Genomic DNA, 57,671 nt, shown 5'->3' on the forward strand with positions numbered 1-57,671 from the left:
GTTTATGATACCGTACGAGTTATGAACAAAGCAGTGGGAGGAGGATCTACTCTACAAATCATGCTCTCTGGCATCAGGTGAAACACAGATTCTCTCCTCCCATTTTACCCCGGCGTCCCAGGGTAGTATACAACATTCTTGGCCCCATGAGAACACAAGGTAATACAGAATTCGGCAAGACATATTGGATGGGATTTAAAGACCGAAAAACAGCACTTGATGACTTGCTTTTGAACAACTTAGAATTCACACATACGGCAACAAACATTTCCGAGAGAAATATTTATGCGAATTATAAAATAATCTTTCAGACACTTGAAGAGAAATTCCCGACACCGCATAAACTACAAAGATTTATTTCTTATTTAAGGCACAGGATATTTTTGATAGAAATAGAAATTGACAAAGACAAAGATGTTGCTATGGTTTTTGAAGTAATAAATGACCGTGGTGTTCCACTAAAACCTTATGAAATATTAAAAGGCAAAATTTTAAGTCAGATTGATATTAACGACCGAGAGAAATACATTGATATTTGGGAAAAACAAATTCGGAAAATTGAAGAATACGGAGAGCATGAGATAGACAATTTTTTCGGTTTCTATTTTAGAAGTAAATATGCTGAAAATGCTGAACAGTATAATACGCTTGACAAAACACGCTATCATAAATCAGTTTTTACTGACGAGTATGAGGCAAAGATTGGTTTGAAAAATAATGAAGGCAATGCGAGATTATTTGTAGAAAAAACACTCCCATATTTCGCAGACCTGTATATTACTCTACTTAAATATTACCATGATTACGACAAGGAATATGAATTCATTTATTTCAATGGCTTGAATGATATGGACGGACAATTTGTTTTGACATTGTCCTCAGTTGGCATTGACGATCCCGAAAGAGATGGGAAAACAAAACTCATACCTAAATATTTTGACAAACTGTTTGTTCTTTCTAATTTGACTGATAATCACAAGCCAAATGAATTTTATCCAAATATTATTGCACTCAACTCATCCATAAGAAACCAAAATATTGAAATTGCAAAAAATAATTTTGACGAGCAATTATTATCATTGGTGAAGAAAAAACACGAGAGAGAAAATTTAGATGAAGCATTCAAATACGAATTTTTCAAAAATGTTGGTTACAATAATTTAGGCAGAAACTTTTTGAGATATTTCTTTGCCCGAATAGACCATTACATAAGTGATTTTTCAGGCATCCCACAATACGGAACATATAAACAGTTGGTTGTTCAGACGAAAGGTGGCGATGTTTATCATATTGAACATATTTTGACAAATAGAGAAGAAAATGAAAAACTTTTTGGAGATGAAGAAGAATTTAATCTGCAAAGAAATAGGTTGGGTGACTTATTACTACTCAAAGGCAAGGACAATCAATCGTCTAATGATGAACTTTATTATGACCCCAAAGCGGAAAGCGACAAACTTAGAACATATAATGTGATTGGGACTTATTTCGCAAGGACGCTTTTACCTGACATGTATAACAAAAAAGTGGGGTTCAAAAAGTTTATTGAAGAAAATAATTTAAAATTTAAGCCGTATCCAGACAATTATACAAAAACCGAAATTGAAGAAAGACATCAATTACTATACGACCTTTCAAAAAGAATATGGGTGATAGGGACGGCATCAACTTGACAAGGTTAGGGAAAAAATCTAATCAATCCAGCCGACCGCAAAAAGCGCGGCGGCTGATTTTTGGCGTTGGGGGAGAAAGATAAATGGTCACGGCGGCCCTCGACCGAGCCGCTCAATGGGGTGAAATTCTGATGTGAAAATGAATGATGGTGTCGCTATATCGTTAATCATATAATTGTGATAAGTCACTTCACTGCACTAAAGTGGTTTGCAGATAGGAGCTGATCTAAGGGGTGGCACGGCCGAACAGCCGGAAATCGTGGAGCTGAAGATAGTGGACGCTATGTAAAAAATCGTCCCTTTTTCTGCTGTGTCCTTCGGTAAAATCTATGAATAGACAAATAATACTATCAAACGCAACTGTTCTTATTCATTCGACAATGCAGATTTCTTGGCATCTACTCTATTCCGGGATCAGGCGGGCGACTGAAGCTTCAAGCAAGAGCAAATCTGTATATAGCTGGTGATTCCGGTGAAATCGGCCAGTAGTTCCGGTTCAAATCCTATGATGGAAAATTGATAGAAAAATAGCCTTTAGTGGTTCTAAAAAATAGTGTATACTGCTAACATATAATGTGTCTGGTGAGATGATCATTGCAAAGTCATGGAGGGTAATATGAAAAAATTTCTGTTATGCATTATGATGTTATTTGTAACTGTATCCTCATGGGCTCAAGACCCCATTGATATCAAGGGGTGGAATAATACGTCTTGGGGAATGACTGAGGAGAACATAATACAATTATTTGGAGGGAAAATAACCAAATTTGCAAAACAAGAGGTTGATGATGGGAAATTCTATCGTAAAATTAGTCTTGATAACTTTAATATAGATGGTGTTAATTTTAATGCGGTTTTTGAAATGGGATCAGTGGATAATAGACTAAGACGCGTTCGTCTTATATGTGATCCTGCCATATCTCTACATTTTAGTAAATTTGAACAGTTATTAACTAGTAAGTATGGTCAACCTAAGAGTAAAGATGAGACTCGCACCGATAAATCCGCTTCATGGATGCTTCCCTCTACAAAGATAGATCTGGATTATAGTCACCTGAGTATTGGGGGTTACATAATGAATATTATTTACACCGATCAAAGTACCGTGAAAGAAAGTTCAGATAAATTATAGTGTTGATTACATAAAATGCGATCCCCGTCACCGCGTGATCCTATTATCTGATCCGGTAACGGTTGTTAAGTGGAGATTCCGGACCAAACCGGCCACCTGTTCCGCTCCAAATCGGCCACTGATTCCGCGATATTCAGGGGACATAATACCCATTAAAGTCATTGACCTGCTGATTAATCTGTATTGTCCCCCGGTGGTATAACAATCGAGGCTGGTTCATAATTTATCAAGTTTATTCCGCTGAAATCTGCCGGTCGTTCCCTATTGAAAAGGCAAGCAACAATACAGAAAAGGAGCATGTCACATGACAAAATCCGATTTAATCCGTGTGGCGGTTTTTGAAGGGAAACATATTCGTAAAATCATGCATTTGGACGAATGGTGGTTTTCTATAATTGATATTATTGAGGTGTTGACGGGGAATGACAGGCCTCGTAAGTATTGGAATGATCTTAAAAAAAAGTTGACTTCAGAAGGTTATGTTGAAGTGTCCGAAAAAATCGGACAGTTGAAAATGATAGCCCCCGACGGCAAGCTGCGCCTCACCGATTGCGCCAACATTGAGACCATGTTTCGTATAATCCAGTCAATTCCCTCGCCAAAGGTTGAACCGTTCAAGCAATGGCTGGCAAAAGTCGGCAGGGAACGGCTTGAGGAGATCGAAAATCCTGAGCTTTCCATGGAGCGGATGCAGGCGCTGTATGAGAAAAAAGGGTATCCGAAAGAGTGGATTGACAAACGGATGCGAGGGATTGCCGTTCGCCAGGATCTGACCGACGAGTGGAAAAATCGTGGAGCCAAGACCAGTCTGGAATATGCGATACTGACTAACGAGATCATGCAGGGGGCTTTTGATCTGAAGGTGGATGAATACAAACAGGTGAAAGGATTGGCGCGGGAGAACCTGCGCGACCATATGACCGATATTGAGCTGATTCTGACCATGCTTGGCGAGGCAACCACCACCAAACTGCATCGTGATCGGGATTCCCGGGGAATCGACCCGCTGCAGCAGGATGCCCAGGAAGGCGGCGCGGTTGCGGGCAGCACCCGCCGGGACATTGAAAAACGATCCGGCAAACCAGTGGTGACGGGTGATAATTTCAAGGGGCTGACCGGTAAAGGGAGAAAGAGAATAACGTAGGGATGTCGGGTAGGGGCACATTGCCAAGGTAAGGAGCTCACCGCCAAACGTCAGGAGCTCGATCCCAAACGTCAGGAGTCCGGCTTGCCAATAAGGACAGGCAGCAGCAGAATGTCTCAAGGAACTGGAGAGAATCGGGATTCTGAAACCTCAAAAAATAGGCAAGGAAACGCTTTTTCTGAACGTGAATCTATATGGACTACTGTCAAAATAACATGTCGATGACATCGACATGAAACAATAGCGTGTCGATTTTTGTTTATTTTGTGGACACGTTTTCCGGGCTTGGCCCCCGGGAGTATGATTAAAGTTTCGGCAATTTTATCAGACGTATTCATCTCGTGAGCCAACAATTCTATCCCCGATGGGGAGAGAATTGACAACCACCGGAAAAAGCTACCCGACGGGTAGCGAATTGGAATGGGCGCAATTAAACAACCCGAATTTTAATTCCATCGAATTCGATGGAATTAAAGCCAGGCAGAAGGTCGAAAGGAGTTTCTCAACCATGAGCAAGGAAATAGGGAAAACCGCCGGAGGTCATATTTCGCCTTTCGAGCGGATCAAGCGTACGAACGATGCAGGTATGGAATTTTGGTCAAGCCGCGACTTTGCCGGAATATTGGATTACGGCGATTATCGCAATTTTGAGGGGGTAATTGAGAAGGCCAAGTTGTCTTGTTTCAATAGTGGTTACCGTATCGAAGACCATTTCGTTGACGTCACCGAAATGGTCGCCATCGGTAGCGGTGCGGAACGACCTGTTAAAACCATCCTCCTGTCCCGCTATGCCTGCTACCTGGCTATTCAAAACGCCGATCCTAAGAAAGAGATTGTGGCGCATGGTCAAACCTATTTCGCGATCCAGACACGTCGGCAGGAATTAGCGGACGGGCGCGTCGAGGATGAGCGACGGGTTCTGTTGCGTGAAGAGATTCGGCGTCATAACGTTCAGTTGGCCGACGCGGCCAAGGGCGCGGGCGTCATCGAACCCATTGACTACGCCATTTTTCAAAATCACGGATACATGGGGCTTTATGGCGGACTGAAACAGGAGGACATTCACCGTCGGAAAGGTTTGAAAAAGAGCCAGAAGATTCTGGATCACATGGGCAGCACGGAACTGGCGGCGAACCTGTTTCGCGCGACCCAGGCGGAGGAAAAACTGCGCAGGGACGAGGTGAAGGGGAGAGACGCCGCGAACCGGACGCATCGCGAAGTCGGCGCAAAGGTGCGGCAAACCATCCGGGAATTGGGCGGCACGATGCCCGAAGAATTGCCGGTGGTTGAAAGCATCAAGAAGATCGAGACCAAACAGCGCAAGCAACTCGGCACGACTGAGACGCCCGCAAAGAAGAAAAGCTAGGACAAATAAAGGGAACGGTTGTATAAAAAACGTTAATTGCTGCCTGTTTCGTGTTAAATTAACGATGTTTTGACAAATATCAGTTAACCATGTATGGTTTTTTTATGGCAACAACGAATCCCGTAAAAAACATTCTCAAAGACCTTAAGGCCGAATACGACCGGCTTGCCCAGGGCAAAGAATCTTTACTGGCAATTATTGATGAAGCCGAGCTTTCGGAAAGCGTTTTCAATTCCAACGCAATCGAGAATTCGACACTGACGCTTAAGGAGACGGAGCGCATTCTGCTGGAGATGGAAGTTTCCCGTCATGTCTCAGTGCGGGAAGTTTTTGAAGCAAAAAATCTCGCCCGGGTGATGGAATATACCAAAAGCAAAGCGCAGGCAGCGGAACTTTCTCTGGAGATGATTCTGCTTCTGCACAAAATGCTGATCGGCAATATCAACGATGAGATTGCGGGGCGTTTCCGCACCACGGGCGAATACGTCCGTGTGGGAACCCATATCGCGCCGGCGCCTGAACAGGTTGTACAAATGATGGAGACAATTCTGCGGGAATTTGCCGCCGACCACATTAATTACTTTACCGACAAGATCGCAAAATTCCATCTTGATTTTGAAACAATCCATCCTTTTTGCGATGGCAATGGCAGAATGGGTCGCGTAATCATCAATTTCCAGCTCAGGCGCCTGGGTTTCCCCGGCATCATCATTCGGGATAAAGAGAAGCGGGTTTATTACGCCTCGTTTAATGAATACAGCAAAGCAAAAAATGCCAAAACAATGGAGAAGATTGTCACCCTCGCTCTGACGGAGTCGCTGCACAAAAGAATTACCTATCTGCGCAGCGAGAAGATAACCACGCTTGCCGATTGCGCGAAAACGGGCCGGAAATCGATCAACACCCTGCTTAACGCCGCCCGACGACAGACGATTCCGGCTTTCCGTGAAAAAGGTGTTTGGAAAATTGGCGTTTAGGGTGAATTGGGGACAGCCATTTATTTACGGTGAAGTAATCAGTGGCTGTCCCTCGTATCATAAAGGGGACCGGTATGAACCAGGTCGATTTAACCACGAAACACACAAAACAGGCGGATGAACGTTCTCTGCTTGATCGTGTCGTCCTGATTTTAGAGCAGGCTTGCGCCAATGTGGTCAGGGCGGTCAACAGCAGTATGGTGAAGGCCTATTGGCTGATTGGACGAGAAATAGTACTTGAGTTGCAAGCGGGCGATGAACGGGCGGAGTATGGCAAGCAGGTGATTGAAAATTTGTCGGAGCGCCTTACGAAAAGATATGGGAAGTGGTCCCTATATTACCGGATACTGCGGCTGCCGGCCCTCCAGCACATCTATGACCCCTTGGGCCACCATCGTCGCCATATTGTACAGGCTCTCTTCGGTCATCGCACAGAAATGCGGCGTAACGATTACGTTTTCCATGTGCAGCAGAGGATTTCCTGGCCGCGGCGGCTCCGGGTCATAGACATCGAGGGCCGCGCCAGCGATCTGCTTTCTTTGGAGCGCGTCAATCAGCGCAGCCTCATCTACTACGGTGCCGCGCGCCGTGTTGATCAGGTAGGCCTCCGGCTTCATCAGGGCCAGCATGCCCGCATCGAGCAGATGGCGCGTTTCCGCGCCTCCGGAACAATGAATGTTGATAAAATCGCATTGGGGAAGCATCTCCTTTAGACAAGACATTTTCTGCACTCCGTAACCGGAGAGCGTATCCTCATCCACGTAGGGATCATAGCCCAAAACGCGCATGTTGAAGGCCGCTTTCATTCTCTTCGCTACGGAGGAACCGATTCGGCCGACCCCGACCACGCCCAGCGTTTTTCCCCATAGATCGGCATTGATCAGCCCTTTTTGACGAGTCAGGATCGACATGGTCACTGTGTCGCTGAGCAGTTGTTCGGATTGCATCGCGGCATGTGCTTCAACGATTTTTCGCCCGAGACAGATGATAAAGCCGATGGCAATCTCCACCACGCTTTCCGTATTGGCAGCCGGGGTGTAAACGACCGCTATCCCCAAAGCGGCAGCCGCGGCGATATCGACGGTGTCATAGCCCACGCCATGCCGCCCGATCACAGCAAGCTGCGGCGCTGCTTCCATGATCTGCCGGGTAATCTTCGTATTCCTAACCACGAGGGCGTTGCAATCGCCGATTGCGCTCAGGATGCCTTCAAGATTTTGCGGCTGCGGATAGACCAGCTCCGCCTTTTTTGCCAGCATCGCCTCCCCTGCCGGGTGAATCCTCTCTACCAATATAATTTTGTTCATAAAAATTCCTCTGTTTGCATTTTTGAATCCCATCAATCATGGTTTGGCTTCCCGCATTTCGAATTCACGGTCCAAAAGCAGGACGGCCACCTCATCCCCCACGGAAACGAAGCTTCAGGCGCCATGAATATCAGCCCGTTTCCCTGAATCAGCGAGGAAAGTCGGCCGGAACTCTGATTGCCGGTGGTGGATATTTCACAGTAAAAACAGGGTTTCGCCCTTGAAAAAAATCGAAATGCCGTCCCCGACGTTCAACTGCAATTTTTTCAATACATAATCGGGGACTTCAATCTCCACAACGGTTACGCTTCCCGCAGGCATGAACAGCAGGGTATGGGAGGCGCCCTTGAGCAGGATGCCGGTCAGGATTCCGGCAAGCAGGTTCTCCTGAGAATGACTCGGGCGATCGGCTCTCAGCACCATGACATTTTCCGGTCTGATCCCCAATGTGCAAGGGGCGCCTATTGCGGGAGGTCGTAAGCGAGCGGCGCTCATTGGGATGGTCAGTTCCACTCCCAGCGAATCACAGGCGACATGCAGCGCCGATGCGGTCAGCGCTTTCACCCGACAGACAAAGATGTTGCCAATGCCGAAGAACCGGGCCACCTCTATATCCGCCGGTTTCTCGTAAACATCCCTCGCCGTCCCGGTCTGGCGGATGGCGCCGTCGATCATGACCGTGACCCGCTCGCCGAGGAAAAAAGCCTCCTCCATATCGTGGGTCACCATCAGTACGGTAAGCGAAAAGCGTTTCTGCAGCTCCTTGAGCAGATACCAGAGCTCCCGCCGCAGCCCCTGGTGCAACGCCGAGAACGGTTCGTCCAAGAGCAGATGATTGTTGCCGGCGGCGATCGCCCTGACTAAGGCAACCCGCTGCCGCTCGCCTCCGCTCAGATTCTTGATCGACCGCTGCATCAGCTCCTTGATGCCGACGGTCTCGATCAGCATCTCCACCATCCGGCCATGTTCCGGGTCTTTGACGCCCTTCATCCGCAGGCCGTAGAGGATGTTGTCCTCCACCGTTAGATGGGGGAAAAGCGCCAGATCCTGGGGGACATAGGAGATCCCTCGCTTTTCCAAAGGCTGGTATGTGATCTCTCTGCCGGAAAGCAGGATGCTTCCCCGCGAGGGTCTTCTCAAGCCGAGGATTGACTCCAGCAGCAGCGTTTTGCCGCTGCCGGTGGCGCCGACAATGACATGACAGCTCCCCTGATCTACCTTAAGTGAGATGCCGCTGAGGGAGAAATTCCCCGCTTGCACCGCAACGTCCCTTAACTCAAGCATGCATCCCCTTTTGGCCGATCAGCCTGACCGCATACAGGGTGCCGACGCCGATTGCCGTCATGATGAGGATCAGCACGACGGTTCCGTCGATATCGGCGGTGGAAAGCTTCATGAAGATCGCCACAGGCAGAGTTTCGGTTTTCATCGCCATCGTCCCGGCCAGCGTAATGGTGGCGCCGAATTCCCCCATGGCCTTCGCCCAGGAGAGGATAAACGCCGCAATCAGCCCCCGTCTGCACAAGGGCAGGGTAATATTGAAAAAGGCGGCGGCGGGAGAAGCGCCAAGGGTGCGCGCCACATCTTCGTAGCGCCTGGGGATCTCGTCCATCGCCGCCTTGGTCAGGCGGGTAGCGACGCCGAGCGTTGTTACGAACTGGGCAAGGATAATCCCGTTGCTATCGAAAACGAACTGCATCCCGCGGGTCTGTATCCAGTTTCCGAGCGGGTTGCTGAAGAAAATCAGGAGCATCGCGCCGAGGGCGGCGGGAGAGACGATCAGCGGCAGTTCCAGGATGGTGTCGATGGCATCCTTTCCCGGGAAGTCGCAGCGCGACAGTGCATAGGCTGACGGGACGGCAAGGGCGGTGGCAAGAAGCGCCGCCACGGTCGCCGAAAAGACGCTGAGGCGGATGGAAAAGAGCGTTCTTTCCGCAAGCAGGGTCTCCATAAACAGCCCGCCCCGGTAAAAATAAAACAGCGACAGCACCAGCACGGCAAAGAGCGCGAACGTGCTGAACGCGAAAAGAATCGAAACCCGGCGCAGGCTCATTTGGGTCGCCATTCCGCCGGCAGCGCATATTCGCCGCCGACCGGCTTTTTGGCGCCGATCCAGGCGCTCGCCTCTTCGGGAGACATGAAGTAATGGTACTTGCGATAGATCGCCTTTCCTTCTTCGGAAAGGAGAAAAGCGATAAACTGTCGGGCGCGCGCCTGGTTTTTGCTGTAGGATGCCAAGGCAACCGGGATATAGCCGATGCGTAATATTTCGCTTTTCTTCAGCGGGATGGTTTCAATCCGCGCCGGATCCCAGTGTTGAAAGACGCTCCAGCCGAGGACCGCATCCACCGCTTTCAGCGAGATGGCCGTGGCGGTTTTCTCGCAGCTTTCCGTGTAGTTTACCAGATTCTTTTTGAAGGCGGCCTTCTCGGCCGGGGAAAACTCCTTCTCAATGGTTTCCACCGCGTAGAGTCCGACGCAAACCCCTTCGGGATTGGCGATGGCCACCCTGATCCCCGGTTTGGTCAGGTCGCGGAGGTTATGAATTCCCTTGGGATTTCCCTTCTGCACGTTGATAGCCTGGACAAGGTAAGCCACCTTTTGCTCGGTTTCGGCAACAATCGCCCCTTTTTTCCTGGCAATCTCCATGAAATCCGATGAACCGGGAAAGTAGATGTCCCCCCTTTGGGCGAGCATCATCTGGGAAAGAACGAACCCCGAGCCGCCGAAAATAAGATCAACCCCGAGCCCGGTCTTTTTTTCAAAGGCAGCGGCCGCCTCCTCGGTCGGGGGCTGACTGGCGGCGCCGGCAAAAACCAGCAGGTCTTCTCCGGCATGGGCATTTGCACAAAAACCGGGCAGAGCCGATAAAAACAAAGCCGTCAACAAAACCAATCCATAACGCATGGATCATTTCTCCTTTCGCTGGTCATTCCCTGGATTAGGGAAGCTCCCTCCGCGAACCCGCGGGCAGGGTACGACCTGCAAGTCACCTCTTTACCCGTTATAACAAAACCGCATAACGGCGGTCATAAAAAAAGCTCCCGGAACTTGTCGTCGATCAGCTCCTTCATTCCCCGTTGCAGCGCGGTGAATTTATCCAGCATCAGCACCGCCTCGGGGGTTAGGGAAGAGGCCCCTCCGCCAACCCCCCCTTTTTGCCGGATTACCAGGGGTAAACCGAGTCGCTTTTCCATGGCATCAATGTACGTCCATACCTTGCGGTAGGGAATCCCCATCTCCTTCGCCGCAGCATTGATCGAACTTCCTTTCTGAATCAGGCGCAGCAACTCTTCTCGCCCCCGGCCGAAAACCGGCTCGCCGTCGATCTCCAGCCAGATTTTGGAGCGCACCTGTAGTGGGGACGCGGGGTCTCTCATTTCAGAAATTTCTCCTCGATAAAGTCAACGACCGCTGCCGCATCGTTAAGATCGAGCACCGGTACGTCGAGGGCGAGCGGCTCATCGCTTGCCACCGCCAAAAGCGTCGGATCGTTCTCCTCCCCCCGGCAGATCAGCGTGGCGCTCCGCTCTTGACGGTGCAGCTCGATTTTCGGCAGCGAACCATGTTTGAATCCCTCGGTCAAAACGATATCCACGTCGGTGCAGTAGGACTCGAGAAGTTCCGCAAGCGGCGGGGATGAGGAGTGTTTTTTCACGAGCGCCAGTTTTTCGGGAGAAGAGATCAGCATGATGTCGGCGCCGGCAGCGGCCAGGCGATAGCTGTCCTTCCCCGGGTGATCAATGTCGAAACGGTGGGCGTCATGCTTGATAACGCCCACCCGGTAGCCTCTCTGCTTCAACTGGGCGATGACCTTTTCCATCAGGGTCGTCTTGCCGGTGCCGGACTTTGCTACAAACGAAAGCGCCTTTACGGTCATGTGCAATCTTCCTTTCTGATTTTTTCGAACTCTTCGGGTGTATTTACGTTCGCAAAAGATTTTCCATTGCTGTTGAAATCAGCTATTTCTTCATCTGTTACATATCTCACCCTAATCCGGGGATAATAAGCGTACGCGCAGAAGTTGCCGCTTTCCAGAAGCGCCCGGATCGGCTCAAGGCAGCTTTTGGCGTAAACGGCGAAGAGCGGTTCCAATCCGCGCGCGGTACTTGGAACGACTGCGTCGAATCCCTCCCGGAGCGAACAGAGGATGAGGAGTATTTCCCGGTTGGGAAAGGGGAGATCGCAGGCGGAGACAAAGATATGCTCCGTTTCCGCGTAATAGAGCGCCGTATAGAGCCCTCCCAGAGCGCTGCCGGGATAGATGTCCGGCAAGACCGGAAGCTTGTACCCGGTGAAGCGCTCCGCTCTGTCGCCTGCCAGCACAACCCTTGCGAAACTTTCTCTGAATAAATCCAGCGCTTGCTCGAACAGGGGTTTGCCGGCAATGGGCAGGAAGGCCTTATCGCATCCCATGCGGCGGCTCTTTCCTCCGACCAGGATGACGCCGGTTATGTCACGGCGGAGGCCCTGATCCGTGAACGCCTCTTTATAATAGTTTTGCCTGCCAGCACCCTTATCGGAAAGGGCCGTCCGAACAGCACACATAATCCGCACCTTGGATGTTTTCTTCTTAGTGGATTTACAAAAGCCGAAGCCTTATAACAAAAACGCACAACGGACGGCAACAAAAAAATTACTTGATAGATTCGTAAATACTCAGGTTGTTTAGACTGTCTTATGTTAGGACTGCGCAAAGAACGAATCAATGACCCCAACCCACCTAAACACAGAGCGCTGAACGGTTAATTTTTTCTTGACTTTTGCGTTTTCAAATAGGATAGACTCCGCCTCTCAAACCGATTGCACCCCAAGGGGTCGTTTTAGCAACCAATTTGCGAATATGAAGGAGGATTAATGAGTAATTACGATAATATGTCAACGGGGCAGATTCTTGAAGCTGGCGCCCGGCAGGTACCTTCGAAGGTAGCGGTAATAGATGGGAAACGTCGCGTTACCTATCAAGAGCTGAACAACCTTGCGGACGCATTTGCCGCGAGCCTGGCTGACCAGGGATTCAAAAAGGGCGACCGGGTTGTCATGTATATGAAGAATTCCCTGGAATTCATCGTCATTTTTTACGCCCTCCAGAAGCTTGGGGTAATTGTGGCCTGGGCTAATCCCAGTTACCGAAAAACCGAGGCTCATTTTATCCTCTCCAACTCGGAGGCGAAGGCGGTTTTTGTTTTCAAGGAATGGGAAGGCTATAACTATCTCGAAGCTTTACTGGAACTAAAAAACGAATTGCCACTGCTCCAATCCATTTTTGTGGTGGGAGAAGCAGAGGTTGCAGGGGTATATACTTTCGACGCCATGATCAAAAATGGTCAGGGAAGGACATATTCAAAACCTGAGATCAACCCTCAAGCAGATCTCTCCATGTTTATTTACACCTCCGGAACAACCGGAATGCCCAAAGGGACCATGATTACCCAGGCCCAGGCGGCGAAAGCAGGGATACAGTATGCCCTCGGCGTCGACGCTTCTTCGGAGGATGTCTTTATCGGCTTTCTGCCCATGTGTCACTCCTACGGTTGCGGCTCCATCCTCATTCAGCCCTTCCTGCTTATGGCCAGCGTTGTTTTGCTGGAAAAGTTCAGTTGCAAGGATGCCTTTGAAATCATTCAAAGGGAGCGCGTCACTCTACAGCTTGGCTCGCCGGCCCACTACCTGATGGAGCTGAATAATCCGGATCTGCACAACTATGACCTTTCCTCCCTCAGGGCCGGCTTGATTGCCGGACAGATTGCGCCGGAGGGACTGATCACCAAAGTGCACAACGATATGGGCGTTTATCTGACCACTTTTTGGGGCGCTTCCGAAGTGGGCCCGGGTTTGGGCATCATCTGTCCTTATCCTTCTCCTCTGGAGACAAGAGAAAAATATATTGGCCTGCCCGTCGCCGGTACAGCCGTGCACGTGGTAGATCCACTGACCAAAAAGGAAATGCCGGATGGGGAAATCGGAGAGCTTGCCTTGTCCGGCTGGCACGTAATGAAGGGGTACTGGAAAAACCCGGAGGAAACGAGGAAGCAGATCGTGGACGGCTGGCTTTTCATGGGCGATCTTGTTTCCAAGGCGGCGGATGGCTACCTCAAAATCCATGGACGCATCAAGGATTTGATCAACCGCGGCGGTTTCAAAATTTCCCCCTATGAACTGGAATCCATTATGATGGAGCATCCCGCTGTGGAGCAGGCGTGCGTTGTCGCCACCCCGAATCCTGTTCTCGGTGAAAACATTTGCGCGTGCGTCATTATCAAGCCGGGGGCAACGTTGAGCCTGAAGGAGCTGCGAGAATTTCTCAAAGGCAAGGTCGCCCCCTTCAAGCTTCCTGACGAACTTTGCCTGTTGAATGACTTTCCCCGTCTCTCCGGGGGCGTCAAGATCAACAAGTTTGGCAAGGGCGGTCTCGTAGAACTGGCTCAGCAGAATGAGAACCGCGAAAAAGCCAGGGCTTAGGGTCTGGATTGCGAGGCCGAACACCCCCTTGACAACAAATAACAGCACTTGTATAGTACGGCGCAAAAAAGGAGTCTCTTACCAATCAATTTTTAATCGCACCATTAGCTAAGAAAGGAGTATGCAAAATGAAAAAAGTAACCATTTTTATGATCCTGGCGCTTTTCTCTGTAGTTCTTTTCTCTGCGCACGAAGCAGTTTCGGCGCCGGTAATCGAATTGAAATGGAGCAATTACTTTCCTGTCCCCGCAATGCAATCAAAGATCTGCGAGGAATTTATAAAGGAGATTGAGGCGAAAACTCAAGGCAAGGTGAAATTCTCCTATTTCCCGGCCGGAACGCTGCTGACCGCGCCCAAGATTTACGATGGCGTTGTCCAGGGAATCTCCGATATCGGCTTGTCCAATCTTTCCTATACCTATGGGCGCTTCAATGTGACAGAGCTGCTGGACCTGCCGCTCGGGTTCCCCAATGCGTGGATTGCCAACCATGTGGCGAACGATTTTATCGGAAAATTCAGGCCCAAGGAATGGGACAAGGTTCATGTCCTGGCGCTGCATTCATCCCCGGTCAATGTTATGATGACGGTGTCAAAGCCTGTAAACAAGATGGAAGATCTGAAAGGCATGACAATAAGGGGGCAGGGCTACATTGGCGAGGTGGCAGCAGCCTTGGGTGCTACGCCCAGGGCAATCGCCACGCCTGAGACCTATGATGCGCTGCTCAAAAACGTTATCGGCGGCGTTTATCTGCCCATGGAGACAATGAGGGCCTTCCGGCTGGCAGAGGTGACAAAACATGTAACGGAGTGCTGGCCCGTTGGTCAGGTCTATACATTTTATCTTATTATGAACAAGGATACCTGGAATGGACTGCCGGAAGATGTGAAAAAGGTCTTCAATGAATATCCTTTTGAGGAAAAATTTGCGAACACTTGGAATGCAATTGACATAGACGGAAAAAGCCTGGGGATGGGGAAAAAGCTCAATTTTATCCAGCTTTCGCCGGATGAGGCCAACAGATGGATAAAAGCCTCGGAAACAGTTGTAGAGAAATATGTAAAATCTTTGGTATCCAGGGGTTTTAAGGAAACGGAAGTGCGGGGATGGATAAAGTTTACAAAGGAGCGGATAACTTACTGGACAGCAAAACAGCGGGAGCTCAAGATCAAATCCTCGACAGGACCTGATGATATAAGGATCAAATAGTGAACAGATTTGAAGAATTCGTAAGGGATGTGAGCAGGTACTTTGAATTGGCAGGGGTTGTAGGTTTGCTTGCTATGTTCTTGGTGAATCTGATTGATGTTGTCGGGGCAAAGCTGTTCAAATGGCCCCTCCCCGGGGCCCTTGAGGTAATAAGTTTTTCACTGCTTGTTGCCATAGCCCCTGCCATTGCTCATGGTCTTTTTTTGGGAGTGCATTTGAGGATAGATTTTATTATTCAAAAGTTTCCGAAAACCCTGAGGGGCGTATTGGATACTTTGGTGTCCATCTTTTGCATGATTCTGTTCATTTTAATCTTCTGGAAGGCGTTGGAGTATGGATATTCCCTGCAAAAAGCAGGCGAGATTGGATCTTCATCAAAAATTCCCTTCTTTCCTTTTGCCTATATCCTGGCCATAAGCTGCGTCCCCGCTGTTCTCTACTTTGTTCTTGAAACAATAAAATCTGTAAAGGGGAGACCATGAGCGCAACTTCAATAGGAATAATCGGCATAGTTTTGATCCTTGCCCTTTTTGTTATCAGGATGCCCATTGCTTTTTCGCTGGCTTTTGTGGGCTTTTGGGGAATTTCCTATATTACATCCCTCAAAACAGGGCTGGCCATTCTCCCCCGCGATATTTTCGAGCAGTTAACGTCTTATTCAATAAGCGCTATTCCCATGTTTATTCTTATGGGATATTACGCCTTTTCTGCAGGGCTGGGCGCAAGGTTGTATGAGGCCGCTTATAAGGTTATGGGACACATCAGAGGCGGACTTGCCATAGCGACAATCTTCGCCTGCGCCGCCTTCGGCGCCATCTGCGGCTCCTCAACGGCGACCGCGGCCACAATGGGTAAACTTGCCATCCCCACCATGAAAAAATATGGCTATAACGATGCCTTGTCCACCGGCTGCGTCGCCTGTGGAGGGACGCTGGGGGTGCTTATCCCTCCCAGCGTCATCTTTCTTATCTATGGCTTTATGACAGAGCAGTCAATCGGGAAACTCTTTATCGCCGGAATTCTTCCTGGAATTATCCTGGCCATTTTTATGAGCGTTGCCGCGTATCTCGTGTGTCTTAAAAATCCAGCCTATGGGCCAAGGGGGCCGAAGGCTGATTTTAAAGACAAGGTAACGTCCATTATTAAGGTATTTGATGTCCTGGTGCTCTTTTTTGTAGTTATAGGCGGCCTGCTTTATGGTTTTTTCACGCCAACTCAGGCAGGGGGAGTAGGGGCTGCAGGCGCCCTCATTATCGGTCTTTTACGAAGAGAGCTGACATGGAAAAGCTTCATTGACAACACGTTGGAGTCGTTAAGGACATCCTGCATGATCATTACCATCATCGCCTGCGCGACAGTCTTTGGTAAATTCATGACCGTGGCACGGATTCCCTTTGCCCTTGCCAGTTGGGTTTCTTCCCTGGCTATCCCGCCCATTTTTACCATCTTCGTTATCCTGTTTATTTACATTGTCGGCGGCTGTTTTATCGATGCCATCCCGCTAATTATCCTTACCATTCCGATTCTTTATCCGATTGTCATCGCTCTCGGCTATGATCCCATCTGGTTTGGCGTCATTATTGTCCTGGTGACCTGCATAGGCGTCGTAACGCCGCCGGTGGGGGTAAACGTCTATGTGGTTAAGGGCATAGCCAAGGATGTGCCTTTAGAAACAATATTCCAAGGCATATGGCCTTTCCTCCTGGCCATGATTCTTACCGCCGTTGTCCTGATCGCGTTCCCATCATTAGCCCTTATCTTGCCTAATCTGGTACAGTAGCAGCGGACAGCATCTCCAATCTTGCGATGAAAGGGAAGGTTAATGAAAACCGCCGGACCGGAGTCGAGTCGGGGATGTTCCTGGACGCGCTGGTGATTTTAATGGAAAAAACCTGCAATCATACAAGCATGATGATATCTGTTTCAAGAAGGGGATGAAGATATGGAGCGGTTCATTTCATCTGACAGAGGTTCCGCTGATTTTGTCAAGAGGAAACTGCATGAATTAATCGTCTTGACGGAGATGAACAAAGAGATTCACTCCACCATGAACATTAACCAACTCTTCCAAATCCTTATCCAAAAAGTTGGCGTGGGCGTAAACTTCGAGCGGTGCCTGCTTTACCTGCTTCAGGAAGATTATTTGCGTTGCGTCGTCTGGATTGATCTGGTCAAACGGGAGAAGGCCTCGATCATAGAGAAACGGGTCGGATTCCGAATGGATGAAAACGCCGTCGAGGTGCAGGTCTTTAAAACGGGAAAACCAATCTATGTGGAAAATGCCTTCCTCGACAAACGGGTAAGCCAAAAAATCTTAAATGTTTCAGGCACAAAGGAGTATGGAGCTTTACCGCTCATTGGTCGCAAAAGCGTTCTGGGAGTCTTGACCGGAGACAAGTTCTACAGCAAAAGTCCCATTCTGCCCGAGGATATGGAGAGCCTGCAATTATTCGCGGGGCATATCAGCCTGGCGATCGAAAACGCGATGCTTTATGAGGAAAAGGAACGATTTAGCATGGTACTGGAAAAGACTGTCCAGGAGCGAACCGCTGAGCTTGTTCGTGCCAATCAGGACATTTCCATGAAAATGACTAAACTATCAAGCCTTTATCAGATGGCGAAACTCCTTGATGACGGCCTTGAGCAAAAGGCTGTTTTATATCAGATTTCGGCGCTGCTGGGGAGTTTGGGATTCGACACTTTTTCTGTAGGTTTATTGCAGGGGAATAACCCGAGAACCGTCTTTGTCAAAAACATAGAAGATAATGATCCCGAATGTTTGGATCTCCCCTTACCGGAAGAAGTTAATGAAGAATTCTGGAAATCCCCGCATGTTTTTCTTATCCATAATAAGCCCCCGGCCACATTGCCTTCAGCCTTTCTTAATTACTGCCGGACACGACAAATCCGCTCTTTCCTTGTGACTCCAATCATTTCTAAAGGAAAAAGAATCGGGGTATTGAAAATTTTTTCTCAAACCCGGGATGCGTTTCCTGATGAACAAAAGGATTTTTTCTACACCTTTGGTCAGCAGGCGGGCGTTGCGCTGGAAAATGCCATTATGTACCAGAAGGTTGTGGATGAAAAAAACCAAATAAAAACCATTTCCGAAAGGATTGAACAGGAAAATCTATATTTGAAAAAAAGGATCAAATCGGAGTTCGTGATCGGTAAAAGTCCGAAGATGATCGAAGTAATGGAGCTGGTGAGAAAAGTAGCGCCAAACCAGACCACTGTAATCATCTATGGCGAAACGGGGACGGGAAAAGAGCATATCGCCAATGCCGTCCATGAAATGAGCCCCCGCAGCGGCCGCTCTTTGGTTAAGGTAAATTGCGCGGCTATTCCCGAAGACTTAATTGAGAGCGAACTTTTCGGGCATGAGAGGGGAGCCTTTACCGGCGCCTATGAAAAGCGGATCGGGATGTTCGAGTTGGCCAATGGGGGCACTATATTCCTGGATGAGATCGGCGATCTTTCCATGAAAACGCAGACGAAACTCCTCAGGGTGCTCCAGGAGCAGGAAGTCCAGCGGATAGGTTCAAAAGTCCCCATCCATGTTGATGTGAGGGTTATTGCAGCGACGAATAAGGATCTGCAAAAAGCGATTGAAGAGCTGAACTTTCGTTCGGATCTTTATTATCGCCTGGCGGTTTTTCCCATTACCCTGGCGCCCTTGCGGGAAAGAAAGGAAGATATCGGAACCCTCCTGGATTTTTTCCTCAATAAATATGCCTATATTAGAAAACGAAAAATGAAGCTTTCTCCCCAAGTGATAGAAGTCCTGTTGGGGTATTCCTGGCCCGGCAATGTTCGCGAACTGGAAAATGTAGTAGAAAGGTTGGTCGTCGTTTCCAGGAATGATACAATAACAGTGGATGACCTGCCCAGGGAACTATGGGCCACCTCAAACATTGCCCATACACAGGCGAAACACTTAAACGAGGCAATCCAGGCGTTCAAAAAAAATATTGTTATTCAGACCCTGACTGCGGCGGGCGGGAAAAAATCGAGAGCGGCAGATATTTTAGGCTTGCCGAGATCTAATTTTTCCAGGCTGCTTAAGTCTTTGAATCTTTAATCAAAAGTGAATTGTCTGGCGCCTATCAGGGGCTGCCTGCACAGGCAATAAGAGCGGTTAAGGAAGGAGAATATGAATACTTTAGAATTGTTCAGACTTGACGGTCGAGTGGCTCTGGTTACAGGCGGCGCCCAAGGGCTCGGGAAGGACATAGCGCTGACTCTCGCGCAGAGCGGCGCATCCTTGATTGTTGCTGACCTGACAATGGCGGAGGAAACGGTAAAACAGGCCGAGGCGATCGGGGCTCGCTGTATTGCGATAAAAGCGGATATTTCCAAGGAGAGCGATGTTGAGAAGATGACGCGGCAGGCAATAGGCGAATACGGAAAGGTCGATGTGCTTGTAAACAATGCGGGGATTTCCCAGCTTAACTACGTACCGACAGAGAATGCCGCACTTGATGAATGGGATAAAGTCATTGCCGTCAATCTGCGCGGGACGTATTTGTGCTGCAAGCACATCGGGAAAGAAATGATCAAGAGCGGCGGCGGCAACATAGTGAACATATCAACCACCGCCGGCATAACGGGCGTAGCGCGGGCGCCTGCCTATTGCGCCTCCAAAGCAGGGGTGCTTCTCCTGACGAAGAGTCTCGCGCTTGAGTGGGCTCGCTACAATATCCGTGTCAACGCTATTGCCCTGCACTATATAGAAACCGCATTATCCGAGGGGTTGAGAGCGTCAGAAAAGGTTTATAAAGGCCTGATAAAACAGATCCCTCTCAGACGTTTTGGCAAGACTTCCGAGATCGTGGGAGTAGCTCTGTTACTGGCTTCGGAGGCCTCGAGTTATATGACGGGCAGCGTTGTCGCTGTCGATGGCGGATATCTGGCTCAATAGTTATTTACTTTATTTTCCATGGTAAGGGCGACAAGAACATAAGGGAAGCAGAAAATGGAGGAAAAAAAGCATGATGCCGCCAATCGCGGCAGCTACCCGGAGGTAACGGGGATTAACCGGGACGAGCATATCGGCATGGTCAGGGAAATCTTTGCGACCATCCCCGGAAGATACGATTTTTTAAACCACCTGCTGAGCCTCCGCCGGGATGTTGCCTGGCGCCGTTTCACAATCAAAAAGATGCGTTTTTTCCATACATATAAGCTACTTGACGTGGCTACCGGAACAGCCGATATGGCAATTGAGGCCGCCCGGATTCATCCGGAAATAACGGTGAAGGGGATAGATTTTGTAGCCGAAATGCTGTTTCCCGGTAAAAGGAAAATAGCCGCGCGGGGGCTTGCGGAGCGGGTTGAGCTGCTTCAGGCAGACGCGACGGTCTTGCCGTTTGACGATGAAAATTTTGACGCGACATCTGTCGCCTTCGGCATCCGCAACATCCCGGAAAGGATAGTCGCTCTGAGGGAGATGCGGCGCGTTCTTGTCCCCGGCGGCAGGGCCTACATCCTGGAATTGAACGCCCCCCAGAACCGGCTCTGGCGAAAAGCATTCGCCCCGTACCTGCTGCGCGTGCTGCCGCGCGTCGCCCGCCTCTTCACGCGCAATCCGGCTGCATATCTCTACCTCGCTGATTCGATAATCCATTTTCCACCGCCGGGGGAGTTTCTTGCGATGATGAAAGAGGCCGGCTTTGTCGAGCTGGAGCACTTTCCGCTGACGCTGGGCATCACTTCCCTTTATGTCGGCAGAAAGCTGTAAAATCCGGTTGCCAGTTGTCGGTTGCCGGTTGCCAGTTACCGGTTGCCGGTTGTCGGTTGTCGGTTGCCGGTTGTCGGTTGCCAGTTACCGGTTGCCAGTTGCCGGTTGCCAGTTGCCAATTGCCAGTTGCCGGTTGCCGGTAACCGTAAACCGTGAACCGTGAACCGGTAACCGTGAACCGTGAACCGGTAACCGTGAACCGTGAACCGGTAACCGTGAACCGTAAACCGGTAACCGGCACCAAAAAGATGCAGGAGGCGATATGACGCGAGATGAAGCGGAAGAACTGTTGAAGACCCATGTGAAAAGCGAACGGATGCTGGCCCACAGCCTCGCCTCGGAGGCGGTTTTACGGGCCCTGGCAAGGCGTCTGGGGAGGGACGAAGAGGCGTGGGGACGGGCGGGCCTCCTCCATGATATCGATATCGAAGATGTCGGGGGGGATCTCAACCGTCATGGTCTCGAGGCTGCGCCAATCCTGAGCAAAGCCGGCGTGGCGGACGAGATTGTCGAGGCGATAAAGATGCACAACGAAACCGCCGCCGGGGAGTTGCGGCATACGGAGCTGCAGCATGCCCTTGCCGCCGGAGAGACGATTACCGGGCTCATCACGGCAGTTACCCTGGTCTATCCGGACAAAAAGATCGCCGGGGTCAAGGTGAAATCGGTGACGAAGCGGATGAAGGAGAAGGCCTTTGCCGCCTCGGTAAACCGGGAGATAATCAGGGAATGCGAAAAAATTGGTCTGAGCCTTGACGAATTCGCCGGCCTGGCCGTTGCCGCGATGCAGGAAATCGCCGACCGCATCGGCCTCTGAATGCCTCAGCCCCGCCGGCTAACCGGATCTCCCCGGCGCTTGGGAAATTCCTCAGCCCCTGATCCGGCGTTTAAGCTCCGCAATGAGTGAGTTGCATATCTGACTGGCATCGGCGACGATCGCCACATCGGCCATTCTCATAATCGGCGCGTTGGGATTTTTATTTACCGCGATGATAAATTTGGCGTTGTTTATGGAAGCTGTATGCTGCATAGCCCCACTAATGCCAAACGAAAACAGTATGTTAGGACGAATCTGCTTGCCCGCCTGCCCGACCATGGCCTCCCGCCCGACCCAGTTTAAATATACCACAGGACGCGTCGCGCCTACTTCGCCGCCCAGCAGTTCGGCGAGCTCGTAGAGCCTGGCAAACTTCTTCTTATTGCCCATGCCGCGTCCCCCGCAAACAACAATCTTCGCGTGCTCTAAATTATCCTCCTTTACCGGACGCCGTTCCACGCTGATAATGCGGATGCGGTCGGATGGCATATTTTCCGGCATCGGCACATTGACAATCTCGGCAGCGCGGGCGGCATCATGGGGAAGTTCCTGGAAGATTCCCGGATGGACGGTTGCCATTTGTGGCCGCCGCTCCGGAATAATGATCTCCGCGATCAGCTTGCCGCCAAAGGAAGGGGCGCGCTGAACCAGCAGACCCGCCTCATCGATGTCGAGGCCGATACAGTCTGCCGTCAGCCCTGTTCCGAGTCGCTTTGCCACATGCGGCGCAAATTCCCGGCCGAAAGCGGTGGCACCGATCAGTATTATCTCCGGCTTTTCCCGTCTGGCCAGTCTCTCCATCAAAAAGGAATAGGTTTCCATGCTGTATTCGGCAAGCCGGGGATTGTCGGTCAGGTATATTCTGTCGGCACCGTGGGAGATATATTCGTTGACGTATTCATCAATCCCGCTGCCGAAGACAATAACACTCACCTCGGCATCGATCTGTACCGCCAGTTCCCGCGCCCGGGAGATTAACTGGATAGTTACGCGATTTTGAAAGTAGTTCCGGTAGTCTCCAAAAATCCAGATGCCTCGTTTTTTTTCGGTCATTTTCAACTCTTATCCGTTTTCAAGTCCTTGCCGATCACGCCGCCGATGCGGTCGTCGAACAGCATGAAAAGCTGATCCAGAATCTTTTTAGTCGTTCCGGTAAGGACAACATTTTCCTTGCCTGCCATCGGCGAATAGACGTTGCGCATTTTGGTGGCAGAACCCTTCGCGCCGATCCAATCCTGATTCAGCCCCAGGGAAGCCGCATCCAGCATGACTATGTCGGATTCAGCAAAGGCCGCCTGAAATCCTCGCATCGATACATAGCGGGGAACGGTTCCACCTGTGTTGATCGTAGCAAGTCCGGGAAGTTCCATCTCCATTGTCTCAATAAAATCGTCCTCGGTGCGGCGCACCCGCGCCTTGTTGCCGGTAATTTCCAGATCATTCACATAGGCAACGCCGGGAATATCGAGCTCCTCGGCAAGCTGAGGGCCAACCTGGGCCGTTGCGCTGTCATTGGTCGAAGCGCCGCACAAAATCAGATCAAATTCGGGGATGTTTTTTTGGATTGCCTTTGCAAGGGTCAATGAGGTCGTATAGGTATCAGAACCTGCCATTTTTCGGTCGGAAATCAGGAACCCCTTGTCCGCGCCCAAGGCGATTGCCTCGCGGAGAACCTCCTCGGCAGAAGGCGGCCCCATAGTAACAGCGGTGATTCTGGCGCCGATTTTATCCCTGATTTTGAGCGCCGCCTCCAGCGCAAACCGGCAGGCCGGGTTCATCATCCCTTCCGCCAATTCGCGCTTAAGACGCCCGGTATCGGGATCCCAAGGAAGTTCCGATACTTGCGGAACCTGTTTGATGCAAACTACCAGCTTCAGCATATCCTAAACCCTTTTGGCAAGCACCTCGCGGGAGATAACAATCCGCTGCACCTCGCTTGTCCCCTCGTAAAGTTCCGTAACCTTCGCGTCGCGGAAGTAGCGTTCCACGGCATATTCCTTGCTGTATCCGTACCCGCCATGAATTTGCACGGCTTTGTTCGCGACGCGCATGGCCATTTCACTGCAGAAAAGTTTTGCCATCGCCGCCGCCTCCCGTAAGGGGCTGCCGGAATCCTGCGCCGCGCAGGCACGGTAAAGGAGAAGTCGCCCCGCATCGATATCCGTTGCCATATCGGCGAGATAATTCTGGATTGTCTGAAAAGAGGAGATAGGTTTCTTAAACTGCTGTCGCTCCTTGGAGTAGAGAACCGAATCATCAAACGCAGCCTGCGCAATTCCCATCGCCTGAGCGGCAATGCCGATGCGGCCGACATTGAGAGATTCCATGCCGATCCGGACCCCTTCGCCTGGCTGGCCGAGCACATTTTTCGCCGGGACACGACAATTTTCCAGATAGATAGAGGAAACCGGGTTTGCCCTCATCCCGCAGAGGTCCTCTATCTCGCCGACGATGAAACCGGGGGTTTCCCTGTCAACTATGAACATCGTGGCACCCCGCCGGGGGTTCTGATAATCGGTGGTGGCAAAGACAAGAGTGGTGCCGCAGATGCCCCCATTGGTCACGAAAATCTTTGTGCCGTTCAGTACATAATCATTGCCCTCGGGTGTTGCACTTGTCTCCACGCCGCCCACGTCGGAACCGATACCGGCTTCCGTCATGCAGTATGCGCCTATCTTCTCACCGCGCACCATTTCCGGCAGGAACCGCTTTTTCTGTTCATCTGTTCCCCAGCGGTTTATCGGATGCAGGCAGATACTGTTGTGAATTGCCAGACAAAGACCAACCGCCGCGCTTACACGAGAAATTTCTTCAATGACGATCGCATAGCTGATCGAGTCCATATCAGCGCCGCCGAAAGTCTTGGGCGCCTGCATGCCGAAGAGGTCAAGGGGCCGCATCTTCTCAATGACTTCCCAGGGAAATCTTGCATCGCGATCGATATCGCGGGCGATAGGGCCGATCTCCGCCTCGGCAAACATACGCAACGCCTTACGGAGCGCCTTGTGTTTCATGGAAGGGTTAAAAAACAACGATCAATACTCCAATCATTTTTTTCTTGGGGCTATGCCGGATGGGGGAACTGTATCGGAAAGTTATATAAATAGCAAGTATCTTATTAAAAAATGTCTTATTAAAAAACAAAAACCTTTCAAAATTTCTTTCCTGCGGCGCTCACGACTGTAAATCTTTTTCGCCGGGCGCCGCCTCGCCGGAAATACCCGATGCCTGCCCCTCGCGCAGGTAATATTTGCCGCCCTCGATCATGCGCACAACATCCTGCCGGACCAGTGCCGACAATGCTTTGGGACGGTAATCACGGAGGCCGACGTGAAAAAGCTCCACCTTGCTGTAGGGAAGCTCCCGCGCCGAAGCCGGATCGAAGGCCTGTTTCTTTCTCAAATCAGCGACGATGGCGTCAGCCGCCCTTTTCATCTTCCAGCCGGTAACTCTTAAGATAAGAATCAGCGCGGCGATCAATAAGAGGAACATGAAGATTGTTTTGACTGTCTCCGCCATATCGGTGCCCCGTCGCAAAAACCAATTTTAATGACTCTCGCATATCTACAACCCCTGACATAAATCACCCGGGTCTTGCTCGCCGCCCCTGCTCGCTTACTTCCGCAGCTACTCGGCCTTCTTTTTCTTTTTTGATTTCGCCTCGGTCGGGGTTTCCGGGGCTTCCTTCTTTGCCCGAGGCATGTTCTTCTTCGGGTTTGCCAAGCGTTCGACCTTGATAGCGTCAAGCTCCCCCGTCCGCTTGGCGACCTTTTCAATCGCCCGCAAACGCGCCGCCGTTTCCTTAAGCTTGGACTTCAGTTCCTTGACAATCACATCTCTGGCGATCGCTTTTTCGTCCATGCCCTTTTCGGCAAGCATTGCCAGGCGCTTCTGCAGCTTTGAATTAAATAACGCCTGCTGTTGCAGTCTTGTTTCCTTGCTTTGGGAATTCATCGTTATCTCCTTTAAAATATTGTATATTTATGCTGACATTTTTTATTGCTTCTGCAATGTAGAGAAACTGTTTGACCCCTTATCAGAATTTTAAACAAAAAGCCAGATTGTTCGCATTGCTGTTTATCAAAAAGTCTTCCCTGCAAGCGCATAATGCCAGCGCCTTCTTTAACGTCCCGGTTTTATGTTTGACAAGGTCATTGACCTTCCGAGGTTTTATGGCTATATTGCAAAAGGTGGAAGAACGCCTTAAGGATTGAGAAAAAATGGCCAAGGAACGGATACCGGCAACCCCCGCCCTTCTCTTTATGAAAAAAAACGGGCTCAGTTTCACATTGCGGTCCTATCGCTATGAAGAGCATGGGGGAACAACTGTTGCCGCGCGTGAGCTGGAAGTTGATGAAAACCTGGTGATCAAGACGCTGGTCATGGAGGATGATGGCGGGAAACCCCTTATAATCCTCATGCATGGGGACCGGAAGGTTTCCACCAAGGCGCTGGCCAGGGTTATGGGGGTAAAATCGGTAACCCCTTGTGAACCCCATGTTGCCGAAAGGCATACCGGCTACCGTGTCGGAGGAACGTCTCCGTTTGGAACGAAACGCCCTCTCCGGATTTTTATGGAGGAAGACATTGCGCTTCTTCCCAGGATATTGATTAATGCTGGAAGTCGGGGATTGCTCGCGGAAATGGCGCCGGCGGAACTGATCCGAACATTAAACCCGGTTAGCGTAAAGGTGGCAATATGAACAAAGAAGAGATGGTGGTGCGGTGCCTCAATTGCGGCGCCAAAAACCGGATATCGAAAGAAAGGATGCATGACCGTCCTCTCTGCGGAAAGTGCGGAAAGCCGCTGGACGAGATAATCATCCGCTGTCTGAGCTGCGGCACAAAGAACCGCATTCCCGAAAACAGGCTCAGCGAGAACCCCCTCTGCGGTAAATGCGGCGTTGTTCTGGCGGTAACGGCGGACCCTGGCCGTCCGATTGAGGTCAATGATTCAACCTTCGACAGGGAGGTACTTTCCGCCCCCGGGGCTGTGCTTGTTGACTGCTGGGCGCCCTGGTGCGCCCCCTGCCGCTTGGTGGCGCCGATCCTCGATGAACTGGCCGCTAAATATGCGGGAGGCATCCGGATTGCCAAGCTTAACGTGGACGAAAACCAGGTTATTGCCTCTCGTTACAATATCCGCAGCATCCCGACAATGCTGTTTTTCAGGGACGGCAAAATGGTCAAAAGCCTGGTTGGCGCCCTGCCGAAAGAGACTATTGAACAAAATATCAGCGCGCTGATGCAAAAAAATTAACAGGCGCCAAGGAGAAAAAACCATGCCGGATGCAGGGGAACTCAACCGCAAACAGCTTTATAGTTGCCGCATTTTTGACTTGTACCAAAGCGACGTCCGGCTTCCCGATGGCAGGACATTCCAGTATAGCTGGCTTGACCACCGCCCCACCGTAGCCGTCGTCCCGGTAAATCAGGACGGCAAGCTGGTGCTGATTGATCAGTACCGGCAAGCTGCAGGCGGGATGATTGTCGAAATACCTGCCGGCACTATGGACAAGCAAGGAGAGGATGTCGCGGGATGCGTACAGCGTGAACTAGCCGAAGAGGCGGGCTTCCAGGCCGGCCGTCTGATCAGGCTTTTCGAAGGATATCTCGTCCCTGGATATTCCAATGAATACATGTACTTTTACCTTGCCACCGATCTTCACGCCGCATCCCTTCCCGGTGACGAGGACGAGTATATACGGGTCATGCACGTTTCCTTCGACGAGGCCAGGCGGATGATCCGCGACAGGCGGATCGTTGACGTCAAGACGGCGCTCGGCATACATATGGCGTGGGATTTTCTGCAGGACAGGCTTGATGTTTAACCGCTATACGGCGACTCAGTAAGGAAACGAATGAACGAGGCATTTAAAAAAAAACTGCAAACAGGGCTGCGGGAAGGAATAAAAAAGGGGTATGAGGGTTTTATCTGGATGATGAAGATCGTGATCCCGATCTCGCTTTTCACGGCAATTCTCGACTGGAGCGGCCTTTTGGCTCATCTTGATTTTTTTCTCAAACCCTTGATGGGGGCGCTTTCTCTTCCTCCCGAGGCGGCCTTGCCGCTTTTGATAGGCATTCTCAGCTCCGTTTACGCCGCGATCGCGGCGATGATAGTCTTTCCCTTCAGCGCCGGGCAAATAACGCTGATGGCCGTTTTTGTCCTGACCGCTCATGCGCTGATCCAGGAAGGCATAATTCAGGGCAAGTCCGGCATCCATCCACTCAAGGCAACACTGGTCCGGCTTGGCGCCGCGGCAGCCCTTGTCCTGCTGATTGCGCCCTGGGCGGGGAGTTCCACGATGATGCCCGCAGCCGCCATGGGAACGGTCGCGGCAAACACCGCCTTTACTGCCATGATCGGGCGCTGGGCGATAACTACAGCGTGGCTTATCGTTAAAATATTATTCATTATCATTGCGCTGCTTACCGTTTTGGAACTGCTCAAGACATTCGATTTGATTCACCCCTTTGTGCGGGCGCTCAGCCCTTTTCTCCGACTCATGGGGTTGGACCAGAGGGTGGGATTTCTCTGGATGACGGCGGTTGTCTTTGGTCTCTCCTATGGCGGGGCGGTCATTGTGGAAGAGGCCAAAAACGGCAGATTGAACAAGGATGAACTGGAACTTCTCCATCTTTCCATCGGGATGAACCACTCGATGGTGGAAGATCCGCCGCTATTCATGGCCCTGGGAGTCAATCCGCTCTGGCTTTATATTCCCCGACTGTTGATGGCGATTGTCATTGTCCGGCTGGTGCGTTTTTATCAGTACCTGGCACATCGTCAACCATCTTTAGTGAGCAGAGAGGAGTGAACTGGAACATGACGGCTGCCGTAGAATCGATGATGCTTTTCGACTTTGACGGGGTACTTGCAGACTCGCTTCACCTGTACTCGGAGGCGGTCAGACTTATCCTCGAACGGATTGGCACGCCCATCGTCTCGAGTCGCGCCGATTATCTGGAACTTTTCGAAGGGAATTTTTACGAATCAATGGCTGGCCGGGGGGTTGACCTTGCGGCCTTTTCCCTCGCCGCAAAGGAAATTCTCCCCGGCCTTGATTACAGTGCGATGAGGCCTTTCCCGGGACTCATCCCGGTTTTGAGCTCCCTGCAGAAAGACAATCTGCTGGCCGTTGTTTCGTCAAACGGTTCACAGACAATCGCAAAAGCGCTGAGCAGTTTTGGCTTTTTAACCTATTTTCAGGATATTCTCGGCTCTGATTTTCTCTTCAGCAAGCGGGAAAAAATCAGCCACGCCTTATCGAAATATGGGGTTTCCCCTAGTCAAACCTACTACATAGGGGACACGACGGGGGACATTGCCGAGGCGAAGGCAGCCGGGGTTGTAAGCGTGGCCGCCGCCTGGGGGTGGCACAGCCGGGAGAAGCTCGCCGCTGCCTCTCCCGATTTTCTGATCGATACGCCTCATGGCCTGCTTGACCTGGGAAGCAAAGGGGGGCGCCGGAGTGCTTCGGCGGAATCGTAACGATAGCGCAGGGGAGAAGCCCTCTTTCCATGCACGTGATCGAGGTAAAAGACAGTGATTACCATAAACGGATTTTTGCACCGGGAAGTCCTCAGCGACGTTATTCGCCGCTGGATGTACAATGAGACGCATCCCGACGATGCCGACAGCGTGGTCAAACTCGTCCATTTCAACAGCGTCTTTGTATCCCGTTATCTGAAAATTTTTGCCCAGGGCATCTTTTCGGGACTGCGTCCGGGCCCCCTTTCAGTTTTCCCCGTTACCAGAAAAGGCGATCTGAAAGACGCCCTTGTTGCGGCGCCTCCATATCGCAATGAAAGAATTGACCAACTCACCGACGATTACCGCCTTAATCCGGGGCGCTTTTACAGGGAAACGCCCTTTAATGGCGCACTCTATTTTGTAACCGGCAATAGTGAACGAATATATGTAGGATCCAGCAGAATTAAGCGGGGGCGTCGTCTGGCAGAAAAATCGGCCCGCCGGATCATCGATATCATCTTTGACCGAATAAAAAGGGACGCCGAAATGATGGCAGATGGACGGGCGCTGCTGTTGGGGATTCCCCGCGCCTCACTCCTGACCGCTCCTCAGGAAATGGAAGCGGAGTTTTTTCGGGCGGAGAATCGGCTGCTGGAGGATTTGCGCGAGCGGCGACCAATCGACGCGGATGGAAAAATTGATCCGATAAACGATGTCGCCGGCATCAAGGTTATCCTCGAGCCCCACGAAGAAATGAAAATTCAGGAGCTGATAGCGCGCTCAGCGGACAGCGAGATTGTCGAAGCGGAGAAACACAGCGGGCGCTACAATGCGACCAATCTGATCGTCCGCTTCCGCCCCCCTAAAAGGGATATCCTTGCCCTTCCCCTCGAAGAGGGCTCTCTCCGCATCATGCAGGCGCGGGGGTATTCCCCGTATGAGGCGAATCAATTTTTCCGGGAATTTGTGCTTGCGGGGGAGGAGGATGTGCTGGTAGAAATAATCGTCTCCAGTTATCAGGAGATTCTGGAAAGCGAACTTGGCAGAAGCATGCATGAAGACAGAATTATTGAACAGAGGCTGAAGCAGCAGTATCGGGGGCCGCTTGCCAGGAACATTGGATATCTTCTGGAGTATCTGTTTGTCTTACCCGCCGCCGGCCGCAGCGGCGACCTGGGCGAACTCCCGATAAAGCTCTGGAACCGCTATCTGCCTGACTATTTCGACGAGATATTGAAAGGGCTGTTTCACATTCCGCCAATTAACCAAATCAGTTAGCCGAAAATGGACTAAGGCGGCAGTCATGGCTGATTTTACCCCTGGCGATTGCCTTTATTGATCCTTCTGAATCCCTCATCAAGGAGCTGTTCCGTTTCCCTTGCCCGGATGCCGGGATTCTTTGCCCCCATCACAACGGCGATCAGGCGGGTGTTCCCCCGTTTTGCCGTCGCAATTATGTGATATCCGGCGATTGCGACCCATCCTGTCTTCAAGCCGTCCGCGTCGGGATAATGGCGCAGCAGGCTGTTCCGGTTGCGCTGGGTTATGTTGTTGTAGGTGAAGTACTGGGTGGAATGCAGATCGAGCGCCTCCGGAAAGCGCTGCAGATAACTTCTGGCCAAAACAAGCATGTCCCGAGCCGTCGTAAATTGGTCTTTGGCGGGGAGACCGTTGGGATTCTGGAAGTTGCTGTTGAACATCCCTAATTCACGTGCCTTCCGGTTCATCTGCGCGACGAATTGCTCCACGGTTCCCCCGAGATATTCGGCCAGGGCGACGGATCCGTCATTAGCGGATACAACCGCGATCCCCTTCATAAGTTCTCCCAGAGGAATTTCGCTGCCCGCCTGAACGAACATGCGGGAGCCGCCCGTATTCGATGCCTTGCGGCTGATCCTTACCTGGTCGGAAAGCCTGGTTCGCCCCGCTTTTATCGCCTCGTCGGCGATGTACAGGGAGAGGATTTTCGTAATTGATGCCGGCTGGAGGCGCGTATCGGCAAAATGGGAATAGAGTATTCTGCCGGTATTCATGTCCATGAGGATCGCCGAACGGCAGGTAAGCTTAAGCCCATCGGCTGCAGACAGGTGCGGCCAGAAAAAAAGAGCGGATAGAATTATTAAAACGCTGATGCTTCGCTTAACGATGGCTAATCCCCCTCTGTGGCTGAAAAAACCCTGGCAGCGAAGAGCCCCGGCGAGGATGCCGGCGGATTGCGCCCAGAGTTGCGGCGTACAGTAATAATTGTGACCCTTAATGTCAATGAATTTTTTCCGGGCTGGATTTACCAAAACGATAATGATATGAATGCCCACACACAATCGGCCTTCGGCGCTCTTTTATTCAGGTTATTTTGTAACAGAAGTCGCTATTTATCATTGAACCAAAAATACACTAAGGGAGGAAAGCACAATGATCAGAATGGTTTTGCTTCGGCACGGGGAAAGCGCCTGGAATCTGGAGAACCGCTTTACCGGCTGGACTGATGTTGATCTTACCGAAAAGGGGATTGCCGAGGCTCATCAGGCAGGCAGGCTTCTGAAAGAAGAGGGTTATACATTCGATCTGGCCCATACGTCAGTGCTGAAGCGGGCGATCCGGACATTATGGATTGTGCTGGACGAGATGGAGCTGATGTGGCTGCCTGTTTATCGGTCGTGGAGGCTCAACGAACGCCATTACGGGGCCTTGCAGGGGCTTAACAAGAAGGATACCGCCGATAAGTACGGCATGGAACAGGTGCATATCTGGCGAAGAAGTTATGACACCCCGCCGCCTGCCCTGGAAACGACAGACGAGCGTTTTTCGGGCAGCGATCCAAGGTATAAGGGGTTAAAGCCAGCGGAGCTGCCAGGGGGGGAATCGCTGAAAAATACGCTGGAAAGGGTGCTTCCCTATTGGCATGAAGCGATTGTTCCGGATCTCCGCGCGGGTAAGAAATTAGTGATCGTGGCGCATGGAAACAGCATCCGCGCCCTGGTGAAGTACCTGGACGATGTCCCCGACAATGTGATTACCGAGCTGAATATCCCGACAGGCATTCCGCTGATCTATGAGCTTGACGACAACCTGCGCGCCGTCAACCATTTCTATCTGGGGGATCAGGATGCTGTCGCCCAGGCAACCGCGTCGGTCGCGAATCAGTTGAACAAAAAGTGAAAATCAGAAGTATAATATCCGGTATTTAAGCACGATCACAAAAAGGACGAAGGCCAGGGCGATCATGACATAAAACAGGGTTTTGTGGAGGGCGGTGTTGGCGCCCAGATCGAGAAAAATCACCCGCAATCCCAAAGCCGCGTGGAGAAACACTAAAAATGCCATGATGGCCTGCAGGCTCACCATATAGGGATAGACCAGATGAAGCGAGATCAGAATAACGATCAGGAGCGCGGAAAATCTCTGTATAAGCCATGCCCACATTCCCACCTGCGTTGCACGCCATTCGGAGAGACTCAGCGAATCCCTTCTGCGTATGATACGGTCGGCATTTTTTGTATCTTCCATCTTTTCCCCCTTTATGAAATAGCTAAAAAATAGTTCTTGCGCCCGTTCGGCGGCGGCTCTCTATGCAGAGATGTTATTTGTAGTTTGCCGCGAAATACCCGGCAAGCTTTGCGATCTCTTCCCGGGAGGTTTTCGCAAGCGGGCTTTTCTCTTGCAATTCCTCTTTGTTTTTCTCAAGTAAAGCAACTATTTGCTGCGTCCTGCCACTGACCTCCCGGTCTGTTATCCCTTGTTCGTTGCGATAGATAATATGGGCGCTCCGAAACAGGGATGGTTCTATCCGCTTCGCCTTGTAATGCGTAAAATCAATGCTGCGCAGGTAGCTCACCAGCGCTTCCCGATCGGCGTCATCGAGATGATATTTTACCATTTTCCCCTTTTTGCCCAGGGTTTTGTCGGGATCCTTCAGCAGATTCCGCAAGAATTCCTGGTCTCTTTTCGTGCCGACCTTCCACAGATCGGGCGCATTTTTCATGCCCACCCCTTCGATGCTGTGGCAGCTGTAGCAAACATTTTTTTCAAAAAGCGCCAGTCCGGCCAGCTCCTTGACGGCCAGCGGACGATCCGGGACAAAGAATTTACCAGGCAGAGGCGAGGAAACCTCGGCGATAAGCGTCAGGTACAGGATAAGAATGACGGCGCCAAAGCCAGTGGCAATGGCAAGCGGTCTCTTTGTGTAGGCGCGCTCCGGGTTCTTGTCGTAGAAGGGCAGAAAGAGCAGAACGGCGATCCCGAACAAAGGAAGAACCGTTAAGGCAATAACAATCGATTTACCCTCAAACATCTTCAGTATTTCATAGCCGAAGAGGATAAACCACTCCGGTTTGGGGACGGAATTGATCGGCGCCAGCGGTTGCGCCGCGGGGTCTGCCGGAACGCCGACATAGCGGGCCAGCATAAACAAGGCCGCCATCATCAGCAAAGAGGCGATCGCGTCCTTGGCGAGCTGGTAGGGGAAAAATGGCTGCGTGCCGACCTCGATCCCTTCGCGGGGGGGAGGTCCCTTCTCGCCGTGGATCTGAATGAGCGCCACATGGTTGGCGATAACGGCCAGAATCGCCATCGGCAGCAGAATCATGTGCAAGGAGCCGTAGCGGGTCAGCGTCAGGCCTCCGACCTGAATGCCTCCGACCATGTTGGCCAGCCAGCCGCCGATCAGCGGCAGGAATTCAAAAACCTTCGCAAGGATGGTGGCCGCCCAGTAAGAACGGTCGGACCACGGCAGGATATAGCCGGTGAGCGCCATCAGGGCGGTCAGAAAGAACAGGCCCAGGCCGGTTACCCAGATAAACTGGTTCGGTTTTTTATATCCGCCGTGGAAAAAAGCCCGGAGCAGATGGATAAACACCGTCAACACCATGAAGTGGGAGGCCCAGTGGTGGACGCCCCTGATCAGCCAGCCCAGCGTCAGTTCATTCTGGATATGCTCCACGCTGCCGTATGCCTCCGCAAGCGTAGGAACGTAGTTGCCGGCCAGCAGGAACCCCGTTATAACCTGGATGATGAAGAGAAAAAGGCTGAGAGAGCCCAGCGTGTACCACCAGCCAATATCCTTGGAGAGGGGTTTGTAAAAGAATTTCGTCTTCAGCAGTTCCCACGCCCCCATTTTGTTTCCCAGAGTCTGCTCCATATTATGCGCCCTCCTCCTGGAGATAGAGTATCCCCCCTTCGACCTTGACTTTCAGATGGGCCAGTGGTGTCGGGGGAGGTCCTAATGTGACTTTCCCTTCCTTATTGAAAGCGCCGCCGTGGCAGGGGCATAAAAACATGCGAATGGATTCGTCCCAGTAGCAGATGCAGCCGAGATGCGTGCAGGTGGGATCCATCGCGGAGAGGGCGCCTGCTTCATCTTTGACGAGATATGCCCTTTTCGGGTAGGAAACAAGCTTACCCCGTTCCCATTTCTGTCTGTTGTAGGTTATTTCCAGCGGAATGTCCGGCTGCAAATTTGGCATCTCGCCCCACTTTATCCAGCCCGACTCCCAACCCCGCGCCGGTTTGCTGAACAGGGGCGGAAACATCAGCAGAAAGCCGGCGCCGATCGCCCCGGTCCCTCCCCAGAATGCTGTTTTCATGAAGTTTCTTCTTGCCGAAACGGCCTCCGGGAACGCCACCGGCAACGGCTTCGTCTCTTCATCTACCAACTCTTTTCGCTTGGGCGAGGTGAAACGATACTTGACCGCTGTCCTCTTCAGGTGGTGGATCGCCCCGGTCGGCGAGAGCTGTTTCGGGCAGGCCTCCATGCAGTTGAATTCGTCATGGCAGCGCCAGATCCCATGCTCGTCGGAGAGATTGACAATGCGCTCGCTGCCCAGCTTGTCTCTTGTATCCCGGAGTTTGCCGTCCGCGGCCAGCATGCCGAAAGGACCGGGAAATTTCTGATCCCATCCAGCCATAGTGCAGGCCGCGTAACAGGCGCCGCACATGATGCACTCCACGAGGCCGTCAACGCTCTTGCGGTCATCGGGAGACTGGTAAAATTCCTTTTCGGGCGGGATCTCTTTGGGAATCAGGAAAGGTTCGACAAGTGTGTATTTTTCGTAAAAATCGGTCATATCCACGACCAGATCCTTGATCAGCGGCAAATTGGCGAGGGGCTCGACCTTGATCCGGGGCGATTTTATGTTTTCGACGAGGGTGCGGCAGGCCAGGGCGAACTTGTCGTTGATCTTCATCCCGCACGACCCGCAAACCGCCGCCCGGCATGAGGAACGGTAGGAGAGGCCCCCATCGTAGTTTTCCAAAATGTAGTAGAGAGATTCCAGCACCGTCAGCCCTTTGACAACGGGAACTTCATAGGTCTCATAATGAGGTTTTTTGTCTGCCTGAGGATCATAGCGCAGTATCTCAATAACCGCCTTTTCACCTATTTGAGCCATCTTAATATTTCCTTTCTTCCGGTTGCCATTTCGTTATGGTGACAGGTTTATAGGAAAGCTCCGGGCCGTCTTCCGTAAATCTGGCGATGGTGTGTTTCTGCCAATTTGCATCATCGCGGTTCGGAAAATCCGTTCGGGAGTGAGCTCCCCGACTTTCTTCCCGGGCAAGGGCGCCGAGCGTGATCACCTCCGCGAGGTCTATGCCGGCAGCAATCTCCAGGGTCCATGTCCGATCAAAATTGAAGACGCTGCCCTTGGCGGCGGAGCGGATATTGCGGAACCGCTTCTTGACCGCCCTAATCTCCTGCAGGGCAGACTCCAAATCAGCCTTATTTCTGAAGATCTGTACCTTGTTGTCAACGATGTCATGCACCTCGTCCCTGATTTTGTAGGGATCTTCCGAACCGCCGCGATTGTAAAGCTCCTCCAGTTCCTTTTCCTTCTTCCGGAGCGCCTCTTTAACTAAGCTGTCATCCTTGGGCGCCCCCTTGCCCTGGATCGCCAGGGAGGCGTTGCGACCGGCGATTTCTCCAAAAACAATGGTTTCGAGCAGGGAGTTGCCGCCGAGACGATTGGCCCCATGAACGCTGACACAGGCGCATTCCCCCGCCGCGTAGAACCCCTCCACCTCCGTCTTGCAGGTGTGGTCGCAATCGATCCCGCCCATCGAATAATGCTGGGCGGGGCGGATGGGGATCGGCTCCGTGACCGGGTCAATTCCCAGAAAATCCACGCAGATGGCCTTTATTCCCGGGAGCCTCTCGTCGATTTTCGCCCGGCCGAGGTGCCGAATATCGAGATAGACATATTTTTCGCCATTGATGCCGCGCCCAGCGATCAGCTCGGTTTCTATGGAACGGGAAACCATATCCCGCGGCGCCAGTTCAATCGCCTTCGGGGCATAGCGCTTCATGAAACGCTCCCCGTCATTATTGATCAGATACCCCCCCTCGCCCCGGGCGCCTTCGGTCATCAGGATATGTTTGCCGGTAATGCAGGTGGGATGAAACTGAACGAATTCCATGTCCTTGATTGGTACTCCCGCCCAGTATGGCATCGTTACGCCCAGGGCGGTGGAGCTGTAGGAATTGGTGGTGCGCCCATAAACCCGGCCCGATCCCCCGGTTCCAAAAATCACCGCATGGCCAAGAAACGCCTCCAACTTGCCGGTACGCATGTTGAAAGCGGTCAAACCGTGGCAGACGTTATCTTCGATGATCAAGCCGACGGCATAGTACTCGTCGTAGAGCTGCACCCTGTCTTTGAGGGTCAGATATTTCTGGTAAACGGCGTGCAGCAGAAAGTGGCCGGTTCTGTCGGCCCCATAGCATGTTCTGGGGAAAGCCGCCCCGCCGAAAGGCCGCTGGGCGATGGAGCCATCGGCAAAGCGGGAAAAGGGAACGCCCCAGTGGTCCATCTCGCGGACCGTCTTCGGGGCCTGTTCGGTCATGATCAGAATCGCGTCCTGATCGCCGAGGAAATCCCCTCCTTTGGCTGTATCATAGCCGTGACGTTCGGGGCTGTCGTCCTTTCCATCCGGATGATTGCACATGGCGGCATTGATTCCTCCCTGCGCCTCTCCGGAATGGGAACGGATGGGGTAAATCTTGGATATCCAGCCGACATCCACTCCCCTGAGGGCCGCCTCGTCAACTGCCCTCGTTCCCGCCAACCCTCCTCCGACAACAATCAACTCGTGGGCATGAACATCCATCAATGGTTCCTCCCTCAGTATTTTTCCAGTCTGTTGTGTTTGCGGTCTAAAGCTTCTTTTCCCTTTTTGTCAAGGGAAAAACGGAGTCTGACATTGCTATTTTTTTTTTGAGAATTTCCGCCATCCGCTGACCCAGCTCGGCGGGATTTTTCTCCACGATAACGCCGGCATTTTCGAGGGCCTTGAATTTATCGGCGGCTGTTCCTTTTCCGCCGGAGATGATCGCCCCGGCATGCCCCATCCGCCGTCCCGGCGGGGCGGTTCTGCCGGCAATAAAGGAGACGACCGGTTTTTTCACCTGCGAGATGATGAACTCCGCCGCCTCTTCTTCCGCCGTGCCGCCGATCTCGCCAATCATGACAATAGCCTCTGTCTGCGGATCATGTTCGAACAGGTACAGGATGTCCGTAAAGCCTGAGCCGACAATCGGGTCTCCGCCTATTCCTACCGAGGTTGACTGGCCTATTCCCAGATTCGTCAACTGCCAGATCACCTCGTAGGTGAGGGTGCCGCTGCGCGAGACAACTCCGACGTTTCCCTGTTTATGGATAAAGTTCGGCATGAAGCCGACCTTTCCTACTCCCGGGGTTGTGATTCCCGGGCAGTTCGGGCCGATCATTCTGGCCCTGGACCCCTTCAGCGCCTGTTTTACGCGAACCATCTCGAGGACGGGAATTCCCTCCGTCATGCAGACTATAAGCTCAATGCCCGCTTCAATAGCCTCGAAGACGGCATCCGGGGTAAAGGCCGCCGGCGTGTAGATCGCGGAAACATTGGCCCCATGCCTTTTAACGGCATCCGCCACGCACTCATAAACGGGGATGCCGTCCAATTCTGCACCCCCTTTGCCCGGAGTAACGCCGGCAACAATCCTTGTTCCCATCTTCACCGCTTCCCGGGTGTGAAAGCTCCCTTCGGAGCCGGTGATCCCCTGAATTACAATCCGTGACTCTTCATCCAGCAATATGGCCATAGGAAATTCTCTCCTCGACGTCTTTCATTTTTTAATCAAAGTCCGCCTTTTTACGAAGGCGACACTTGGTTAGGCAAGCTTACGGCACCAGAGCGACAGCCTGCTGGGCCGCCTCGTAAAGACCCTCCGCCACCGTGAACCGGAGCCCCGATTCATTGAGCATCTTTCTGCCTTCGGCAACATTCGTCCCCTGGAGCCTCACCACCAGCGGCAGCTTAATCTCGATATTGCGAGCGGCCTGGATCAGCCCGGCGGAAACCCTGTCGCACCGAAGAATGCCGCCAAAGATGTTTACGAGGATGCACTTTACATGGGGATCGGCGGTCAGGATTTTGAAAGCTTTTTCAATTTGTTCCGGCGATGCGCCACCGCCGACATCGAGGAAGTTGGCCGGTTCCCCGCCCGCCATCTTGATCATGTCCATCGTCGTCATCGCAAGCCCCGCCCCATTGACCATGCAGCCGACGTTCCCCTCTAATTTTATATAGTTTACTGAGGCATTTTTTGCCGCTACCTCCAGGGGGGCCTCTTCGTCCTGATCCCGCAGCCCCTTTATTTCCGGATGGCGGTAGAGTCCGTCATCGTCGAAATCAAGCTTGGCATCGAGGGCGAGCAGTCGGCCGTCTGCGGTAATTGCCAGCGGGTTTATCTCTAAAAGGGAACAATCCTTGTCCAAAAACAACCGGTAGAGGTTGCGGACAATCTCGGCAAATGTTTGGCGCTGTTCGGCGTTTAAATGAAGAGCAGCGGCCAGTTTTCGCGCCTGGAAGGGGCTGAATCCCACAACCGGGTGGATTGCGCAGGAAACGATCTTCTCGGGAGATTCGGCAGCCACCTTTTCTATCTCCATGCCGCCCGCTTCCGACGCCATCAAGACAACGCATTCCCTTTTTTGCGATCGATCCACCAAAAGGCTCAGGTATAATTCCCTTTGCACCTCCGACGCCTCCTCCACCAGCACGCGGCGCACCTTCTTCCCTTCTGGGCCGGTCTGATGGGTGACAAGCTGCATCCCGATGATCTTTTCGGAGACGGCAAACGCCTCTTCCGGTGAAGCAGCGGGCTTGACCCCTCCCCCCTTGCCCCTCCCCCCGGAGTGAATCTGCGCCTTTATTACGACTTTTCCCGATAATTCCCCAGCCGCGCGGCGCGCCTCCTCCGGGGTGGCAGCCGATCCTCCGCGGGAAACGGGAATCCCGTATTCCCGAAGGAGTTCCTTTGCCTGATACTCGTGGATCTTCATCTATGTGCCTCCAGGGATTATATATTCATGTTTGGCATCGCAAAAACCGGGCATGAGGATTCATTGCCATATTTTTTCTATGATGGCCTCGTCCCGACTCGCAAAGAGCCCGCTTAAAAAACAGGCCGTTTTACGGGCAAGAAATCTGAATAATGAAACTTAGTGTTTTGTAAAACAGAAGAAGAAAGCATCCGTGATTATCTATACTTCCCCAAATATCACCGCCATTTAAGGCCTTGTCTGTTTTAACCCCTGCGCAGTATTCGCTTACCGGAATTCCTCGCCGAGTTTAAGTCCAAGATCCAAGGCCTGCTGATTCATCGCAAGGAACCCTGGCGGTATCTGTTTTTCCAGCACCTTTATGATGGATTCAGGACGCACCAGGCGCGTAAGCCCGATCAACGTGCCGAGCATAAATATGTTAAATACGATGGGTTTGCCGATCTTTTCCATAACCGTATCGTACATGGGCAGATTAAGCTGCCGCGCCTCCACCTTCTTCTCCGTTTTTACGTAGCGGGCGTCGGTAAGAAGCAGCCCCCCTGGACGGATTATCGATGAGAAACCGGCGTAAGCCTGCTGGGTCAGACAAACCAGAACATTGGGTTGGGTCACCTTCGGAAAGTAGATCGGCGAATCGGCGATGATGACGTCGGAGCGGGTGGCGCCTCCCCGCGCTTCCGGGCCGTAAGATTGAGCCTGCACCGCAATCAGGTTTTCATATAGCACGGCAGCCTCCGCCAGAATAATCGCCGCGGTGATCACCCCCTGCCCGCCGGAACCGGAAAAAACCATTCTGCATCGTTCCATAATTACTTGCCCTTTGTCGCCCGTTCGATGATGTTGTGATATTCATCACAGTACTCCGGCGCCTCTCTGTTGACGAAAATCCCCCGTTCGATCAGCGAGGAATCCGCCAGCTTTGCCTGGGAACCGATGGGGGTCGTGCGTGTTTTGAACCTCTCCATCATCTCAGAGGCGCTGCCCTCTTTGTTCTTTCTGCCAAAGTACGTGGGACATTGACTCATGACTTCAACGACCGAGAATCCCCTGTGGAGAATTGCCGCTTCCAGCGCATCAGTCAATTGCTTTATATGGTAGGTTGTGGAACGGGCCACAAAGGACGCCCCGGACGCAACGGCCATGGCAACGACATCGAAATCCGGATCGATGTTCATGTAGGGGGCGGTTGTCGCGTAGGTGCCGTATCCGGACAGAGGCGAGTACTGGCCGCCGGTCATTCCGTAAACACGGTTGTTCATGACGATAGCCGTCATGTCGATGTTTCTGCGACAGGCATGGATGAAATGATTGCCCCCGATGGAGAGGGCATCCCCATCTCCCATCGGCACCAGCAGCGTCAGCTCCGGACGGCTCATCTTTACGCCGGCGGCAAACGCCAGCGCCCGGCCATGGATTGTGTGCAGCGTATGAAAATCGAGATATCCCGAGATGCGCGAGGAACAGCCGATTCCCGATACCATCACGATGTCGTTTTTTTTGAGTCCAATATTCTCAACGGCATGAAGCAGGCCGTTCAAGATGATTCCATGCCCGCATCCCGGACACCAGAGGTGGGGGAAGAACCGTTCGCGGATGTACTCCCTTGTGCCCATGCTACACTCCTCTTCCCTGGATTATTCGGAGAATATTCAAGATTGTCGTCGGGGTAATCAGGGTTCCGTCCACCTGGTTGGCCAGAGAGACCTTATCCGGCCTTTCCACCGCCGACTTGACGGACTGGAGAACCTGTCCCATGTTCATCTCCACGACCACCACATACCGGGCATTTTGTGCCTTTTCCCTGACCAGCGCGGCAGGAAACGGCCACAGGGTCTGAAGTTCCAGCAAGCCAAGCCTCTCTCCGCGTTGACGGCGGTTCATAACCACGTGCAATGCGGAACGGGCCGATGAGCCATAGGAAATCAAGAGCGTTTCAGCGTCTTCGGCATAATATTCCCGGTATCTCGTCAGATCATCGACATGATGTTCGATCTTGTCCGTCAGGTGGCGCATCAATCCGTAAACTACCTTGGGGTCTTCGGAGGGGAAGCCCCACATGTCGTGAAAAAGTCCGGTGACATTATAGCGATGAACGCCCCCAAAATCGGACATCGGGAGCCTGCCGTCCTCGCGGGGGAGATAGGGATGGTAGTCAACCCCATCCGGGAGGGATGTCTTCAATCTTTCCACAAGGGGCAACTGGCCGGCAGGGGGAATCTCGAGACGTTCCCGCATATGCCCGATCACTTCGTCGAACAGCAGAATAACCGGGGTGCGATAAGTTTCCGCAAAGTTGAACGCGTCAACTGTAATCGAAAAGACGTCCTGATGGTTGGAGGCCGTCAAGGCTACAATTGCATGGTCCCCGTGGGTGCCCCAACGGGCCTGGTTGACGTCTCCCTGACTGAGTTTGGTCGGCAATCCTGTCGAAGGACCGCCGCGCTGGACATCGACTATCACGCAGGGAATCTCCGCCATGACCGCGAACCCCAATGCCTCCTGCATCAGTGAAAACCCGGGACCGCTTGTCGCCGTCATCGCCTTGTTGCCGGTCAGGGACGCGCCGATAATCGCGCAGATCGAGGCGATTTCGTCCTCCATCTGCATGAATATCCCGCGTTTTTGCGGCAGACGCGCCGACAGCAGTTCCGCGATCTCGGTGGATGGGGTGATCGGGTAACCGGCAAAAAAACCAAGACCGGCGTAAAGGGCGCCCTCAACACAGGCCTCATTTCCCTGCACAAATTTCACTTGTCCGCCCATTTTACTCCTGCTCCGTTTCGACCACAATTGCCAGATCCGGGCACCTCAGCTCGCAAAGCTTGCAAGCTATGCAATCCTGGGGTCTTGCGGCAATCGCTTTTTCCTGGTCATCCAGTTCCAGAACCTTTTTGGGGCAAAAATGGACGCAGATTCCACATCCCTTGCACCAGTTCCGGTTGATCACATGACGTTTAAGTTTTGGTTTCGCCATACGTTGCCTTGCCCGTTCCAACCATTTAGGGGATGCGCCTCATCAATCTATCTTTTGCCCTGCAAAGAGCTGCTTTTGCGATTCTAAAAAATACATAAAAATTTGCGGTAGGGTTTCTTTAAAACTGTGTTGTTTATAACGAAGGATGTTTGATGTGTCAACAATATTTTAAATGGTCAGGATGTTTGATATAATACATTCAGCAAATTTTAGCGGGCCTTTTGATTTGCAGCGGTGATGCATATATATATGTTGCATTTTTAAGCCAAATGGCGTCTATTCCAATATCAAATCGGGAGGGCAAGAAGAAGGGAATGAATGGTCAGGGCATCTACAGCTTTGAGGAACTGGCCGCGCTGCATGCAATTGCGCGGATTCTGGCAAAACCGGGGGAGCTGAAAGAACAGATCACTCAGGCCCTGCAGGAGATGAGCGCTCGTCTGGGGATGCAGCGCGGAATGGTTTCTCTCCTGGATCGCGAGACCAGGGAGGCCTGGCTGGATGTTGTTTATGGCGTTGATATCAAAAGCATAAACGTGACATACCTTCCCGGCGAAGGTATTACCGGCAAGGTTGCGCAGACAGGGAGACCACTTGCCATTGAGAATCTGGGGAAAGAGCTCCATTTTCTCGACCGAACCGGCGCCCGCCGTTTTTTAAACCGCTCAGAGCTATCATTCCTTTGTGTCCCTATAATTTACGGGACTCAGGTCGTGGGGGTGTTGTCGGCGGACAAAGCAGCCAAGCAAGTTGCTGATATAGAAAAGGAAATAGCTATTCTCTCCGCAGTAGCCGAAATGCTTGCCAAGGCGGTTCACAGCAGGACCATGGAAGAAGAAAACCGCCGCCTGCGCGATCTAATCGGCAGCAACCGTCTTCCCACTTTTGACATTATCGGTCGTTCCCGGGCCATGCAGGCCGTTTTTCAAATGATCGCCCAGGTAGCCGATTCCAATACAACAGTGCTGCTCCATGGTGAAACCGGAACCGGCAAGGAACTGGTCTCCCGGGCAATCCATAACAACAGTCCCCGCATGAAGGGGCAGCTTGTGCAGGTGAACTGTGCTGCAATTCCGGAGACACTGCTCGAAAGCGAGCTGTTCGGGCACGAACGGGGGGCCTTTACCGGCGCCCTGGCGAGGCGCCGGGGGCGTTTTGAAGAAGCCAATGGGGGAACGATTTTACTCGATGAAATAGGCGAGCTCTCCTTTTCCGCCCAGGCCAAACTGCTGCGGGTCCTGCAGGAAAGACAGTTCCAGCCGCTGGGCTCTTCCCGCCTGATCAAAGTTGATGTGCGGATCATCGCGGCGACCAACCGCAATCTGGAGCAGGATGTTTCTCTGGGCCGTTTCCGCTCCGATCTTTTTTACCGGTTAAACGTCTTTCCCATCTACCTGCCGCCGCTGCGCGAACGGGGGACAGACATCCTGCTTTTGGCCGATCACTTTGTCGTTAAATATTCAAGAGAAACAGGAAAACCGGCGCAGAAAATTTCCCCGGCTGTATCTGATATTTTTATGGCCTATCATTGGCCGGGCAATGTCCGGGAACTGGAAAACTGCATAGAGCGGGCCATTCTTGTCGCGCACGGAGCAACCATTGAACCGGAACATCTGCCCCCCTCCCTGCAAAGTTGCATTGAAGAGGTCGTCAAAACGGCGTTCAGCAGGCTCGACGCGGCAGTAAAATCAGAGGAACGAGCTATGATTGTCAACGCCCTGCGGGAAACGGCCGGGAACCAAACCCGGGCGGCCAAGCTGCTGGGAACGACAAAACGGATCATGCAATACCGTATCAGTAAACTGGGCATAGATTACCGCTCCTTCCGCAAGAAATGATACATTTTTGTTTGTTTATTGGGTGATGATACATTTTTGTTACTCGGGATCAACCAGAATTGACGCTATTAAGGTTGCCCGGTGTTTAAAACGTCGTTGCATCAGGTTGATAGATAGTTTTGTATTTCTTGGCATACATTTGGCTTATATGTCCGGTTGCCATAATGGAACAAGAGACGCAAAGGCTTGCCCTGCTAAACATGGGTATAAATAAATGACAGGCGCCGCTGAAATTCAGATATGTTTTTTTATAACAGGAAAGGTAGGGTGTTATGTGCAGACTGTTTGCCGTCACGAGTCAGGAACCGTTATCGCCGATGGTGGCGATCCGCGCCCTTGACGTCATGAAGGAGGGGCATGACGGTTCGGGAATCGGGCTTTTCATGACCGACCTGGGTGGGGATTTCGAGCAATTCAAGGGCGGGCCGATCCTGTCCGGCATATTTTCCAACGAGGGCATTAAAAACCTGGACCGTTACATGCTCGATATGGATTTTATGACCAAGTACAAGCTCTCGTTCCGCCCCTCGAAGCGCCCCCCCGAGGGGACGCCGCACCGGGATAATTATTTGATTCGCGTTTATGAATATCCCGTTGCTTGGGAAAATCTTCCCGATGAGGAAAGGGAACGGCGGCTGATGATGTGCCGGCTTGACCTGCGCGAGATGGGTGAAAAAAACGGTTCGATGACGGTATTCAGCTTCTGGCCGGATGTAATCATGCTCAAGGAGATCGGCGATCCGATGGAAATCGCAAATTATCTGGGGTTGGAACGCAAGGAATTGCAGGCGCGCGTCATCATGGCCCAGGGACGGCAGAACACCAACTACGCGATCGACATTGACGCCTGTCATCCGTTTTTTCTCCAGGGGATTTCAACAATGACGAACGGCGAAAATACCGCATTTGTCCCGATCCGCGAATTTCTGATGTCGCGGAAGGACCCGGGCTATGTCGGCTATAAATCCGATTCCGAAGTATTTACCCATATTCTTCACTATACTTATCAGCACCTCCATCTTGATCTGGAGACTTATAAACATATAGTTACGCCGCTGAAAGACGAAGAACTGGCACAGCATCCCGATGGTCCCTGGCTCCGCCGACTAAAACAGAGTTGCCGGCCGATGATTATCGACGGGCCGAACTGCGTCATCGGCTGCCTGCCCGACAAAACCATGTTCATGCTGCAGGACTCAAAGAAGCTGCGGCCTGGGATAGTTGGCGGTCATCCAGGGCTGTATGCGTTTTCCTCGGAGATGTGCGGCCTGGACGAGGCGATACCGTCACGCGATAAAAGCAAGGATTATCAACCGATGAAATACGATACGGTATTTGTCGCACCACAACGTCAGGAGGTTGGGCAATGGAACCAGATGGCCAGATTAAGCCGTCTTCATTAGGAGTGAAGGATCTGCCCTGGCAGATCGTCTGGAATAAGGAAAAATGCACCTTGTGCGGTCAGTGCACCGCCGTTTGTCCCGTACAGGCAATTGACATAGGGGTGCATCGGAAAAGGATTATGCAGGTGCCGCTGGGACTCGTCGAAAAACCGTCCAATGTCTTCGGCGTCTATCATGGCGTTCGCCAGAAGACCGATGTTCCCCATGCCTGCACGGGTTGCGGGATGTGCGCCATGGTCTGTCCGAACGGGGCAATCATGCCGATTCATAATGACGAACCCGACAAGCTGCGCTTTCATATCAATCAGGGAGGCGTCCCGCGGCGACGGGGCGGCCGCCGTAATTCCCGGGAGAGCTTACTGGACGCGCTCAAGTTCGTCCGCATCTCCATGCTGACCGATCCGGCGCTCGACGCGGGCCGTCATGAATTCGAACTGCGGACGCTGCTGGGTCGCGTTTTGCCTCCGGAAGAGGCCATGAGCGAGACAAGCTGGCAGCCGCCGGTCCGTGAGATCTATCCGCTCATTATCGGCGGCATGTCGTTTGGCGCCTTGTCGCCGACGATGTGGGAAGGGCTTCAGATGGGGGTTGCCTATCTGAACGAGGAGCTGGGAATGCCGGTTCGCATCGGCACCGGCGAAGGTGGCTGTCCCCCCCGTCTGCTGCGCTCGCGCTTTCTAAAGTACGTTATCCTGCAAATTGCCAGCGGTTATTTCGGCTGGGATGAAATTATCCATGCCCTGCCGGAGATGAAAGAGGATCCCTGCGCGATTGAGATTAAATACGGCCAGGGGGCGAAGCCCGGAGACGGCGGCCTGCTGATGTGGTACAAGGTAAACAAGATGATCGCCGCGATCCGGGGCGTGCCTCCGGGAATCAACCTGCCCAGCCCGCCGACCCACCAGACGAAATACTCGATCGAGGAGGCGGTTGCCAAGATGATCCAGTCGATGTCTATGGCCTGGGGATTCCGCGTCCCGGTTTATCCGAAGATATCTGCAACATCCACATCACTCGCGGTATTGAATAACCTGGCCCGCAATCCCTATGCGTCGGCGCTGGCAATAGATGGCGAAGACGGAGGAACCGGGGCGGCCTACAACATCTCGATGGATCACATGGGACATCCCATCGCCAGCAATGTCCGGGACGCCTATCTCAATCTTGTCAAAATCGGCAAGCAAAACGAGATACCGATTATTGCCGGCGGCGGCATCGGTAAAAACGGCAATCTCGCGGCCAACGCCGCCTCTCTGATCATGTTGGGGGCAAGCGCCGTACAGGTCGGCAAGTACATCCTGCAGGCAACGGCCGGCTGTCTCGGTTCGGAGACAGATCGCTGCAATGTTTGCAATGTCGGCGTTTGTCCGAAAGGGATCACCTCGCAGGACCCGAGGCTCTATCGGCGTCTCGATCCGGAAAAGGTGGCCGAACGTCTTGTCGAGGTTGTGGTCAGCTTCGATACTGAATTGAAAAAGATCGTGGCCCCGCTCGGCCGTTCCACTTCACTGCCGATCGGCATGTCCGATGCGCTCGGGATCGCCGATTACAGCGCCTCCCAACATCTCGGCATAAGGTATGTGCTGTAACTGTAGCACAAACCCCCATACCGGGGGCAGGCATAAAGCAGAAGCCTGATTTTCGTAAAATTTGGCTGGAGGGACGCGCTTAAGTCGCGTCCGGGGCGGTTGTTTCAGGCAGATTGGATCGTCCCAGGCATTCGAGGAACGATAGAAGGAGTTTTCATGTCAAACGAAACGACAATAGTGATAGATGGTATGGAAAATGGCGCTCGGGTTGATTCCCGGATTATTGAGGGACGAATTCAGCAGGCCGTTCTTGCAGGACACCGGAATATTGAAGTAATTGCCTATGGCCAGCATGGTCTCGGTGGCCGAATCTGGAGCTCCGGAAACGAACCGGTGCATCTGCGAATCAAGGGCTCCTCGGGCCAGCGCGTCGGCTCCATGGGTTTCCCGGGAACGCGGATCTATGTCGAAGGCCCTGCTTCCGATGACCTGGGATGGCTTAATTCCGGCGCCTACATTGCGGTCCAGGGCCATGCGACAAACGGCGTCGGCAATGCGATGGCCCAGGGAAAGATCTATGTGGGCGGCGATATTGGGGCGCGCGGAATGACGATGACCAAACACAATCCCCGCTTTGAACCGCCGGAGTTGTGGGTGTTGGGGGGAGTAGGGGATTTTTTTGGCGAATTCATGGCCGGGGGCATCGCCGTAGTCTGTGGCTATGAGGCGCATGAAAAGGACAATGTTCTGGGCTATCGTCCCTGCGTAGGGATGGTGGGGGGAAAGGTTTTTTTCCGGGGTCCCCACAAAGGTTTCAGCGAACGGGATGCCTATATGAGGGCGCCTGACGACGAAGAGTGGAGCTGGTTGAAAGTCGGGATGGCCGTTTTTTTGGAAGCGACATGTCGGCCGGCGCTTCTGCCAAAGCTGAAAATCCTGCCCAAGCTTACCGGCGACCGGAGCGAATGGCAGGTCATAGTTGCCAGGAAGCCTTACGAAAAGAAGGATAACGCAATCCATATCAAGCAGTTCCGGGAGGAGAGCTGGGATCGCGAACTGGGCAAGGGCGGATTGATCGGCGATCTGTCTTCCGGCGATCGCACCCCTATCCCGGTGCTGACAACCGGAGAGCTGCGCCGTTTTGTCCCCGTCTGGGAAAACGAGAAATACCTGCCCCCCTGCCAGGCCGCCTGTCCAACCGGCATCCCCGTGCGGAAGCGGTGGGATCTGATCCGCAAGGGGAAAGTCCAGGAGGCGGTTGATTTGGCTCTGCAGTACACACCCTTTCCGGCCACGGTATGCGGATACCTGTGTCCCAATCTCTGCAAGCAGAGTTGCACCCGTCAGCAGTCCGATCTTGAAGCCATTGACACGATGGTTCTGGGCCGGGCCAGCCTGAACGCCACAGTTCCCAAAGCGCCGCCTTCGTCCGGCAAGAGAATCGCCGTGATCGGCGGCGGGCCGTCGGGTTTATCGGTTGCGTGGCAATTGCGGATGAAGGGGCACGAAGCAGTGCTCCACGATGCCCGGGGGAAAACGGGAGGGAAGATCACGGCGACAATTCCCCGCAGCCGGATTCCGGACGAAGTTGTCAATCATGAACTCAAGCGCATGGAGCAGGAGCTGCCCCTCGTTGCGCTCAAGCATCCGTTGAGAAAAGAGGAGTTCATAAAACTGCGGGAGAAATTTGATGCCGTGGTGATCGCCGTTGGCGCCCAGAAGGGACGGGTGATACCGGTTCCCGGCCACGAACGGGTGATTCCGGCGCTCTATTTTCTCCGCGACAGCAGGCTCGATTGTGCCAAGGTCGGCAAAAGGGTGGTGATCATCGGCGCGGGAAACGTTGGCTGCGACGCCGCCTCAGAGGCGTTTCGTCTCGGGGCCGAGTCGATTGTCCTGATTGACGTCCAGAAACCAGCGTCGTCGGGAAAAGAGCGAAAAAGCGCGGAAGACGCAGGGGCGACTTTTCTCTGGCCGCGCTTTACCAAGCAGATAACTGAGGTCGGCGTGGAGCTGACGGATGGGGAAGTCCTCCCCGCGGATACGGTGATCATGGCCGTGGGCGATCAGCCCGAACTTTCGTTTCTGCCGGACGAGATAAAAACAGAACGGGGTTTTATCTCGATTGATGCCAACTATCAGACCTCCGCGCCCGGCGTCTATGCGGTGGGAGATGCCGCGCGTCTGGGCCTTCTGACCGATGCGATCGGTTCCGGCCGCAAGGCGGCGGTGGCGATTGACGACATGCTGCGGGGCCGGGAAGAAACATACGATCAGATTCCGACGATCGCTGTTGAACGGGTGAAACTCCAGTATTACGATCCGCGCCCCCAGCATTTCGAGGACATCGTTGCGTGCGCGGCTAATTGCGCGTCCTGCGGCGGCTGCCGGGATTGCGGGATGTGTGAGACGGCCTGCCCGCAGAACGCGATTTCCCGTAAGGAAGGAGAAGATGGACGTTTTGAATATGTCGTTGAGGACAGTCTCTGCATCGGTTGCGGAACCTGTGCGGGCGTCTGTCCGACGGGTGTATGGAATCTTGTCGCCAATGTTCCGCTGGAATAGCCGATAAGGGTAATTAATTTGCTTAAGCGAAGGAGAAAGCCATGTATGATTTAAAGACCAGCAAGGATGTCTTGAAGGTGGTAAAAGACAGAAACGTCAGTTTCATTCAGTTCTGGTTCACCGATGTGCTGGGGGTTCAGAAGATTTTCAGCATTACCCCCGACGAGCTGGAGATGGGGATGGAAGAGGGAATGGGATTCGATGGTTCCTCCATCGCCGGTTTCTGCCGGATTGAGGAAAGCGACATGATCGCGATGCCAGATCCGACAACATTTCAGATTATCCCCTGGCGGCCCACGGATCGGCCCGTTGCACGGATGATCTGCGACATCCAGACCCCGGACGGGAAACCGTACGAGGGCGATCCCCGGTATGTCTTGAGAAGGACGCTGAAAAAGGTGACCGACAAGGGATACACATTCTATGTCGGCCCGGAGCTGGAATTTTTCTATTTCGCCAGCGACAAGGCGCCGGAGTTTCTGGATATGGGCGGCTATTTCGATGGTCTGCCGGTTGACCGGGCGACGGATCTGCGTCGCCAGACAATCTTTGCCCTGCAGGATATGGGCATCAGGGTTGAGTACAGCCATCACGAGGTTGCCCCGAGCCAGCACGAGATCGATCTGCGGTACGACGAGGCGCTGAAAATGGCCGACAAGGTGATGACCTACCGCACCGCGGTCAAGGAGATTGCCCGGCTGAACGGCGTTTACGCGACCTTTATGCCGAAACCGGTTTTTGGACAGAATGGAAGCGGCATGCATGTCCATCAATCCCTGTTCAAGGGCGACAAAAACACCTTTTTTGACGGCAAGGACAAGTACAATCTTTCGAAGACGGCCAAGCAGTATATCGCCGGCATCATGACGCATGCCCCTGAAATAACGGCGATTTGCAACCAGTGGATCAACTCTTACAAACGCCTGGTTCCCGGGTACGAGGCCCCCGTTTATGTGGCCTGGGCAAGACGCAACCGCTCGGCGATGGTGCGTGTGCCGATGTACAAGCCAGGCAAGGAGAAGGCCACCCGGATGGAGTACCGTTCACCGGATCCGGCGTGCAATCCGTATCTGGCCTTTGCGGTCATGCTGGCGGCGGGACTCAAAGGGATTGAAAAGGGCTACAAGCTTCCCGAGCCGGTGGAGACGGACATCTTCGAGATGGACGAAAAGGCCCGTGCCGAGGCCGGCATCACCTCCCTTCCGGGCAGCCTGTACGAGGCCCTGCAGATCGTCCAGAAAAGCGAACTGGTTCGCGAAACTTTAGGGGAGCACATTTTTGAAAAGTTCGTCGAAAACAAGAAGGTCGAGTGGGATCGTTTCCGTATCCATGTAAGCCAGTACGAGATCGACCGTTATCTGCCAATGCTGTAGGCGTAATGCCTATCTATGCAATACAGGGGAGTTATTTCGAAATTTTCTTTACGGGCAAGGAACTTTCTGATAGCTCCCCTTTCAGTTGACGGTTGACGGTTGACGGTTGACGGTTATCGGTTGACGGTTATACCAACAGACCGGAAACCGTGAACCGGAAACTGTGAACCGGAAACCGTCAACCGGAAACTGTGAACCGGAAACTGTGAGTTATTGGTTATGTTTGAAAAAAGACAAAAAACTGCGCTGCTGGTCCTTGACGACGGCAGCGTTTATCGGGGCGAGGCCTTTGCCGGCGCCGGCGAGATGCTGGGAGAGGTCGTCTTTAATACCGGCATGACCGGCTATCAGGAGATCGTGACCGATCCCTCGTACAAGGGGCAGATCGTCGTCATGACCTACCCGCTGATTGGCAATACCGGCATTAATCCCGATGACATGGAATCCGCAGGCATACATCTGGAGGGCTTTATCGTCCGGGAGTATCAGGATATTCCCAGCAACTGGCGGTCCCGGGAGGATTTGAAGACATTTCTCGAGCGCCATGGCAAGCTTGGCGTGGAAGGAATCGACACCCGCGCCCTGACCCGCCGTATTCGCACCGCGGGGGCGATGCGGGGGATTCTCACGACCGAAACAGACGACGTTGATGCCTTGCTTGCGCGCGTGCGTGCGTATCCGGGGCTGGTCGGACGCGATCTGGTGCGGGAGGTGAGCTGTCAAACTCCCTATCTCTGGAAAGCGGAGCTTAATGTTCATAAAAACGGCAATCCCCATAAGATAACGGCAACAGGCGAGGTTGCCACGTCCGGTGAGGAGAAGCCTTTTGGTGTCACGGAACCGGAATCAGCGGGCGATACAGCCGTCCTTCCCGGGGCTGTCTCCCGGCGTCGCGTCGTGGTGCTTGATTGCGGTGTAAAATACAACATCTTGAGGAACCTGGAGAAACGGGGGTGCGAGGTGCTGGTTTTTCCGGCCACAACGACACACGACGCAATCCTCGCCCTGCGGCCGGACGGGGTTCTTTTGTCCAACGGACCCGGCGATCCGGCGGCCCTGCCGTACATCGTCGAGACAGTGAAAAACCTGCTGGGAAAGGTGCCTATTTTCGGCATCTGTCTCGGCCATCAGATCCTGGGGCAGGCGGTTGGCGGCCGGACAGCGAAGCTGAAGTTCGGCCATCACGGGATTAATCAGCCTGTGCGCAACATGCACAGCGGAAAGGTGGAAATAACCTCGCAGAATCACGGCTTTGTGGTACTGCCCGAGTCGCTTCCCGAGGGCAGAACAAAGCAAAGCTTAATGTCCATAAACCGCCAGGAAAACCTCAACGATTGCACATCGGAGGGTCTTCTCTATCCGGAGCTTTCCGCCTTCAGCGTTCAGTACCATCCAGAGGCGGCGCCGGGTCCGCACGACGCCTCGTATCTGTTTGATGAGTTCATCAAGCTCATGGAGAAGGAGTAAAGAATGATTCTGATTATCGATTTCGGTTCCCAGTACAACCAGCTTATCGCCCGGCGCGTCCGTGAGCATCAGGTGTACTGCCAGATCGAGCCACCTGATATCGCGATTGAAAAGATTCGGGATTTGAAGCCCGAGGGGGTTATTCTCTCCGGCGGGCCGGCCAGCATCTACGAAAAGAATGCCCCGCGCGTCGATAAGGGTATATTTTCACTGGGCGTTCCGGTTTTGGGAATCTGCTATGGCTTGCAGTTCATGGTAGATGCCCTCGGCGGCAAGGTGATCGCCTCGCAAAAACGGGAGTACGGCTTAGCCGAGTTAAAAGTGGCGGAGAACGGAGGGGCGCTCCTGGCCGGAGTTGCCGGTAAAACCAATTCCTGGATGAGCCACGGAGACCGGATCGGGCGTCTGCCGCAGGGCTTTGCTGTTACCGCCGGTACGAAGAACACGGAGGTCGCCGCCGCTGAAGACCTCAAGCGCCGCCTCTACGGTCTGCAGTTTCACCCCGAGGTCGTCCATACCGTGCACGGAAAAAAGATCATTGAAAACTTCCTGTTCGGGATCTGCCGCTGTGAAAAGAGCTGGACAATGAACGCCTTCATCCGCGACGCGATCGTGGATATCCAAAAGACGGTCGGCGACAAACGGGTGGTGCTCGGTCTGTCCGGCGGGGTTGATTCCTCGGTCGCGGCTGTCCTGCTGCAGCGGGCGATCGGCCGCCGCCTCACCTGCGTTTTCGTTGACAACGGCCTGCTGCGCCTTGATGAAGGGAAAAAGGTGCGGGAGGTTTTCGGGAAGCATTTCCGGATGAACCTGCGTTTTGCCCGGGCGGGGAAGACGTTTCTGGAAAGGCTGAAGGGGGTAACCGATCCGGAACGCAAGCGCAAGATTATCGGCCGCACCTTTATCGAGGTGTTCGACCGGGAGGCCAACGCTATCCCGGACGCGAAGTTTCTTGCCCAAGGCACCCTCTACCCCGACCTGATTGAGTCGCACTCGGCCTTCGGCGGGCCGAGCGCCGTCATCAAATCCCACCACAACGTGGGCGGATTGCCGAAACACATGAAGCTGAAACTCGTCGAACCGCTGAAGCACCTCTTCAAGGACGAGGTGCGGCGGCTGGGGAAGGAGCTCGGGATGTCCGACGAGCTGATCTGGCGGCAGCCTTTTCCCGGACCCGGACTCGCCGTGCGGATTGTCGGCGAGGTCACCGCCAAAAGGCTCGCGGTGCTGCGCAACGCCGATGCGGCGCTGATGGAAGAGATCAAGGCGGCGGGGTTGTATCGGGAGCTCTGGCAGTCGTTCGCTGTTTTGCTGCCGATCCGCAGCGTCGGGATTATGGGCGACCAGAGAACCTACGAGGATGCGATTGCGATCCGGGCGGTGACGAGCGAGGACGCGATGACCGCCGATTGGGCGAAGCTCCCGCATGAGCTCCTGGGGCGCATTTCCAACCGGATCATCAATGAAGTGCGCGGCGTCAACCGGGTAGTCTATGACATCAGCTCGAAGCCGCCCGCCACCATCGAATGGGAGTGATATGCCGAAAAGAACCGACCTGAAAAAAATACTGATCATCGGCTCCGGGCCTATCATCATCAGCCAGGCCTGCGAGTTTGACTATTCCGGCACCCAGGCGTGCAAGGCTCTCACAGAGGAGGGCTATGAGGTGGTGCTGGTCAACTCCAACCCGGCGACGATCATGACCGACCCGGAAACGGCAGATCGCACCTATATAGAACCTATTACGCCAGAAGTTCTTGAAAAGATTATTGAAAAAGAAAGACCGGATGCGTTGCTGCCTACCCTCGGCGGGCAGACCGGCCTGAACACGGCGGTTGCGGTCGCGGAGTCGGGGGTACTGGAAAAATACGGCGTCGAGATGATCGGGGCGTCGCTTGCGGCCATCCACAAGGCGGAGGATCGGCAGCTCTTTCGTGCCGCGATGGAAAAGATCGGCCTGAAGGTTCCCAAAAGTGGGTTTGCCCGGACGATGGAAGAGGTTTTTGCCGTTTCCGCCGAGATCGGGTTCCCCATCATTATCCGCCCTTCGTTCACCCTTGGCGGGACGGGCAGCGGGGTAGCATACAACCGCGAAGAGCTCGCCGCCATCGCCAAGGGCGGTCTCGATGCTTCGCTCATCCACGAGATCATGCTGGAGCAGTCCGCCCTCGGCTGGAAGGAGTACGAACTCGAGGTGATGCGCGATCGCGCAGACAACGTCGTCATCATCTGTTCGATTGAGAATCTCGATCCGATGGGCGTGCACACCGGCGAATCGATTACCGTAGCCCCGGCTCAGACGCTGACCGACGTCGAGTACCAGATAATGAGGGATGCGGCAATCGCGGTCATCCGGGAGATCGGCGTGGAGACCGGGGGGTCGAACGTCCAGTTCGCGCTCCATCCGGAAACCGGCGAGATGATCGTCATCGAGATGAACCCCCGCGTTTCCCGTTCGTCCGCCCTTGCCTCGAAGGCGACGGGTTTCCCGATTGCGAAGATCGCCGCGAAGCTGGCCGTCGGCTACACGCTTGATGAGCTTCGAAACGACATAACCCGCGAAACGATGGCGTCCTTCGAGCCGACGCTCGATTACTGCGTCGTCAAAATTCCCCGCTGGACATTCGAGAAGTTTCCGGAAACAGAAGATTTTTTGACAACGTCAATGAAGTCGGTCGGCGAGACGATGGCGATCGGCCGCACCTTTCGCGAGTCCCTGCAAAAGGCGATCCGCTCGCTGGAAATCAAGCGCTTCGGTCTGCTGGACGGCCCGGCAGAGGAAAAGGACTGTTCTCCCGAGGAGTTGGAGCAGAAGCTGCAGAAACCTAATTCGCTACGGCTTTTCTATATCGCGATTGCGTTCAGCCGCCAGATGACTATTGAACGAATACATGAACTTACGATGATTGACCTCTGGTTTTTGCGCCAGATACAGTCGCTTGTGGTGGCCGAAGAAGAACTCCGGAGGGAGGGGTTCTCAACCGATAACCTTCACGCCGCAAAACGGCTTGGCTTTGCCGACCGTTATCTCGGCGCCCTCTGGGATCTCTCCGAGGAGGAAATCCGCGCTCGTCGCTATGCCGCAGGAATCGTTCCCGTTTACCAGCTTGTTGACACCTGCGCGGCGGAATTCGAGGCCTTTACCCCGTATTATTATTCGACCTACGAAACCGAAACCGAGACGCGGCCCTCCGGGAAAAAGAAGATCATGATCATCGGCGGCGGCCCGAACCGGATCGGTCAGGGGATCGAATTCGATTACTGCTGCGTCCATGCCTCGTATGCGATTCGAGAGGAGGGGTTGGAGAGCATCATGGTAAATTCCAACCCGGAGACGGTCAGCACCGACTACGACACCTCGGATCGGCTCTTTTTCGAACCGGTAACGCTCGAGGATGTATTGCATATTCTGAAGGAGGAGAAGCCCGAAGGAGTGATCGTGCAATTCGGAGGGCAGACCCCGCTAAACCTGGCCCGCAGTCTGGAGCAGGCGGGGGCGCCGATTCTGGGCACCTCACCCGACGCGATCGACCGTGCGGAGGATCGGAAGCGTTTTCAGGAGATTGTGCGGCGACTGGATCTGCTTCAGCCGGACAACGATACGGCGATGACTGAGGAGGAGGCGGTAAGCGTTGCCGGCCGCATCGGTTACCCGGTTCTGGTGCGCCCCTCTTACGTACTCGGCGGACGTTCGATGGAAATCATCTACGACGAGGCGAGTCTTCGGCTGTTCATGGGGCGGGCGCTGGAGGTTTCCGCCGGCCATCCAGTGCTGATCGACAAGTTTCTCGAGGATGCAATCGAGGCCGATGTCGATGCGATCAGCGACGGAAAAACAACGGTTGTAGCCGGAATCATGGAACATATCGAGGAAGCGGGCATCCACTCCGGCGACAGCGCCTGCGTCTTGCCGGCGATGACCTTTTCCCCGGAAATTCTCGCCAAGATTGAGAGTCAGACCAAGGCGATTGCCGCCGAACTCCATGTTATCGGCCTGATGAATATCCAGTACGCAATCAAGGATAACAAACTGTACCTGCTGGAGGTGAATCCCCGGGCGTCGCGCACCGTGCCGTTTGTCAGCAAGGCCACCGGAGTGCCGCTGGCCAAACTGGCGACGAAGGTCATGTTGGGGAAAACACTGGAGGAACTGGGCTTCACAGTGCCGGTGCGCCCCGATTATATTTCTGTAAAAGAGGCGGTTTTTCCGTTCAACCGTTTCCCCGACGTCGATATCCTGCTCGGCCCGGAGATGAAATCAACGGGCGAGGTGATGGGCATCGACCACTCCTTCGGCCTGGCCTTCGCCAAATCGCAGATGGCCGCCGGGTTCCAGATTCCCCTCTCGGGCAAGGTGTTTTTGAGCGTGCATGATTTCTACAAGGAACGCATCGTTCCCGTCGCGCGCTCCTTTTCAGCAATGGGATTCAAGATCGTCGCAACCGGCGGAACGGCGGCAACATTGCGCGCGCATGGGGTTTTGGTTGAAACAGTCAATAAGGTCAGCGAGGGCCGTCCCCACGTCGTCGATCATATCAAGAACGGCGAACTCCAGATTGTGATCAACGTCAGTCTGGGCCGGCGTTCCTCCCTGGATGCCTACCATATAAGGCGCGGAGCTCTCCTGTACAATGTCCTCTACACAACAACCCTCTCCGGCGCCCGGGCGCTTGCCGAGGCGGTCCACGCCCTTAAGCAGGAAGCGTGGGGGGTGGCGCCGCTGCAGGAGTATCACAGGAAACAACAGGTTGACGGTTACCAGTTTACGGTTAACGGGCGCTGTGAACCGTCACCCGTCAACCGTCAACCGGAAACCGGAAACCGGAAACCGTGAACCGAAAACATAGGAGAAATTAACATGTATGATGCCGAGGATACGGCGAGACCACGCGAGGAGTGC

General features: G+C 53.1%; 52 protein-coding genes and 1 pseudogene (1 of these 53 running past the window's edge). 30 read left to right on the forward strand and 23 right to left on the reverse strand.

Annotated features, from left to right (window positions below; translation table 11 throughout):
• Positions 1–188 precede the first annotated feature (188 nt).
• The 6 genes and pseudogenes from M0P74_06045 (at position 189) to M0P74_06070 (ending at position 6,564) form a co-directional block, all read left to right on the forward strand.
• Positions 189–1,673, forward strand: coding sequence for a DUF262 domain-containing protein (locus M0P74_06045; GenBank protein ID MCK9363145.1), 1,485 nt, complete (start codon positions 189–191; stop codon positions 1,671–1,673).
• A gap of 616 nt (positions 1,674–2,289) precedes the next feature.
• Positions 2,290–2,805: a hypothetical protein gene (locus M0P74_06050; protein MCK9363146.1), complete on the forward strand. Its 516-nt coding sequence runs from the start codon at positions 2,290–2,292 to the stop codon at positions 2,803–2,805.
• A 304-nt stretch (positions 2,806–3,109) separates the two neighbouring features.
• Positions 3,110–3,949, forward strand: a complete 840-nt coding sequence (locus M0P74_06055) for a Bro-N domain-containing protein (protein MCK9363147.1) — start codon at positions 3,110–3,112, stop codon at positions 3,947–3,949.
• Between the two features lie 508 nt (positions 3,950–4,457).
• Entirely contained in the window at positions 4,458–5,315 is an 858-nt protein-coding gene (dinD, locus tag M0P74_06060) for a DNA damage-inducible protein D (GenBank protein ID MCK9363148.1), read from the forward strand.
• A 104-nt stretch (positions 5,316–5,419) separates the two neighbouring features.
• Entirely contained in the window at positions 5,420–6,292 is an 873-nt protein-coding gene (locus tag M0P74_06065; GenBank protein ID MCK9363149.1) for a Fic family protein, read from the forward strand.
• A 197-nt stretch (positions 6,293–6,489) separates the two neighbouring features.
• Positions 6,490–6,564, forward strand: a pseudogene (locus M0P74_06070) (hypothetical protein).
• A gap of 60 nt (positions 6,565–6,624) precedes the next feature.
• Here the strand turns inward: M0P74_06070 and M0P74_06075 are convergent.
• The 7 genes from M0P74_06075 to M0P74_06105 all read right to left on the reverse strand — a co-directional run bounded on the left by M0P74_06075 (position 6,625) and on the right by M0P74_06105 (position 12,147).
• A complete protein-coding gene (locus M0P74_06075) occupies positions 6,625–7,599 on the reverse strand; it encodes a hydroxyacid dehydrogenase (protein MCK9363150.1) in 975 nt (324 codons plus the stop codon).
• A 195-nt stretch (positions 7,600–7,794) separates the two neighbouring features.
• Positions 7,795–8,883: an ABC transporter ATP-binding protein gene (locus M0P74_06080; GenBank protein MCK9363151.1), complete on the reverse strand. Its 1,089-nt coding sequence runs from the start codon at positions 8,881–8,883 to the stop codon at positions 7,795–7,797.
• A complete protein-coding gene (locus tag M0P74_06085) occupies positions 8,876–9,652 on the reverse strand; it encodes an ABC transporter permease (GenBank protein MCK9363152.1) in 777 nt (258 codons plus the stop codon). The genes M0P74_06080 and M0P74_06085 overlap by 8 nt, the downstream gene beginning before the upstream one ends.
• The gene (locus M0P74_06090) at positions 9,649–10,506 is read right to left on the reverse strand and encodes an extracellular solute-binding protein (protein MCK9363153.1); all 858 of its coding nucleotides are present in this window, start codon (positions 10,504–10,506) and stop codon (positions 9,649–9,651) included. Before M0P74_06090 ends, M0P74_06085 begins: the two co-directional genes overlap by 4 nt.
• Before the next feature lie 122 nt (positions 10,507–10,628).
• Positions 10,629–10,979, reverse strand: coding sequence for a LysR family transcriptional regulator (locus M0P74_06095; protein ID MCK9363154.1), 351 nt, complete (start codon positions 10,977–10,979; stop codon positions 10,629–10,631).
• Positions 10,976–11,479: a molybdopterin-guanine dinucleotide biosynthesis protein B gene (gene mobB, locus M0P74_06100; GenBank protein ID MCK9363155.1), complete on the reverse strand. Its 504-nt coding sequence runs from the start codon at positions 11,477–11,479 to the stop codon at positions 10,976–10,978. Before mobB ends, M0P74_06095 begins: the two co-directional genes overlap by 4 nt.
• The gene (locus M0P74_06105; GenBank protein ID MCK9363156.1) at positions 11,476–12,147 is read right to left on the reverse strand and encodes a molybdenum cofactor guanylyltransferase; all 672 of its coding nucleotides are present in this window, start codon (positions 12,145–12,147) and stop codon (positions 11,476–11,478) included. Before M0P74_06105 ends, mobB begins: the two co-directional genes overlap by 4 nt.
• A gap of 309 nt (positions 12,148–12,456) precedes the next feature.
• On the opposite strand from M0P74_06105, the gene M0P74_06110 reads away from it, so the two are divergent.
• The 8 genes from M0P74_06110 to M0P74_06145 all read left to right on the forward strand — a co-directional run bounded on the left by M0P74_06110 (position 12,457) and on the right by M0P74_06145 (position 21,826).
• Complete coding sequence (locus M0P74_06110) at positions 12,457–14,061, forward strand: acyl--CoA ligase (protein MCK9363157.1); 1,605 nt, start codon at positions 12,457–12,459, stop codon at positions 14,059–14,061.
• Positions 14,062–14,189: 128 nt separating this feature from the next.
• The gene (locus M0P74_06115; protein ID MCK9363158.1) at positions 14,190–15,269 is read left to right on the forward strand and encodes a TRAP transporter substrate-binding protein; all 1,080 of its coding nucleotides are present in this window, start codon (positions 14,190–14,192) and stop codon (positions 15,267–15,269) included.
• On the forward strand, positions 15,269–15,751 hold the full coding sequence (locus M0P74_06120; protein ID MCK9363159.1) for a TRAP transporter small permease: 483 nt from the start codon (positions 15,269–15,271) through the stop codon (positions 15,749–15,751). The genes M0P74_06115 and M0P74_06120 overlap by 1 nt, the downstream gene beginning before the upstream one ends.
• Positions 15,748–17,049 (forward strand): TRAP transporter large permease, encoded by a 1,302-nt coding sequence (locus tag M0P74_06125; protein ID MCK9363160.1) that lies wholly within the window; start codon positions 15,748–15,750, stop codon positions 17,047–17,049. Before M0P74_06120 ends, M0P74_06125 begins: the two co-directional genes overlap by 4 nt.
• A 162-nt stretch (positions 17,050–17,211) precedes the next feature.
• A complete protein-coding gene (locus M0P74_06130; protein MCK9363161.1) occupies positions 17,212–19,350 on the forward strand; it encodes a sigma 54-interacting transcriptional regulator in 2,139 nt (712 codons plus the stop codon).
• A gap of 72 nt (positions 19,351–19,422) precedes the next feature.
• Positions 19,423–20,190 (forward strand): glucose 1-dehydrogenase, encoded by a 768-nt coding sequence (locus M0P74_06135; protein ID MCK9363162.1) that lies wholly within the window; start codon positions 19,423–19,425, stop codon positions 20,188–20,190.
• A gap of 54 nt (positions 20,191–20,244) precedes the next feature.
• Positions 20,245–21,009, forward strand: a complete 765-nt coding sequence (locus M0P74_06140) for a ubiquinone/menaquinone biosynthesis methyltransferase (protein MCK9363163.1) — start codon at positions 20,245–20,247, stop codon at positions 21,007–21,009.
• A 262-nt stretch (positions 21,010–21,271) separates the two neighbouring features.
• The gene (locus M0P74_06145) at positions 21,272–21,826 is read left to right on the forward strand and encodes an HDIG domain-containing protein (protein ID MCK9363164.1); all 555 of its coding nucleotides are present in this window, start codon (positions 21,272–21,274) and stop codon (positions 21,824–21,826) included.
• Positions 21,827–21,877: 51 nt separating this feature from the next.
• On the opposite strand, the gene M0P74_06150 is transcribed toward M0P74_06145, so the two are convergent.
• The 5 genes from M0P74_06150 to M0P74_06170 form a co-directional block, all read right to left on the reverse strand.
• Positions 21,878–22,879, reverse strand: a complete 1,002-nt coding sequence (locus tag M0P74_06150) for an electron transfer flavoprotein subunit alpha/FixB family protein (protein MCK9363165.1) — start codon at positions 22,877–22,879, stop codon at positions 21,878–21,880.
• Between the two features lie 2 nt (positions 22,880–22,881).
• Complete coding sequence (locus M0P74_06155; GenBank protein ID MCK9363166.1) at positions 22,882–23,706, reverse strand: electron transfer flavoprotein subunit beta/FixA family protein; 825 nt, start codon at positions 23,704–23,706, stop codon at positions 22,882–22,884.
• A 3-nt stretch (positions 23,707–23,709) separates the two neighbouring features.
• On the reverse strand, positions 23,710–24,858 hold the full coding sequence (locus M0P74_06160) for an acyl-CoA dehydrogenase family protein (GenBank protein ID MCK9363167.1): 1,149 nt from the start codon (positions 24,856–24,858) through the stop codon (positions 23,710–23,712).
• Between the two features lie 142 nt (positions 24,859–25,000).
• Complete coding sequence (locus tag M0P74_06165; protein MCK9363168.1) at positions 25,001–25,345, reverse strand: hypothetical protein; 345 nt, start codon at positions 25,343–25,345, stop codon at positions 25,001–25,003.
• 108 nt (positions 25,346–25,453) lie between these two features.
• Positions 25,454–25,780, reverse strand: coding sequence for a hypothetical protein (locus tag M0P74_06170; GenBank protein ID MCK9363169.1), 327 nt, complete (start codon positions 25,778–25,780; stop codon positions 25,454–25,456).
• Positions 25,781–26,046: 266 nt separating this feature from the next.
• On the opposite strand from M0P74_06170, the gene M0P74_06175 reads away from it, so the two are divergent.
• From M0P74_06175 to M0P74_06200, 6 genes are read left to right on the forward strand one after another with little or no spacing between them, the layout of a single operon-like run.
• A complete protein-coding gene (locus M0P74_06175) occupies positions 26,047–26,529 on the forward strand; it encodes an aminoacyl-tRNA deacylase (GenBank protein MCK9363170.1) in 483 nt (160 codons plus the stop codon).
• Entirely contained in the window at positions 26,526–27,086 is a 561-nt protein-coding gene (gene trxC / locus M0P74_06180) for a thioredoxin TrxC (protein MCK9363171.1), read from the forward strand. The genes M0P74_06175 and trxC overlap by 4 nt, the downstream gene beginning before the upstream one ends.
• A gap of 22 nt (positions 27,087–27,108) precedes the next feature.
• Complete coding sequence (locus M0P74_06185) at positions 27,109–27,657, forward strand: NUDIX hydrolase (protein MCK9363172.1); 549 nt, start codon at positions 27,109–27,111, stop codon at positions 27,655–27,657.
• 30 nt (positions 27,658–27,687) lie between these two features.
• Positions 27,688–28,647, forward strand: a complete 960-nt coding sequence (locus tag M0P74_06190; protein ID MCK9363173.1) for a hypothetical protein — start codon at positions 27,688–27,690, stop codon at positions 28,645–28,647.
• 8 nt (positions 28,648–28,655) lie between these two features.
• Positions 28,656–29,321: an HAD family hydrolase gene (locus M0P74_06195; GenBank protein MCK9363174.1), complete on the forward strand. Its 666-nt coding sequence runs from the start codon at positions 28,656–28,658 to the stop codon at positions 29,319–29,321.
• 54 nt (positions 29,322–29,375) lie between these two features.
• The gene (locus tag M0P74_06200) at positions 29,376–30,581 is read left to right on the forward strand and encodes a hypothetical protein (protein ID MCK9363175.1); all 1,206 of its coding nucleotides are present in this window, start codon (positions 29,376–29,378) and stop codon (positions 30,579–30,581) included.
• A 35-nt stretch (positions 30,582–30,616) separates the two neighbouring features.
• Here the strand turns inward: M0P74_06200 and M0P74_06205 are convergent, their stop codons facing one another.
• A complete protein-coding gene (locus M0P74_06205; protein MCK9363176.1) occupies positions 30,617–31,618 on the reverse strand; it encodes a D-alanyl-D-alanine carboxypeptidase in 1,002 nt (333 codons plus the stop codon).
• Between the two features lie 97 nt (positions 31,619–31,715).
• Here M0P74_06205 and gpmA point away from each other — a divergent pair, with 97 nt between their 5' ends.
• Positions 31,716–32,462 carry a 2,3-diphosphoglycerate-dependent phosphoglycerate mutase gene (gpmA, locus tag M0P74_06210; protein ID MCK9363177.1) on the forward strand — a complete coding sequence of 249 codons (747 nt, stop codon included), beginning with the start codon at positions 31,716–31,718 and terminating at the stop codon, positions 32,460–32,462.
• A 3-nt stretch (positions 32,463–32,465) separates the two neighbouring features.
• Here gpmA and M0P74_06215 read toward each other — a convergent pair whose 3' ends face one another.
• The 10 genes from M0P74_06215 to M0P74_06260 form a co-directional block, all read right to left on the reverse strand.
• On the reverse strand, positions 32,466–32,810 hold the full coding sequence (locus M0P74_06215; protein ID MCK9363178.1) for a succinate dehydrogenase: 345 nt from the start codon (positions 32,808–32,810) through the stop codon (positions 32,466–32,468).
• Between the two features lie 73 nt (positions 32,811–32,883).
• Complete coding sequence (locus tag M0P74_06220; GenBank protein MCK9363179.1) at positions 32,884–34,440, reverse strand: cytochrome b N-terminal domain-containing protein; 1,557 nt, start codon at positions 34,438–34,440, stop codon at positions 32,884–32,886.
• A 1-nt stretch (position 34,441) separates the two neighbouring features.
• On the reverse strand, positions 34,442–35,689 hold the full coding sequence (sdhB, locus tag M0P74_06225; protein ID MCK9363180.1) for a succinate dehydrogenase iron-sulfur subunit: 1,248 nt from the start codon (positions 35,687–35,689) through the stop codon (positions 34,442–34,444).
• A 1-nt stretch (position 35,690) separates the two neighbouring features.
• Positions 35,691–37,403, reverse strand: a complete 1,713-nt coding sequence (locus tag M0P74_06230; GenBank protein MCK9363181.1) for an FAD-binding protein — start codon at positions 37,401–37,403, stop codon at positions 35,691–35,693.
• A 46-nt stretch (positions 37,404–37,449) separates the two neighbouring features.
• Positions 37,450–38,376: a succinate--CoA ligase subunit alpha gene (gene sucD / locus M0P74_06235; protein MCK9363182.1), complete on the reverse strand. Its 927-nt coding sequence runs from the start codon at positions 38,374–38,376 to the stop codon at positions 37,450–37,452.
• Positions 38,377–38,455: 79 nt separating this feature from the next.
• Positions 38,456–39,619 (reverse strand): ADP-forming succinate--CoA ligase subunit beta, encoded by a 1,164-nt coding sequence (gene sucC, locus M0P74_06240; GenBank protein MCK9363183.1) that lies wholly within the window; start codon positions 39,617–39,619, stop codon positions 38,456–38,458.
• Between the two features lie 267 nt (positions 39,620–39,886).
• Entirely contained in the window at positions 39,887–40,429 is a 543-nt protein-coding gene (locus M0P74_06245) for a 2-oxoacid:acceptor oxidoreductase family protein (GenBank protein MCK9363184.1), read from the reverse strand.
• 2 nt (positions 40,430–40,431) lie between these two features.
• On the reverse strand, positions 40,432–41,235 hold the full coding sequence (locus M0P74_06250; protein ID MCK9363185.1) for a 2-oxoacid:ferredoxin oxidoreductase subunit beta: 804 nt from the start codon (positions 41,233–41,235) through the stop codon (positions 40,432–40,434).
• 1 nt (position 41,236) lies between these two features.
• Positions 41,237–42,385 (reverse strand): 2-oxoacid:acceptor oxidoreductase subunit alpha, encoded by a 1,149-nt coding sequence (locus tag M0P74_06255; protein MCK9363186.1) that lies wholly within the window; start codon positions 42,383–42,385, stop codon positions 41,237–41,239.
• A 1-nt stretch (position 42,386) separates the two neighbouring features.
• Positions 42,387–42,596, reverse strand: coding sequence for a 4Fe-4S binding protein (locus M0P74_06260; protein MCK9363187.1), 210 nt, complete (start codon positions 42,594–42,596; stop codon positions 42,387–42,389).
• Between the two features lie 314 nt (positions 42,597–42,910).
• Between M0P74_06260 and M0P74_06265 the strand changes: the two genes are divergently transcribed.
• The 9 genes from M0P74_06265 to purF form a co-directional block, all read left to right on the forward strand.
• Positions 42,911–44,434, forward strand: coding sequence for a sigma 54-interacting transcriptional regulator (locus M0P74_06265; GenBank protein MCK9363188.1), 1,524 nt, complete (start codon positions 42,911–42,913; stop codon positions 44,432–44,434).
• Positions 44,435–44,706: 272 nt separating this feature from the next.
• Positions 44,707–45,837, forward strand: a complete 1,131-nt coding sequence (locus tag M0P74_06270) for a glutamate synthase (GenBank protein ID MCK9363189.1) — start codon at positions 44,707–44,709, stop codon at positions 45,835–45,837.
• A complete protein-coding gene (locus M0P74_06275; GenBank protein MCK9363190.1) occupies positions 45,801–47,426 on the forward strand; it encodes a glutamate synthase-related protein in 1,626 nt (541 codons plus the stop codon). The genes M0P74_06270 and M0P74_06275 overlap by 37 nt, the downstream gene beginning before the upstream one ends.
• 156 nt (positions 47,427–47,582) lie before the next feature.
• On the forward strand, positions 47,583–49,931 hold the full coding sequence (locus tag M0P74_06280) for an FAD-dependent oxidoreductase (protein ID MCK9363191.1): 2,349 nt from the start codon (positions 47,583–47,585) through the stop codon (positions 49,929–49,931).
• Between the two features lie 41 nt (positions 49,932–49,972).
• The gene (locus tag M0P74_06285) at positions 49,973–51,304 is read left to right on the forward strand and encodes a glutamine synthetase family protein (protein ID MCK9363192.1); all 1,332 of its coding nucleotides are present in this window, start codon (positions 49,973–49,975) and stop codon (positions 51,302–51,304) included.
• 219 nt (positions 51,305–51,523) lie between these two features.
• Positions 51,524–52,771, forward strand: a complete 1,248-nt coding sequence (gene carA / locus M0P74_06290; GenBank protein ID MCK9363193.1) for a glutamine-hydrolyzing carbamoyl-phosphate synthase small subunit — start codon at positions 51,524–51,526, stop codon at positions 52,769–52,771.
• A 3-nt stretch (positions 52,772–52,774) separates the two neighbouring features.
• The gene (guaA, locus tag M0P74_06295; GenBank protein ID MCK9363194.1) at positions 52,775–54,307 is read left to right on the forward strand and encodes a glutamine-hydrolyzing GMP synthase; all 1,533 of its coding nucleotides are present in this window, start codon (positions 52,775–52,777) and stop codon (positions 54,305–54,307) included.
• 1 nt (position 54,308) lies between these two features.
• Positions 54,309–57,605: a carbamoyl-phosphate synthase large subunit gene (carB, locus tag M0P74_06300; GenBank protein MCK9363195.1), complete on the forward strand. Its 3,297-nt coding sequence runs from the start codon at positions 54,309–54,311 to the stop codon at positions 57,603–57,605.
• 24 nt (positions 57,606–57,629) lie between these two features.
• A protein-coding gene (purF, locus tag M0P74_06305) for an amidophosphoribosyltransferase (GenBank protein ID MCK9363196.1) crosses the window boundary here: on the forward strand, positions 57,630–57,671 show its start. Its footprint extends 1,374 nt past the window's final position; the window shows 42 of its 1,416 coding nt (coding positions 1–42); its start codon is at positions 57,630–57,632; the stop codon falls past the right edge of the window.

It is taken from the genome of Syntrophales bacterium, from assembly GCA_023229765.1.
Lineage (GTDB): Bacteria > Desulfobacterota > Syntrophia > Syntrophales > UBA5619 > DYTH01.

What these genes read in the sequence shown, in the direction of transcription:
- carB (MCK9363195.1), top strand. Translation starts at nt 54,309, where the DNA reads ATGCCGAAAAGAACCGACCTGAAAAAAATACTGATCATCGGCTCCGGG.
- M0P74_06085 (MCK9363152.1), bottom strand. Translation starts at nt 9,652, where the DNA reads ATGAGCCTGCGCCGGGTTTCGATTCTTTTCGCGTTCAGCACGTTCGCG.
- M0P74_06230 (MCK9363181.1), bottom strand. Translation starts at nt 37,403, where the DNA reads ATGGATGTTCATGCCCACGAGTTGATTGTTGTCGGAGGAGGGTTGGCG.
- M0P74_06140 (MCK9363163.1), top strand. Translation starts at nt 20,245, where the DNA reads ATGGAGGAAAAAAAGCATGATGCCGCCAATCGCGGCAGCTACCCGGAG.
- carA (MCK9363193.1), top strand. Translation starts at nt 51,524, where the DNA reads ATGTTTGAAAAAAGACAAAAAACTGCGCTGCTGGTCCTTGACGACGGC.
- M0P74_06190 (MCK9363173.1), top strand. Translation starts at nt 27,688, where the DNA reads ATGAACGAGGCATTTAAAAAAAAACTGCAAACAGGGCTGCGGGAAGGA.
- M0P74_06050 (MCK9363146.1), top strand. Translation starts at nt 2,290, where the DNA reads ATGAAAAAATTTCTGTTATGCATTATGATGTTATTTGTAACTGTATCC.
- M0P74_06215 (MCK9363178.1), bottom strand. Translation starts at nt 32,810, where the DNA reads ATGGAAGATACAAAAAATGCCGACCGTATCATACGCAGAAGGGATTCG.
- trxC (MCK9363171.1), top strand. Translation starts at nt 26,526, where the DNA reads ATGAACAAAGAAGAGATGGTGGTGCGGTGCCTCAATTGCGGCGCCAAA.
- M0P74_06250 (MCK9363185.1), bottom strand. Translation starts at nt 41,235, where the DNA reads ATGGGCACAAGGGAGTACATCCGCGAACGGTTCTTCCCCCACCTCTGG.
- M0P74_06195 (MCK9363174.1), top strand. Translation starts at nt 28,656, where the DNA reads ATGACGGCTGCCGTAGAATCGATGATGCTTTTCGACTTTGACGGGGTA.
- M0P74_06135 (MCK9363162.1), top strand. Translation starts at nt 19,423, where the DNA reads ATGAATACTTTAGAATTGTTCAGACTTGACGGTCGAGTGGCTCTGGTT.
- M0P74_06175 (MCK9363170.1), top strand. Translation starts at nt 26,047, where the DNA reads ATGGCCAAGGAACGGATACCGGCAACCCCCGCCCTTCTCTTTATGAAA.
- M0P74_06255 (MCK9363186.1), bottom strand. Translation starts at nt 42,385, where the DNA reads ATGGGCGGACAAGTGAAATTTGTGCAGGGAAATGAGGCCTGTGTTGAG.
- M0P74_06220 (MCK9363179.1), bottom strand. Translation starts at nt 34,440, where the DNA reads ATGGAGCAGACTCTGGGAAACAAAATGGGGGCGTGGGAACTGCTGAAG.
- M0P74_06055 (MCK9363147.1), top strand. Translation starts at nt 3,110, where the DNA reads ATGACAAAATCCGATTTAATCCGTGTGGCGGTTTTTGAAGGGAAACAT.
- M0P74_06270 (MCK9363189.1), top strand. Translation starts at nt 44,707, where the DNA reads ATGTGCAGACTGTTTGCCGTCACGAGTCAGGAACCGTTATCGCCGATG.
- M0P74_06265 (MCK9363188.1), top strand. Translation starts at nt 42,911, where the DNA reads ATGAATGGTCAGGGCATCTACAGCTTTGAGGAACTGGCCGCGCTGCAT.
- M0P74_06145 (MCK9363164.1), top strand. Translation starts at nt 21,272, where the DNA reads ATGACGCGAGATGAAGCGGAAGAACTGTTGAAGACCCATGTGAAAAGC.
- dinD (MCK9363148.1), top strand. Translation starts at nt 4,458, where the DNA reads ATGAGCAAGGAAATAGGGAAAACCGCCGGAGGTCATATTTCGCCTTTC.
- M0P74_06045 (MCK9363145.1), top strand. Translation starts at nt 189, where the DNA reads ATGGGATTTAAAGACCGAAAAACAGCACTTGATGACTTGCTTTTGAAC.
- M0P74_06080 (MCK9363151.1), bottom strand. Translation starts at nt 8,883, where the DNA reads ATGCTTGAGTTAAGGGACGTTGCGGTGCAAGCGGGGAATTTCTCCCTC.
- M0P74_06165 (MCK9363168.1), bottom strand. Translation starts at nt 25,345, where the DNA reads ATGGCGGAGACAGTCAAAACAATCTTCATGTTCCTCTTATTGATCGCC.
- M0P74_06150 (MCK9363165.1), bottom strand. Translation starts at nt 22,879, where the DNA reads ATGACCGAAAAAAAACGAGGCATCTGGATTTTTGGAGACTACCGGAAC.
- M0P74_06130 (MCK9363161.1), top strand. Translation starts at nt 17,212, where the DNA reads ATGGAGCGGTTCATTTCATCTGACAGAGGTTCCGCTGATTTTGTCAAG.
- guaA (MCK9363194.1), top strand. Translation starts at nt 52,775, where the DNA reads ATGATTCTGATTATCGATTTCGGTTCCCAGTACAACCAGCTTATCGCC.
- sdhB (MCK9363180.1), bottom strand. Translation starts at nt 35,689, where the DNA reads ATGGCTCAAATAGGTGAAAAGGCGGTTATTGAGATACTGCGCTATGAT.
- M0P74_06155 (MCK9363166.1), bottom strand. Translation starts at nt 23,706, where the DNA reads ATGCTGAAGCTGGTAGTTTGCATCAAACAGGTTCCGCAAGTATCGGAA.
- M0P74_06115 (MCK9363158.1), top strand. Translation starts at nt 14,190, where the DNA reads ATGAAAAAAGTAACCATTTTTATGATCCTGGCGCTTTTCTCTGTAGTT.
- M0P74_06075 (MCK9363150.1), bottom strand. Translation starts at nt 7,599, where the DNA reads ATGAACAAAATTATATTGGTAGAGAGGATTCACCCGGCAGGGGAGGCG.
- M0P74_06170 (MCK9363169.1), bottom strand. Translation starts at nt 25,780, where the DNA reads ATGAATTCCCAAAGCAAGGAAACAAGACTGCAACAGCAGGCGTTATTT.
- M0P74_06090 (MCK9363153.1), bottom strand. Translation starts at nt 10,506, where the DNA reads ATGCGTTATGGATTGGTTTTGTTGACGGCTTTGTTTTTATCGGCTCTG.
- M0P74_06095 (MCK9363154.1), bottom strand. Translation starts at nt 10,979, where the DNA reads ATGAGAGACCCCGCGTCCCCACTACAGGTGCGCTCCAAAATCTGGCTG.
- M0P74_06110 (MCK9363157.1), top strand. Translation starts at nt 12,457, where the DNA reads ATGAGTAATTACGATAATATGTCAACGGGGCAGATTCTTGAAGCTGGC.
- M0P74_06185 (MCK9363172.1), top strand. Translation starts at nt 27,109, where the DNA reads ATGCCGGATGCAGGGGAACTCAACCGCAAACAGCTTTATAGTTGCCGC.
- M0P74_06285 (MCK9363192.1), top strand. Translation starts at nt 49,973, where the DNA reads ATGTATGATTTAAAGACCAGCAAGGATGTCTTGAAGGTGGTAAAAGAC.
- M0P74_06280 (MCK9363191.1), top strand. Translation starts at nt 47,583, where the DNA reads ATGTCAAACGAAACGACAATAGTGATAGATGGTATGGAAAATGGCGCT.
- mobB (MCK9363155.1), bottom strand. Translation starts at nt 11,479, where the DNA reads ATGACCGTAAAGGCGCTTTCGTTTGTAGCAAAGTCCGGCACCGGCAAG.
- M0P74_06260 (MCK9363187.1), bottom strand. Translation starts at nt 42,596, where the DNA reads ATGGCGAAACCAAAACTTAAACGTCATGTGATCAACCGGAACTGGTGC.
- sucC (MCK9363183.1), bottom strand. Translation starts at nt 39,619, where the DNA reads ATGAAGATCCACGAGTATCAGGCAAAGGAACTCCTTCGGGAATACGGG.
- M0P74_06275 (MCK9363190.1), top strand. Translation starts at nt 45,801, where the DNA reads ATGGAACCAGATGGCCAGATTAAGCCGTCTTCATTAGGAGTGAAGGAT.
- M0P74_06105 (MCK9363156.1), bottom strand. Translation starts at nt 12,147, where the DNA reads ATGTGTGCTGTTCGGACGGCCCTTTCCGATAAGGGTGCTGGCAGGCAA.
- M0P74_06065 (MCK9363149.1), top strand. Translation starts at nt 5,420, where the DNA reads ATGGCAACAACGAATCCCGTAAAAAACATTCTCAAAGACCTTAAGGCC.
- sucD (MCK9363182.1), bottom strand. Translation starts at nt 38,376, where the DNA reads ATGGCCATATTGCTGGATGAAGAGTCACGGATTGTAATTCAGGGGATC.
- M0P74_06125 (MCK9363160.1), top strand. Translation starts at nt 15,748, where the DNA reads ATGAGCGCAACTTCAATAGGAATAATCGGCATAGTTTTGATCCTTGCC.
- gpmA (MCK9363177.1), top strand. Translation starts at nt 31,716, where the DNA reads ATGATCAGAATGGTTTTGCTTCGGCACGGGGAAAGCGCCTGGAATCTG.
- M0P74_06245 (MCK9363184.1), bottom strand. Translation starts at nt 40,429, where the DNA reads ATGGAACGATGCAGAATGGTTTTTTCCGGTTCCGGCGGGCAGGGGGTG.